Origin of the sequence: Streptomyces sp. NPDC002328, from assembly GCF_042890065.1 — a bacterium.
GTDB lineage: Bacteria > Actinomycetota > Actinomycetes > Streptomycetales > Streptomycetaceae > Streptomyces.
Genome location: NZ_JBIARQ010000034.1, coordinates 1 through 55,961 on the forward strand (window position 1 = coordinate 1; position 55,961 = coordinate 55,961).

General features: G+C 70.5%; 51 protein-coding genes and 6 pseudogenes (1 of these 57 running past the window's edge). 36 read left to right on the forward strand and 21 right to left on the reverse strand.

All coding sequences use genetic code 11. The annotated features are described in order from the left end of the window. From ACFYX4_RS39450 to ACFYX4_RS39470, 5 genes and pseudogenes are all read left to right on the forward strand, one after another. Window positions 1-381, forward strand: a pseudogene (locus tag ACFYX4_RS39450) (ABC transporter); the annotation flags it as partial. Beyond that, window positions 378-1,196, forward strand: coding sequence for an ABC transporter permease (locus ACFYX4_RS39455; RefSeq protein ID WP_389344526.1), 819 nt, complete (start codon window positions 378-380; stop codon window positions 1,194-1,196). The pseudogene ACFYX4_RS39450 and the gene ACFYX4_RS39455, both read left to right, overlap by 4 nt. Before the next feature lie 212 nt (window positions 1,197-1,408). After that, window positions 1,409-1,936: a DUF1062 domain-containing protein gene (locus ACFYX4_RS39460; RefSeq protein WP_389344616.1), complete on the forward strand. Its 528-nt coding sequence runs from the start codon at window positions 1,409-1,411 to the stop codon at window positions 1,934-1,936. A 219-nt stretch (window positions 1,937-2,155) separates the two neighbouring features. After that, window positions 2,156-2,788 (forward strand): TOPRIM nucleotidyl transferase/hydrolase domain-containing protein, encoded by a 633-nt coding sequence (locus ACFYX4_RS39465; RefSeq protein WP_389344528.1) that lies wholly within the window; start codon window positions 2,156-2,158, stop codon window positions 2,786-2,788. A gap of 48 nt (window positions 2,789-2,836) precedes the next feature. Continuing rightward, entirely contained in the window at window positions 2,837-3,760 is a 924-nt protein-coding gene (locus tag ACFYX4_RS39470) for a hypothetical protein (RefSeq protein ID WP_389344530.1), read from the forward strand. Between the two features lie 55 nt (window positions 3,761-3,815). Here ACFYX4_RS39470 and ACFYX4_RS39475 read toward each other — a convergent pair whose 3' ends face one another. After that, complete coding sequence (locus tag ACFYX4_RS39475) at window positions 3,816-4,154, reverse strand: hypothetical protein (RefSeq protein ID WP_389344532.1); 339 nt, start codon at window positions 4,152-4,154, stop codon at window positions 3,816-3,818. Here ACFYX4_RS39475 and ACFYX4_RS39480 point away from each other — a divergent pair. After that, a complete protein-coding gene (locus ACFYX4_RS39480) occupies window positions 4,138-4,509 on the forward strand; it encodes a hypothetical protein (protein ID WP_389344534.1) in 372 nt (123 codons plus the stop codon). The two genes, ACFYX4_RS39475 and ACFYX4_RS39480, sit on opposite strands and share 17 nt — an antisense overlap. A gap of 50 nt (window positions 4,510-4,559) precedes the next feature. Here the strand turns inward: ACFYX4_RS39480 and ACFYX4_RS39485 are convergent, their stop codons facing one another. After that, window positions 4,560-5,381, reverse strand: coding sequence for a MerR family transcriptional regulator (locus ACFYX4_RS39485; protein WP_389344536.1), 822 nt, complete (start codon window positions 5,379-5,381; stop codon window positions 4,560-4,562). Window positions 5,382-5,632: 251 nt separating this feature from the next. On the opposite strand from ACFYX4_RS39485, the gene ACFYX4_RS39490 reads away from it, so the two are divergent. Beyond that, window positions 5,633-6,007, forward strand: a complete 375-nt coding sequence (locus ACFYX4_RS39490; protein WP_389344538.1) for a hypothetical protein — start codon at window positions 5,633-5,635, stop codon at window positions 6,005-6,007. Window positions 6,008-6,156: 149 nt separating this feature from the next. Here the strand turns inward: ACFYX4_RS39490 and ACFYX4_RS39495 are convergent, their stop codons facing one another. Then, window positions 6,157-6,660, reverse strand: coding sequence for a lamin tail domain-containing protein (locus ACFYX4_RS39495; RefSeq protein ID WP_389344540.1), 504 nt, complete (start codon window positions 6,658-6,660; stop codon window positions 6,157-6,159). 227 nt (window positions 6,661-6,887) lie between these two features. Here ACFYX4_RS39495 and ACFYX4_RS39500 point away from each other — a divergent pair, with 227 nt between their 5' ends. Next, the gene (locus ACFYX4_RS39500) at window positions 6,888-7,784 is read left to right on the forward strand and encodes a glycerophosphodiester phosphodiesterase (RefSeq protein ID WP_389344542.1); all 897 of its coding nucleotides are present in this window, start codon (window positions 6,888-6,890) and stop codon (window positions 7,782-7,784) included. A gap of 46 nt (window positions 7,785-7,830) precedes the next feature. Here the strand turns inward: ACFYX4_RS39500 and ACFYX4_RS39505 are convergent, their stop codons facing one another. From ACFYX4_RS39505 to ACFYX4_RS39520, 4 genes are all read right to left on the reverse strand, one after another. Continuing rightward, a complete protein-coding gene (locus ACFYX4_RS39505) occupies window positions 7,831-8,754 on the reverse strand; it encodes an RNA polymerase sigma-70 factor (protein ID WP_389344544.1) in 924 nt (307 codons plus the stop codon). Between the two features lie 14 nt (window positions 8,755-8,768). Beyond that, entirely contained in the window at window positions 8,769-9,242 is a 474-nt protein-coding gene (locus ACFYX4_RS39510) for a carboxymuconolactone decarboxylase family protein (RefSeq protein WP_389344546.1), read from the reverse strand. Window positions 9,243-9,359: 117 nt separating this feature from the next. Next, a complete protein-coding gene (locus tag ACFYX4_RS39515) occupies window positions 9,360-10,547 on the reverse strand; it encodes a DSD1 family PLP-dependent enzyme (RefSeq protein ID WP_389344548.1) in 1,188 nt (395 codons plus the stop codon). An 88-nt stretch (window positions 10,548-10,635) separates the two neighbouring features. Beyond that, window positions 10,636-13,017 carry an MMPL family transporter gene (locus ACFYX4_RS39520; protein ID WP_389344550.1) on the reverse strand — a complete coding sequence of 794 codons (2,382 nt, stop codon included), beginning with the start codon at window positions 13,015-13,017 and terminating at the stop codon, window positions 10,636-10,638. A 178-nt stretch (window positions 13,018-13,195) separates the two neighbouring features. Here ACFYX4_RS39520 and ACFYX4_RS39525 point away from each other — a divergent pair, with 178 nt between their 5' ends. After that, complete coding sequence (locus tag ACFYX4_RS39525; RefSeq protein WP_389344552.1) at window positions 13,196-13,843, forward strand: TetR/AcrR family transcriptional regulator; 648 nt, start codon at window positions 13,196-13,198, stop codon at window positions 13,841-13,843. Between the two features lie 37 nt (window positions 13,844-13,880). Here ACFYX4_RS39525 and ACFYX4_RS39530 read toward each other — a convergent pair whose 3' ends face one another. Together ACFYX4_RS39530 and ACFYX4_RS39535 are read right to left on the reverse strand one after the other, a co-directional pair. Next, window positions 13,881-14,885: an NADP-dependent oxidoreductase gene (locus ACFYX4_RS39530; RefSeq protein ID WP_389344554.1), complete on the reverse strand. Its 1,005-nt coding sequence runs from the start codon at window positions 14,883-14,885 to the stop codon at window positions 13,881-13,883. Between the two features lie 60 nt (window positions 14,886-14,945). Next, window positions 14,946-15,161, reverse strand: a complete 216-nt coding sequence (locus ACFYX4_RS39535) for a hypothetical protein (protein ID WP_389344556.1) — start codon at window positions 15,159-15,161, stop codon at window positions 14,946-14,948. Between ACFYX4_RS39535 and ACFYX4_RS39540 the strand changes: the two genes are divergently transcribed. After that, the gene (locus tag ACFYX4_RS39540; protein ID WP_389344558.1) at window positions 15,142-15,588 is read left to right on the forward strand and encodes an alpha/beta fold hydrolase; all 447 of its coding nucleotides are present in this window, start codon (window positions 15,142-15,144) and stop codon (window positions 15,586-15,588) included. The two genes, ACFYX4_RS39535 and ACFYX4_RS39540, sit on opposite strands and share 20 nt — an antisense overlap. 213 nt (window positions 15,589-15,801) lie before the next feature. Further along, the gene (locus ACFYX4_RS39545) at window positions 15,802-16,668 is read left to right on the forward strand and encodes an alpha/beta fold hydrolase (protein WP_389344560.1); all 867 of its coding nucleotides are present in this window, start codon (window positions 15,802-15,804) and stop codon (window positions 16,666-16,668) included. A 35-nt stretch (window positions 16,669-16,703) separates the two neighbouring features. Here the strand turns inward: ACFYX4_RS39545 and ACFYX4_RS39550 are convergent, their stop codons facing one another. The 6 genes and pseudogenes from ACFYX4_RS39550 to ACFYX4_RS39575 all read right to left on the reverse strand — a co-directional run bounded on the left by ACFYX4_RS39550 (window position 16,704) and on the right by ACFYX4_RS39575 (window position 22,067). After that, entirely contained in the window at window positions 16,704-17,282 is a 579-nt protein-coding gene (locus ACFYX4_RS39550) for a TetR/AcrR family transcriptional regulator (RefSeq protein WP_389344562.1), read from the reverse strand. 238 nt (window positions 17,283-17,520) lie between these two features. Then, window positions 17,521-18,588, reverse strand: a complete 1,068-nt coding sequence (locus ACFYX4_RS39555) for an alkene reductase (RefSeq protein ID WP_389344564.1) — start codon at window positions 18,586-18,588, stop codon at window positions 17,521-17,523. A gap of 258 nt (window positions 18,589-18,846) precedes the next feature. Continuing rightward, window positions 18,847-19,545: an SDR family oxidoreductase gene (locus tag ACFYX4_RS39560; protein WP_389344566.1), complete on the reverse strand. Its 699-nt coding sequence runs from the start codon at window positions 19,543-19,545 to the stop codon at window positions 18,847-18,849. A gap of 218 nt (window positions 19,546-19,763) precedes the next feature. After that, window positions 19,764-20,779: pseudogene (locus ACFYX4_RS39565) on the reverse strand (NADP-dependent oxidoreductase). 122 nt (window positions 20,780-20,901) lie between these two features. After that, entirely contained in the window at window positions 20,902-21,672 is a 771-nt protein-coding gene (locus ACFYX4_RS39570) for a transposase family protein (protein ID WP_389344618.1), read from the reverse strand. Between the two features lie 59 nt (window positions 21,673-21,731). Next, a complete protein-coding gene (locus tag ACFYX4_RS39575) occupies window positions 21,732-22,067 on the reverse strand; it encodes a winged helix-turn-helix transcriptional regulator (RefSeq protein WP_389344620.1) in 336 nt (111 codons plus the stop codon). A gap of 226 nt (window positions 22,068-22,293) precedes the next feature. On the opposite strand from ACFYX4_RS39575, the gene ACFYX4_RS39580 reads away from it, so the two are divergent. Further along, window positions 22,294-23,184 (forward strand): NAD(P)-dependent oxidoreductase, encoded by an 891-nt coding sequence (locus ACFYX4_RS39580; RefSeq protein ID WP_389344568.1) that lies wholly within the window; start codon window positions 22,294-22,296, stop codon window positions 23,182-23,184. Window positions 23,185-23,491: 307 nt separating this feature from the next. On the opposite strand, the gene ACFYX4_RS39585 is transcribed toward ACFYX4_RS39580, so the two are convergent. From ACFYX4_RS39585 to ACFYX4_RS39600, 4 genes and pseudogenes are all read right to left on the reverse strand, one after another. Then, complete coding sequence (locus tag ACFYX4_RS39585) at window positions 23,492-24,058, reverse strand: TetR/AcrR family transcriptional regulator (RefSeq protein ID WP_389344622.1); 567 nt, start codon at window positions 24,056-24,058, stop codon at window positions 23,492-23,494. Next, on the reverse strand, window positions 24,055-24,441 hold the full coding sequence (locus ACFYX4_RS39590) for a transposase (protein WP_389344624.1): 387 nt from the start codon (window positions 24,439-24,441) through the stop codon (window positions 24,055-24,057). Before ACFYX4_RS39590 ends, ACFYX4_RS39585 begins: the two co-directional genes overlap by 4 nt. 100 nt (window positions 24,442-24,541) lie before the next feature. Beyond that, window positions 24,542-25,243, reverse strand: a pseudogene (locus ACFYX4_RS39595) (helix-turn-helix domain-containing protein); the annotation flags it as partial. Window positions 25,244-25,358: 115 nt separating this feature from the next. Then, on the reverse strand, window positions 25,359-25,775 hold the full coding sequence (locus ACFYX4_RS39600) for a VOC family protein (protein WP_345626840.1): 417 nt from the start codon (window positions 25,773-25,775) through the stop codon (window positions 25,359-25,361). A gap of 77 nt (window positions 25,776-25,852) precedes the next feature. Between ACFYX4_RS39600 and ACFYX4_RS39605 the strand changes: the two genes are divergently transcribed. The 3 genes and pseudogenes from ACFYX4_RS39605 (at window position 25,853) to ACFYX4_RS39615 (ending at window position 28,003) form a co-directional block, all read left to right on the forward strand. Continuing rightward, window positions 25,853-26,446, forward strand: coding sequence for a TetR/AcrR family transcriptional regulator (locus ACFYX4_RS39605; RefSeq protein ID WP_389344571.1), 594 nt, complete (start codon window positions 25,853-25,855; stop codon window positions 26,444-26,446). 197 nt (window positions 26,447-26,643) lie between these two features. Next, window positions 26,644-27,529, forward strand: a pseudogene (locus ACFYX4_RS39610) (FAD-dependent oxidoreductase); the annotation flags it as partial. A gap of 90 nt (window positions 27,530-27,619) precedes the next feature. Beyond that, a complete protein-coding gene (locus ACFYX4_RS39615) occupies window positions 27,620-28,003 on the forward strand; it encodes a winged helix-turn-helix transcriptional regulator (RefSeq protein WP_389344573.1) in 384 nt (127 codons plus the stop codon). A 254-nt stretch (window positions 28,004-28,257) separates the two neighbouring features. Here ACFYX4_RS39615 and ACFYX4_RS39620 read toward each other — a convergent pair. Then, window positions 28,258-28,602, reverse strand: a pseudogene (locus ACFYX4_RS39620) (cation:proton antiporter); the annotation flags it as partial. Window positions 28,603-28,816: 214 nt separating this feature from the next. Between ACFYX4_RS39620 and ACFYX4_RS39625 the strand changes: the two are divergent. The 8 genes and pseudogenes from ACFYX4_RS39625 to ACFYX4_RS39660 form a co-directional block, all read left to right on the forward strand. Continuing rightward, window positions 28,817-31,339: an ATP-binding protein gene (locus ACFYX4_RS39625; protein ID WP_389344575.1), complete on the forward strand. Its 2,523-nt coding sequence runs from the start codon at window positions 28,817-28,819 to the stop codon at window positions 31,337-31,339. A 358-nt stretch (window positions 31,340-31,697) separates the two neighbouring features. Next, window positions 31,698-31,787: a K(+)-transporting ATPase subunit F gene (kdpF, locus tag ACFYX4_RS39630; protein ID WP_037659531.1), complete on the forward strand. Its 90-nt coding sequence runs from the start codon at window positions 31,698-31,700 to the stop codon at window positions 31,785-31,787. A gap of 32 nt (window positions 31,788-31,819) precedes the next feature. After that, window positions 31,820-33,484 (forward strand): potassium-transporting ATPase subunit KdpA, encoded by a 1,665-nt coding sequence (gene kdpA / locus ACFYX4_RS39635; protein ID WP_389344627.1) that lies wholly within the window; start codon window positions 31,820-31,822, stop codon window positions 33,482-33,484. 29 nt (window positions 33,485-33,513) lie between these two features. Beyond that, window positions 33,514-35,613: a potassium-transporting ATPase subunit KdpB gene (kdpB, locus tag ACFYX4_RS39640; RefSeq protein ID WP_389344578.1), complete on the forward strand. Its 2,100-nt coding sequence runs from the start codon at window positions 33,514-33,516 to the stop codon at window positions 35,611-35,613. 5 nt (window positions 35,614-35,618) lie between these two features. After that, a complete protein-coding gene (locus ACFYX4_RS39645; RefSeq protein ID WP_389344580.1) occupies window positions 35,619-36,287 on the forward strand; it encodes a potassium-transporting ATPase subunit C in 669 nt (222 codons plus the stop codon). Beyond that, window positions 36,287-36,715, forward strand: a complete 429-nt coding sequence (locus tag ACFYX4_RS39650) for a winged helix-turn-helix domain-containing protein (protein WP_389344582.1) — start codon at window positions 36,287-36,289, stop codon at window positions 36,713-36,715. The genes ACFYX4_RS39645 and ACFYX4_RS39650 overlap by 1 nt, the downstream gene beginning before the upstream one ends. Window positions 36,716-36,737: 22 nt before the next feature. After that, on the forward strand, window positions 36,738-39,272 hold the full coding sequence (locus ACFYX4_RS39655; protein WP_389344584.1) for a DUF4118 domain-containing protein: 2,535 nt from the start codon (window positions 36,738-36,740) through the stop codon (window positions 39,270-39,272). A 43-nt stretch (window positions 39,273-39,315) separates the two neighbouring features. Continuing rightward, window positions 39,316-39,444 (forward strand): annotated as a pseudogene (locus ACFYX4_RS39660) (alpha/beta hydrolase); the annotation flags it as partial. A gap of 27 nt (window positions 39,445-39,471) precedes the next feature. On the opposite strand, the gene ACFYX4_RS39665 reads toward ACFYX4_RS39660, so the two are convergent. Beyond that, the gene (locus ACFYX4_RS39665) at window positions 39,472-40,401 is read right to left on the reverse strand and encodes a UTP--glucose-1-phosphate uridylyltransferase (RefSeq protein WP_389344586.1); all 930 of its coding nucleotides are present in this window, start codon (window positions 40,399-40,401) and stop codon (window positions 39,472-39,474) included. Between the two features lie 260 nt (window positions 40,402-40,661). Between ACFYX4_RS39665 and ACFYX4_RS39670 the strand changes: the two genes are divergently transcribed. The 13 genes from ACFYX4_RS39670 to ACFYX4_RS39730 all read left to right on the forward strand — a co-directional run. Continuing rightward, entirely contained in the window at window positions 40,662-41,312 is a 651-nt protein-coding gene (locus tag ACFYX4_RS39670; protein WP_389344588.1) for a hypothetical protein, read from the forward strand. A 203-nt stretch (window positions 41,313-41,515) separates the two neighbouring features. Then, entirely contained in the window at window positions 41,516-42,127 is a 612-nt protein-coding gene (locus tag ACFYX4_RS39675; RefSeq protein ID WP_389344590.1) for a sigma-70 family RNA polymerase sigma factor, read from the forward strand. Window positions 42,128-42,304: 177 nt separating this feature from the next. Further along, a complete protein-coding gene (locus ACFYX4_RS39680) occupies window positions 42,305-43,057 on the forward strand; it encodes an aspartyl/asparaginyl beta-hydroxylase domain-containing protein (protein WP_389344592.1) in 753 nt (250 codons plus the stop codon). A 207-nt stretch (window positions 43,058-43,264) separates the two neighbouring features. Next, the gene (locus tag ACFYX4_RS39685) at window positions 43,265-44,635 is read left to right on the forward strand and encodes an MFS transporter (protein ID WP_389344594.1); all 1,371 of its coding nucleotides are present in this window, start codon (window positions 43,265-43,267) and stop codon (window positions 44,633-44,635) included. 205 nt (window positions 44,636-44,840) lie between these two features. Beyond that, window positions 44,841-45,944, forward strand: coding sequence for a beta-ketoacyl-ACP synthase III (locus ACFYX4_RS39690; RefSeq protein WP_389344629.1), 1,104 nt, complete (start codon window positions 44,841-44,843; stop codon window positions 45,942-45,944). Then, window positions 45,941-46,180, forward strand: coding sequence for an acyl carrier protein (locus ACFYX4_RS39695; RefSeq protein WP_389344596.1), 240 nt, complete (start codon window positions 45,941-45,943; stop codon window positions 46,178-46,180). Before ACFYX4_RS39690 ends, ACFYX4_RS39695 begins: the two co-directional genes overlap by 4 nt. A gap of 65 nt (window positions 46,181-46,245) precedes the next feature. Next, entirely contained in the window at window positions 46,246-47,136 is an 891-nt protein-coding gene (locus ACFYX4_RS39700; protein WP_389344598.1) for a TauD/TfdA dioxygenase family protein, read from the forward strand. Window positions 47,137-47,216: 80 nt separating this feature from the next. Further along, complete coding sequence (locus ACFYX4_RS39705; protein WP_389344631.1) at window positions 47,217-47,681, forward strand: FcoT family thioesterase; 465 nt, start codon at window positions 47,217-47,219, stop codon at window positions 47,679-47,681. Between the two features lie 17 nt (window positions 47,682-47,698). Continuing rightward, window positions 47,699-49,285, forward strand: coding sequence for a long-chain-fatty-acid--CoA ligase (locus ACFYX4_RS39710; protein WP_389344600.1), 1,587 nt, complete (start codon window positions 47,699-47,701; stop codon window positions 49,283-49,285). A gap of 23 nt (window positions 49,286-49,308) precedes the next feature. Continuing rightward, window positions 49,309-49,554 (forward strand): phosphopantetheine-binding protein, encoded by a 246-nt coding sequence (locus tag ACFYX4_RS39715; RefSeq protein WP_389344602.1) that lies wholly within the window; start codon window positions 49,309-49,311, stop codon window positions 49,552-49,554. Further along, entirely contained in the window at window positions 49,551-53,885 is a 4,335-nt protein-coding gene (locus tag ACFYX4_RS39720; protein WP_389344604.1) for an amino acid adenylation domain-containing protein, read from the forward strand. Before ACFYX4_RS39715 ends, ACFYX4_RS39720 begins: the two co-directional genes overlap by 4 nt. 92 nt (window positions 53,886-53,977) lie before the next feature. Next, window positions 53,978-55,018: an ABC transporter substrate-binding protein gene (locus ACFYX4_RS39725; RefSeq protein WP_389344606.1), complete on the forward strand. Its 1,041-nt coding sequence runs from the start codon at window positions 53,978-53,980 to the stop codon at window positions 55,016-55,018. A 56-nt stretch (window positions 55,019-55,074) separates the two neighbouring features. Further along, on the forward strand, window positions 55,075-55,961 hold the 5' portion of the coding sequence (locus ACFYX4_RS39730) for a FecCD family ABC transporter permease (RefSeq protein ID WP_389344608.1). The gene runs 79 nt beyond the window's last position; only the first 887 of its 966 coding nucleotides appear in the window; the start codon lies at window positions 55,075-55,077; its stop codon lies beyond the right edge, outside the window.

Here is a 55,961-nt window from a genome sequence, read left to right on the forward strand (position 1 = left end):
ACCCAGTACCTGGAAGAAGCCGACCAGCTCGCCGACCGCATCGCCGTCCTCCACGACGGCAGGATCGCCGCCGAAGGCACCGCCGAGGAACTCAAACGGATCGTCCCCGGCGGCCACGTCCGCCTCCGCTTCACCGACCCCACCGCCTACCGCTCCGCCGCCACCACGCTGCGCGAGGCCACCCGGGACGACGAGGCCCTCACCCTCCAGATCCCCAGCGGCGGCACCCAGCGCGAACTGCGCTCCATCCTCGACTGGTTGGACTCCGCCGGCATCGACGCCGACGAGCTGACCGTGCACACCCCCGACCTCGACGACGTCTTCTTCGCCCTCACCGCCCCGACCGCCGTCCCCCACCAGACCGAGGAGAACGCCCGATGAGCACCCCCGCGGCACCCGCCCGCCCCACCCGCCTCTCCCTCGCCGTCCGCGACTCCGCCACCATGCTGCGCCGCAACCTCCTGCACGCGCGCCGCTACCCCTCCCTCACCCTGAACCTCCTTCTCACCCCGATCATGCTGCTGCTCCTCTTCGTCTACATCTTCGGCGACACCATGAGCGCGGGCATCGGCGGCGGGGACCCCGACCGCGCCGCGTACATCGCCTACCTCGTCCCGGGCATCCTGTTCCTGACCATCGGCGGCACCACGATCGGCAGCGCGGTGTCCGTCGCCATGGACATGAACGAGGGCATCATCGCCCGCTTCCGCACCATGGCGATCCACCGCGGCTCGGTGCTCGTCGGTCATGTCGTCGGCAGTGTGTTGCAGTGCGTGATGAGCGTGGTTCTCGTCGGGGCCGTCGGCGTGGCCATCGGGTTCCGCTCCACGGACGCCACCGCCCTCGAATGGCTCCTGGCGCTGGGGCTGTTGACGCTCGTCTCCCTGGCGCTCACCTGGATCGCGGTCGGCATGGGCCTGTCCAGCCCGAACGCCGAGGCCGCCAGCAACAACGCGCTGCCGCTGATGATCCTGCCGCTCCTGTCCAGCGCGTTCGTGCCGGTCGACGCGATGCCGGGCTGGTTCCGACCGTTCGCCGAGTACCAGCCCTTCACCCCGGCCATCGAGACCCTGCGCGGACTGCTCCTCGGCACCGAGATCGGCCACAACGGGTGGCTGGCCGTCGTCTGGTGCGTGGCGCTGGCCGCGCTCGGCTACTACTGGTCCAGGTCGCTCTTCGAGCGCGACCCGAAGTAGCGGCGCGCCAAAAGCAGTTGAGCAGCACGGTGGTGCCTCACTACCGTGCTGCCGAACTCAGTCGTCTGATCAAGGGACATGCCGTTGTACACCGTGTGAGACCTCCCGAGAGCTGATCTGTCGCGCGTCGCGCATCTGCGCCGTCGCGCCGCCTTTTGCTGCGGATTTCTCACTGGAACCGGTGTACTTCTGTGCTCACTGACTGGGTGGTCATGCCCACCTGCCTGCCGCTCGTCCGCCGCCGCTGCCACACCTGCGCGTCCGGACGTTTCCGGGCGAGCGGCAAATTCCGCGTCAACGCCAACCACAAGCTCATCGACGTCTGGCTCCTCGTGCTCTGCGCCGTCTGCGGGGAGACCGCGAAGCTCACGGTCCTGGAGCGGGTGAACGTGCGCTCCGTACGACCCGAACTGCTGGACCGGCTGCATGACAACGACCTAGGCCTGACAGCCGAGTTGCTCCAGGATCCGGTCGTGCAGCGCCGCAATCGCGTCGCCCTCGACTGGGACGACGCCTGGCGTCTCGACACCGGCGGGCCGGCTCGACCGGACCGCGAGGTGATGGAGGTCTCGGTCCGTTTCGCGGCGCGGATCCCCGTCCGGCCGGTGCGACTGATCGCCGAAGGCTGCGGCCTCGCGCGGGCCGAGGTCGAGCGACTGATCACGGAGGGGAAGCTCGTCTCGGCGGTCCGGCTGAGCGGCAGGCTCTCGGGCGACTTCACGTTCACGCTCAAGCGCTGAGCCCTCCTGGGGCCGGGGGCTGTCCGGCAAGATCCCGCCGGACAGCCCCCGGTCCACCGCCGGACAGCCCCCGGTCCACCGCCGGACAGCCCCCGGTCCACCGCCGGACGGCTCCCCGTCTCACCGCCGGCCGGCCGGGGGCCCGGCCTCGCAGCCGAATTCGAGTGCGCAGCCGAATTCGAGTGCGCTGCCGTCGGCGGACGTAGCAGACTTCCCGGTATGGCCGACATGCGCATGCTCCAGCACGAGATCACACGCTGGGCAGCCGGTGGCCCCGGCGAACCGGCGAGGGAGCTGGCGGAGCTCCTGGGGGTGCGCACGGCGATCCTGCTGGAAGGACTGAGCGACCTCGCCGCCGTCGAGGCGCTGACCGCGATGCGGGGCCACGACCTGGCGGCCGAGGGCGTGTGCGCGGTGTCGATGGGCGGAGCGATGAACGTCGGCCGCTATGCCGGGCTCCTCGGGCCGACCGGCCTGGGCCTGCGCCTGATCGGCCTGTGCGACGAACGCGAGAAGCCCTACTACGAGCGGGCCCTCGCCCCGAGCCGGACACCGCGCTCGGACGTGTTCGTCTGCACCGCGGACCTGGAGGACGAACTCCTCCGCGTGCTCGGCCCGGAGCGGACCGAGCGGATCATCGAAGCCGAGGACGAACTCCGCGCCTGGCACACCTTCACACGGCAACCGGCCCAGCTCGGCCGCTCCCGACATCAGCAACTGCGGCGCTTCCTGGGCACGAAGAAGGGCCGGAAGATCCGCTACGGCCGCCTCCTGACCGAAGCCCTCGCTCCCGACGAGGTGCCCACCCCGCTGAACGACCTCCTGACCGGCCTGTTCCGGGCCTTCGACTGAGTACGAGAACTCATGTGCTCCGGGGGACCGGCTGACAGCATCCGCGGTATGACGAGTGAAAGACGGGCGCTGACGGCCCTTCATCTCCTGCTGGTCTGGCTGGCGATGGCGGCCGCGGTGCCGGTGCTCGGGTTCGGGCTGGTGATGTCGGCCTGGGGCGACGGGGCCGGTGCGACGACGCCGGTCTTCCTGCTGGGGGTGCCGCTGCTGGTGGGGCTGCTGGCCGTGGTCGGCTCGGCGGCGGGGTCCGTGACGCCGATGTGCGGCCCTCTGCCGCAGCGGATCGGCTGGGCGTCGTCGGTGTTCGTCCTCGGCACGCTCGGCGTCCTGGCAGGCCTGCACGCCTACGGTGAAGACGTCGACCTCGGCGGCGCGGGCCTACGGATCGCGCTGACGGGAGTGCCCTACGCCGTCGCCGCGGCGTTCTTCGTGCCGAGCCGGTGGGTGCGGCTGGGCGCGGTGGCCGTGCTGGCGGTCGCGGTGGCGTACGGGGGGTTCGTCGGCCCGGCGCAGACGGAGCAGCGTCGGCACGAGGCGGAGGTCGCGCGGTACCGGGAGCATCCGGAGCTGCTGTACCTGGGCGCCGCGCCGACCGGCATGCGGGTGTCCCATGTCGAGGTCGCCGCCGCCTACGTCAACGCCGAGTACCGCCCCCTCCGACAGGACGAGTCCGGGTATGTGTCCCTGACGGTCCGCTTCCCGGCCACGCCTGCGCCACGGTGCCCCGTGCTCGTGGAGGAGAACACGACCTGCGCGGTGGACGCGCGCGGTGAGCTGCGCATGGTCCGCGACAACCCCGGAGGCGACCCTGCCGTCACCCTCGTCCGTCGCCACGGGAAGGCGGAGGCGGAGGTCGCCGGCCAGACCCTCGGCGAACCCGGGCTGCGTCAACTCCTGTACAGCCTGCGCCCGTTGTCGGACGCCGAACTGGAGACGCTGATGCGCGAGGAGAAGATCGCCTACGCGTCCTGACGTCAACGGCCGTCACTGGAGCGGGCGGTGACTCACCGCCCGTGGACGCGATGCCTCACAGCCGCCGCACGCGCAGCACACCGGTCAGCATCGGGAGTGTGAACTCACCGCGGGCGGTTTCCACTTGGCCCGAGAGGAACGCGCGGATCCGGCCCAGCGCGGCTTCCCGCTCCTGGTCCTGCATCACCAGCATCCCCGCGCGGGTCGCGAGAGTCGCGGCGAGCGAGTCGGCGGTGCGGCGCTGCCCGTGCGGGAACTCGGCCTGCTCCGGCGAGCCGAACCGGGCGGCCGCGCCGGTCTTCTGAAGGTGCGCGTCCGCGGTCTCGGCGCGCCATCCGGATGATGTGTCACGCGGGCCGACGGCCGACGCCGACCAGGTGAGGCAGTTCGTCACCGGGTTGTACCGGACCTCGATCATCAGGCCGCAGCTCGGACGGATCTTCGTCGAGGAGTTCTCCAAGGACAGCGAGCGGCTGGACTATGTCTTCGACCACTACATCGCTCCGGCCCTCCAGACCGTGGTGCCCAGCATCGAGCGGCTCGTCGCCGCCGGGCGCATGGCGGCCGTCCCGATGGACATCCTCTTCTTCGCCATCATCGGCCCGATCGGCGGCATGGTGGAGGTGCCGCTCGCCCGACGCCTGGGCAGGCCCGAGGGCTCCTCACCGGAACAACTCACGGCCACGGCAGAGTCGTTGGCCGGGTTGGTGGTCGACGGGCTGCTGGCGACGGGCCCGTTGCGCGACTGATCTCGCCGCGCACGGACCCCGGAGCCCGTCCCGGACCCGTCAGCCGGGAATCAGGGCTTGACCAGCGGCGCCTGTAGTTCGGTCACCCACTCGTCACGGTTGTCCGGGCACTCCAGGTTGATCTCCCGCGGGTAGCCGGCGGCCCGGTGGCCGTTGCCGTCGATCCAGCGGGCCAGGGCCTGGGCGGTGGGGAGCACGGAGTCCATGGAGCCGCGGTGCACGATCGTCGCCGCCCGGTCGACGGGCGGCAGGTCCAGCACCTGGAAGGCGCCGCTCTGAAGCGGGGCCCTGACCTGCACGGCGGCGTGGACGATGATCCTGCCGTCGCCCTCGGGGGCGTCTTCGTAGTAGGCGACCCCGGGGCCCGCGGGCGTGACGCCCGCCGCGGCCAGGCGCTGGAACAGCTCGGCGTAGAGCGGTCCGATCACCGGGCCGATGTCCTCGGGGTCGAAGCCGGCGGCGGTCGCGGCCAGCTCCGCCACTCGGATCGCCGGGACGCTCTTGATGACGACGTCGTTCGCGGGCATGTGCCCCTCGCTCTCGATCGACCGGAGCCTCGCCTCGACCTGGACGAGCCGTGCGGCCCCCGCCGCCATGTCCGCCTCCAACTCGGCCCGCCGCAACCGCAGCATGGCGCGCAGCTCCTCGGTGCTGATCTTCTCGTCCAGGATCCGCCCCACCTGCTGGAGGGTGAGACCGAGATCCTTGAGCGCGATGATGCGATTGAGGCGGGTGAGCTGGGCGGCCGTGTAGTGGCGGTAGCCGCTGGCGGGGTCGACATGGGCCGGTCGCAGCAGGCCGGTGGCGTCGTAGTGACGCAACATCCGAACCGAGACACGGCCGTGCCGGGCGAAGTCTCCGATAGTGAACATGATGCCTCCGAGTCCAACGCCTGACACGGTGTGAGGGTCAAGAGTCCCCCCGGCGAGACCGGGCTGGGCTACATGTTCCTGCCGGAGGCGTGGGGACGCGGCTACGCCGCCGAGTGGCGCGCGGGAGGCGCGGTAGTCGGCCGGCAGGTCGGTGGGGGTGTGCATCTGGCCATGTCTGGGCGTTTCGTGAACTCGCGTGTCGTGGGTGCCTCATCGTGTACATGCCCACCTCGACACTCAAGGAGATCACCATGAGAACGAAGCTGAGGGCACTGCTGGGCGGTTCCGCGGCCATGGCCACCGTCGTCGGCACCATGCTGGCCGGGGCCGGTACCGCCCACGCCGCCACTCTGTACGGCTGTCCGTCCGGCGCTGTCTGCGTGTACGCGCAGGACCAGCCGGCCAGCAGCAGCACCCTGACCCACGCCTACTACGCCTACGGGGCGCACAATCTGGCCAATCAGTACGGTTGGCACTGGGTGATCAACAACCAGACCGGCGGGGCCACCGCGACCATGTGCTACGGCTACAACGGCGCCAACTGCACCGGCACCACCATCGCGGCGGGGGGATGGTCGGCACAGAACCTCACCCCCATCAACTCGATCAGGCTCAACCGGCCGTAGTCCGGCCGTAGTCCGGCCATGAGGCCGGCCGGACCGCGCACCGCGAGCCCGTCTGTTCCACGGGGTACCCACGTGGTTCCGTACGGTCCCATGTGGTCCCGCGTGGAACAGACAGGCCGGTGTCGAACGGAGCCTCGCCGTCAGCGACTTCAGCCGTGGTAGGTGATGTACCCGTTGCCGTCGGAGTCGTTCGCGCGCTTGGTGTACGAGTGGACGTCCGCGTTGGCGCCGCCCGGCTTGAGCAGGTAGATCGTGTCCTTGTCGTTGTTCCAGATGAAGTTGCAGTTCTGGCGGTAGGCCACGTTGCCGGCGTCGGAGTCGGTGCCGCGCCCGCCGCGCAGGGTCACGTAGTCGCCGGGCTCAAGGGTGTGGTTGGCGGTGAACGTGTACCTGTTGCCGGTGGCGTCCTTGACGACGTAACCCCTGAGGTTGACGCTCGCGGTCCGCGAGTAGTTCTTGATCGTCAGGTACTCGTTCTTGGTGTTCCCGCCGGAGCACCGGTTGGAGTCGGCGCCGGGGGCGTCGTACTGAACGCCCTTCACCTTCACGGCGGACGAGTACTCGGCGGCCTGCGCCGGAACGGCGGTGACGACGGTGGCGGCGGCGACCGTGCCCGCCGTGGCGACAGCTGCCAGCGCATGACGTATGCGCATGAGGAATTCCCCCCTCAGTGGTGCGGATTGCAGAGCCTGGAGCATACCGAAAGTGATCAGTAGGTGGAGGGGATGTGTGTGAATCGTGAAGGGCGGCGCTGCCGACCCGCGGGTGCGCCGCCCCGACCCCGCTGCGTCATAGTGGACCCGCACCTGATCACCTGGTCACCTGGTCACGTCGTCACCTGGTCACGCAACCACGCAACCACCTGATGCGAGGAACACGCATGCAAGCACGGGCCGTCGCCGCCACCGCGCTCCTGGGCACCGCCCTCACCCTGCCCCTCCTCCTTCCCGCTCAGGAAGCCCAGGCGGCCACGCGCGGTGTGCCCTCGGCCGCCCGCACCATGCCCGCGGTCATCGCCCACCGCGGAGCCTCCGTCAAGGCACCCGAGAACACGCTGGCCGCCATCGACAAGGCCGCCGCCCTCGGCGCCAACTGGGTGGAGAACGACGTCCAGCGCACCAAGGACGGCCAACTCGTGGTGATCCACGACGGCACTCTCAGCCGTACGACCGACGTCGAGCAGGTCTTCCCCCGCCGCGCTCCCTGGAACGTGAAGGACTTCACCGCCGCGGAGATAGCCCGCCTCGACGCGGGCAGTTGGTTCGGCAGCGCCTACAAGGGCGCGCGCGTGCCGACGCTCAAGCAGTACCTGAACCGGGTCGACCACAACCGTCAGAAGCTGCTCCTGGAGATCAAGAACCCGCAGCTGTATCCGGGGATCGAGCAGCAGACCCTCACCGTCCTGGGCAACGAGGGCTGGCTCGACGCACAGCATCTGGCCGGCCGGCTGATCATGCAGAACTTCAACGCCGACAGCCTGCGGATCGTCCACGACCTGAAGCCGGCCGTCCGGACGGGCCTGCTCGGCACCCCGCCGGTCGAAGACCTGCCGACGTACGCGCAGTTCACCGATCTGATCAACCCCTCGTACGGCTCGGTCTCCCACGCCTACGTCGCGGCCGTGCGCAGCCTCACCGGTCCGCACGGCAAGCCTCTCGAGGTCTACGTCTGGACCGTCGACGACGCGGCCACCATCCGGACCATGCGCGGGTACGGCGTCAACGGCATCATCACCAACAAGCCCGACGTGGCACGGCGGGCGCTGAACTGGTACTGAGCCCAGGCCGTCGTCAGCGGTCAGCGGCGGGACGGACGCCCCGAGGTCACGGCGTCCGGCGGCGGACCCGCCTCAGTTCCCGGTCGACGGCCCAGACGTCGGCGACCGGGCCGAGGTGGCCGAGCTTGTCGGGGTTGATGACCGAGCGGACGGTCCGGATCCGCCCGTCGAGCACGTCGAGGGCGAGGACGTGGAGGACCTTGCCGTCGCGGTCGCGGAAGACCGCCCCCGGCTGGCCGTTGACCTCGTGCGGTGCGAACGTGACGTCGATCCGCGCCAGCAGCGGGCAGAGCGCGGCGAGCAGCCTGGCCACGTTCTCGGCGCCGGCGACGACCTTCGCCAACTGCGGGGCCTTGCCGCCGCCGTCCCCGACGAGCCGGACGTCGTCGGACAGCAGACTCCGCAGCCCGTCCATGTCTCCGCGCTCCAGCGCCTCGAAGAATCGGCTCGCCAGCTCCTGCCGCTCCTGGCGGTCCGCCGCGAACCGGGGCCGGCCCGCGTGCATGTGACGGCGTGCCCGTACGAGCAACTGCCGGCACGCCGTCTCCGAGCGTCCCACCGCGGCGGCGACCTCGTCGAAGCCGAAGGCGAAGACCTCCCGCAGCACGAACACCGACCGCTCCAGCGGACTGAGCCGCTCCAGGAGCAGCAGCGCCGCCATCGACACCGAGTCGGCCAGCTCCGCCGCACGGGCCGGGTCCTCGTACGGATCGTCCAGCAGCGGTTCGGGCAGCCACGCGCCGACGTACTCCTCCCGCCGCACCCGCGCGGAACGCAGCACGTCGATGGCGATCCGGGTCACCGTGGCCGACAGGAACGCCTTGGCCGACACGGGCCGGGTGGGCGAGGCGTCGTAGCGGATCCAGGTCTCCTGCACCGCGTCCTCCGCCTCCCCCACGCTGCCCAGGATCCGGTAGGCGATCGAGAACAGCAGCGGCCGCAGGTCCTCGAACTCCTCGACCTTGCCCATGTCGGCTCCCCCGTTCAGTGGGCCTGGCCGGCCTGGTAGTCGCCGGCCGGCCGCTGGGCGATGATGTTCAGCCGGTTCGCCGTGTTCATGAACGAGACCAGTATGACGAGTGCCGTGAGCTGTTCCTCGTCGTAGTGCTCGGCGGCCCGCGCCCACACCTCGTCGCTGACTCCGGTGGCCGCGTCCGCGACCCGGGTCCCCTGTTCGGCCAGCGCGAGGGCGGCGCGTTCGGCCTCGGTGAAGACCGTCGCCTCCCGCCAGGTCGCGACCAGGTGCAGCCGCACCGGGGTCTCGCCGGCCGCGGCGGCCTCCTTGGTGTGCATGTCGACGCAGACCGCGCAGCCGTTGATCTGACTCACCCGCAGCGCCACCAGTTCCTGCGTCGCGGCTGCCAGCGGCGATGCCTTCAACTCCCGGCCCGCCGACCAGAAGTGCTTGAGGATCTTGCCGGCGGTGGGGCTGGCGAAGTAGTCCAGTCGCGCGTCCATCGTGTGCTCCTTCACGCTCGTCGATGCCTCCACCCCCGAGACGAGACGGCGCCCCCGCCTGTGACACGACACGATGTGACCTGCGTCTCCCCGCTGTCCCCGGTGCGGGCCCACCGGTCACCAGCCGGTGACGCGCTTCCAGACGTCCTCGATCTCCGGTGCGGTGTCCGTGGTTCGAGCGCTGTCGACGACGTGGTAGCCGTGGTGCTGGGCGGCGGTGGCGCAGGCGTGGTTGGGCAGGACGCGCAGGCGGGTGCCGACGGGCAGGTCGGGAAGGCGCGCGCCGTCGCGGGCGGTGAGGGTGCCGTGCTCCTGGCTGGCCGCCGTCATGACCAGACCGGGGAGGAGGCGGCCGTCCAGGTCGGCGACCAGGCCGTAGCCCTGGTCCTGCGCCTGGACGGCGGTGCCGCGGTCGCGGGACATGGCCATCCAGCCGCCGTCGGTGACGATCCATCCGTACTCCGGGCGGTGTCCGATCACGGTGACGACGACCGACAGGGCGATGTCCTCGACACGGCAGACGCCGATGCCGGCCATCACCAGATCGAAGAAGACGTAGTTGCCGGCGCGCAGTTCGGTGACGCCGGTGAGGTCCTCGGCCGCGTGGGCCGTGGGGGTGGAGCCGACGCTGACGGTGGCCACGGGCAGGCCGGCCGCGCGCAGCCGCTCCGCCGCGGCGACGGCGGTGTCGCGCTCGTTCTCCGCCGCCAGGCGCCGTTCCTCGGCGGTGTAGGCGAAGTACGACTCGCCCGCGTGGGTCAGCACTCCGTCCAGACAGTCCGCGGCGTGCAGGATGCGGCCGATCCGGACGAGCGCGGGTGCGTCGGGTTTGAGGCCGCCGCGGTGGCCGTCGCAGTCGATCTCGATCTGGGCGGGCACGGGAAGGCCCGCCTCGCGGGCGGCCTGGGCGACGGCCTCCGCCTGCTCGACGCTGTCCAGCAGCACGCGCAGGGTGACGCCGCGCCGCAGGAGGGCGATCACGCGCGGGAGCTTGTGCGGGTCGACGCCGACGGCGTACGTGATGTCGGTGTAGCCGCCGTCGGCGAACGCCTCGGCCTCGGCGAGGGTGGAGACGGTGACGGGGCAGGGGACGCCGTGGTGCAGGAGGGCGGCGACGTCGAGGCTTTTGGCCGTCTTCACATGCGGGCGCAGGGCGACGTCGAGCCGCTCGGCCCTGGCCGCCAGCCGTTCGATGTTGCGCCGCGTCCGGTGGGCGTCGACGACGGCGAACGGGGTGTCCGGATCGGCCAGGGTCCGGCCGGTGCCGACACCGGTGCCGGTGCCGAGGCGGGGGGCGGTGTTCACGGGGGCATCTCCGTCTTCGTCAGGAGGGTCGGACCCGGATACAGGTCCTGCACGCGCCGCTCGATTGGACCCTGTGTCCATATCTGGACTATGAGTCTATGAATCCCTCCTGGCGATTGTCCAGCCGGCCTCCCGCGCCCGACGGCTGCGGAGCAGCGGGGCGGGGCGGCGACAACAGGGGGATCTTCTGGGCGAGCTTGTCGCCCTCGACGTCCAGGTCGGGCAGCAGGCGGTCCAGCCGGGCGGGGATCCACCAGGCCTTCTCCCGGGCGAGCGCCATGGTCGCCGGGATGAGGGTCATGCGGATGACGAACGCGTCGATGAGAATGCCGACCGCCAGGGCGAACCCGGCCTGCTTGATCATGGGCTCCTCGTTGAAGACGAACCCGGCGAAGACGGACACCATGATGGTGGCCGCCGCGAGGACGACGGAGCCGGCGCGGGCGAAGCCGGTGACGGCGGCGTCGAGGGCGCGGGCCCCGTGGATGTGCGCTTCGCGCATGGAGGTCACCAGGAACATCTGGTAGTCCATGGCGAGTCCGTACAGGACGCCGGTGATGATGATGGGCAGCAGGCTCACCACCGGTGCGGTGGCGTCGAGTCCGATGAGGCTCTGGAACCAGCCCCACTGGAAGACGGCCGTCGTGACGCCGAAGGTGGCGGCGATGGTCAGGAGGAAGCCGAGGGTGGCCGTCACGGGGACCATGATCGAACGGAAGACCAGCAGCAGGACGATCAGCGACAGCCCGAGGACGGTGGCCACGTAGAGGGGCAGGACGTCGGTGAGCCGGTCGGAGACGTCGATCGCGAGGGCCGTGAAGCCGGAGACGCCGATGACCGCGCCGTCGGCCTCCCGGATCTGCGCGCTCCTGTCCCGCACGGCGGTGACGAGTTCCTTGGTCGCGTCGTCGTTCGGGCCGCTCTCGGGGACGAGGCTCAGGACGGCGGTGGTGCCGGTCCTGCTCATCCCGGCGAGCGAGACCGAGGCCGCCCCCTCGATGCCCCGCAGGTCGGAGGTGACCGCGGCGAGGGTCGCGGGGGTGACGGGCCGTCCGTTCGCGGTGGAGCTGACGGCGACCAGGAGGGGCCCGTTGTGGCCGGGGCCGTACGCGTCGCTGACCAGGTCGTAGCTCCGGCGTTGCGCGGTGTCGGTGTTGTAGCCGGCGCCGGAGGGCAGGCCCAGTTTCATGTCGGCGGCGGGCACGGCCAGCACGGCGGGGATCAGGACCGCGCCGACGAGGGCGGCGTACCGGTGCCGGACCAGGCGCTCTCCCCAGCGGACGGCCCGGCCGCGGTCGGTGGCGGCTTCGCGCTGCCGCGCCCTGTGCCAGGTCCGGCCGGGGCAGATGCGTTCCTTGACCAGGCCCAGCAGCGCGGGCAGCAGGGTCAGGGCGAGCAGGACGGCGACCGCGATGGTGGCGGCGGCCACGATCGCCATGGTGCTGAGCAGGGTGATCCGGATGACCAGGAGCCCCGCCAGGGCGATGACGACCGTGCTGCCGGCGAAGAACACGGCGCTGCCGGCTGTGCCGACCGAACGGGCGGCGGCCTCGTGCGCGGTCAGCCCGTCGTCCAGGATCAGCCGGCGTTGCCGGTTGACGATGAACAGCGCGTAGTCGATGCCGACGGCCAGCCCCAGCATCAGCGCCAGCACGGCGGCGAGCGAGTGGATCTCGAACACGGTGGAGAGGGTGAACGCGCCGCCCACTCCCACGGCGACGCCCACCAGGGCGATGACGAGGGGCAGACCGGCCGCGACGACCGAGCCCAGGGTCACCAGCAGGACGACAGCCGCGACGGCGACGCCGACGACCTCGCCGACGCCGACGATCTCGGGGATCTCCATCATCGCCGCCGACGGCAGGACCTCCAGGCCGCCGGACGCGGCCGGCTTCTCGGCGGCCTCGACGGTGCTGTCGACCGTCCCTGACGGGAGTTCGAAGGTCTGCTCGTCGAACTGGAACTGCATCAGCGCCGTCGAACCGTCCGCGGAGACGATCACTCCCGGCACCGGTCGGCCGCCCGCCCGCAACGGGACGGGCGCTTCGCCGGACGTCGGCTGTCCGGCGGCCCGCGCCACCGCCGCCTGGGCCCGCAGCAGTGGGCTGTCCCCGCCCTTGGCGGCTTCCGCGGCCAGGACCTTGCGGGCGTCGACGACGTGGTCGTGGCGGTAGACGGCGTCCACGGCGGCCAGCAGGGCGGACCGGACCCTCTCGTCGTCGATCCGGGCGCCCTCCGGGGCCTTGAAGAGCAGCATGCCCTGGCCGCCGGACGCCTCCGGCAGGGAGGTGGCCAGATCGTCGATGACCTTCTGGGCGGGGGTGCCGTCGATGCGCACCTCGTTGCCGAGTCGGACCGGCTGGGTCACGAGCAGGGCCCCGACCGCCGCCACGACGGCCAGCCAGCCTCCGATGACGTACCACGGTTTGCCGTAGGCGAACCTACCCAGCCGGTACAGCAGAACGGACACAGCACTCTCCCCTGGCAGGTGCGGAAGGTGCGGCCCGACGGTTCAGGCCGCCGCACGAAGTGAGAGAGTACTATCAAAGTGATAGTGAACTATCAATGCGATAGAATGCTATCGCCAGACGGGGAGGCCGGAGCGGCCTTCACCAGGGACCAGGGAAGAGCGCGGGAGAGAGTCACGGATGGCGACCACGAACCACCGCACCGCCCGGCGCAGGGTCGACGCCCGCTCCAGCGTGGAGCGCATCACCGCCGCCGGCCGGACGGTGCTGGGCAGGGGCGAAGCCTCGCTGGAGCAGATCGCGGCGGAGGCCGGCGTGGGCATCGCCACGCTCTACCGCCACTTCCCCAACCGGGAGGCCGTCGTCCGGGCCGTCCTGGAGGACATCCTCGACACCGATCTGCTCCCGCTCGTCGAGCGCGCCGCCGACGCCCCCGACACCCGCGGGGCGCTCCAGGACATCGCCACCCGCCTGCTCGACCTGATCACCGAGGAACGGGGCCTGGTCACCTTCGCCGGCAACTTCGCGGACGTCGCGCTGGACGTCCTCCTGCGCTTCAGCGCCTCGCTCCAGCCGCTCCTGGAGCGCGCCCAACAGGCCGGCGAGATCCGGTCCGACCTCACCGCCGAGGACATCCCGCACTTTCTCGTCATGGCCGTCGCCGGCCTCGCCCTCCCCGGCGCGGCGCCGTCGCTGCGCGCCCGTTTCGTCGCCCTGCTCTTCGACTCGCTGAACCCGGCCGCCGCGACGCCGCTGCCCCCGCTGCGCGTCGACGAGATCGGCGAGGACGGCCTGCGCACCACCCTCGGCAACGTCACACGCGGCTGACGGTCCCGCGGGCCCGTGCGTCATGCAGGCCCGTGCGTCATACGAGCCTGATGACGACCTTGCCCGCTTTCGCCCGCCCCGCCTCGACGTACTCCAGCGCTTCGCGGGTCGACTCGAACGGGAATACGGTGTCCACGACGGGCCGGATCCGGCCCGCCTCGATGAGCGGCGTGAGCTCGCGCAACTGCTCCCCACTGGCCCTCATGAACAGGAACGAGTACGTCGCCCCCCGACGCCGGGCCAGCCGACGGGTGCGGAAGCTCAGGGCGGACATCGCCAGCCGGACGGCCGGGTTCGCGCCGAGTTCCCTGGCGAGGGCGGCGTCGGGAGGGCCCGCGACACTGATGACCGTTCCGCCGGGCTTGAGCACGTCGAAGGACTTCTTCAGCGTCTCGCCGCCGAGCGCGTCGAGGACGACGTCGTAGTCGCGCAGCACCGTCTCGAACGCCTGCTTCTTGTAGTCGACGACGACGTCCGCGCCCAGTGACTTCACGAGGTCGACGTTGCCCGTGCTCGTGGTGGTCGCCACGTGCGCGCCCAAGTGCTTCGCCAACTGGACGGCGATCGTGCCCAGTCCGCCGGATCCCGCGTGGACGAGCACCTTCTGACCCGGCTGCACGCGCGCCCGCTCGACGAGCACCTGCCACGACGTCAGGGCGACCAGAGGGAGCGACGCGGCCTCCTCCATCGTCAGGGCTGAAGGCTTGATCGCCACATCGTCCTGGTGTACCGCGATGAGTTCGGCGAACGTGCCGATACGGTCCTTGCCGGGCCGCGCGAAGACCTCGTCCCCCACGGCGAACCGTGTGACGGCCGGCCCCGTCCCGACCACCACTCCGGCGAGGTCGTTGCCCAGGACGAACGGGACCTTGTACGGCAGGATCGCCTTCATCTCCCCGTCCCGGATCATGCGGTCGAGCGGATTGACGCTCGCCGCGTGGATCCGGACCAGCACATCGTCCGCGCCCACCTCCGGATCCGGCGCCTCGCCGACGCGCGGGCCGGCCTTGTCGCCGTAGCGCTCCACCCTGAAGGCCCTCATGGTCGTCTCCCGTGTCTGGTCCGCGAGCGGACGTAGGCTGTTTATATTACGACCATAATTCTAAACATCCGCTTCGAGGGTCGCAAGTACGCCCAGCAGCGCCAGGGCGTTGCGGACGCCCTGTTCGAGGAGGTCGTCGGCAAGCCGCCGGTCGGACAGGGCCCGGGCGAGCTGGAGCGTGCCGGCCATCATGGCGTAGGCGCCGAGCGTCCTGGTGCGGACCGAGCGCGGGTCGTCGGGCGCCAGCCGGGCGGCGATGCCGTCGACGACGGTCAACACCCAGAAGGTCCTCGGCATCATGGCCAAGCCCGACGCCGACCTGGAGGACATGCTGTTCCTGTTCTGCCCGGAGACGGAGACGGCCCGCGCCTCCGGGCGTGAGCACTTCGACCATGTCTCGACCCGCCTCTCCGCGGGCGGCCCCGCGGTCTCCGAGGTCGCGGCGCAGGGCGTGCTCACCGCGGCGGCGAAACTCCTGGCGGCTCCCTTCGACGCGGTGCGCGCGGAGCTGGAGGCCATCGAGCACCCCGTCCTCTACGCGAACGGCCTGGAGGACGTGATGATCCCCGCCCACAACTCCTATGTGGCGGTCCAACACCTCTCCGACGCCACCCTCGTGCTCTACGCCGGTGCCGGCCACGCCTTCCTCTTCCAGTACGCCAAGGCCTTCACCAGGCAGGTGGCCGACTTCCTGGCCGCCTGACCGAGCCGCCTGACCGTGCCGCCTCACGTCCATGTGAGGCGGCACTCGCGTGTTCGCCGCGGGAGTGGAGGGTCTTGCGCGGAGGCTCTTGCGACCTTATTAGATTACGGTCATAATTTAATCGTCGAGCGCTGCTCGGCACCCTTCCCTCGGCTCCCTCGGTGGAGGAGGAGCGGCGCGCTCGCGGAAGACCTCGCACCCAAGGACACGGACATGACGGACTCACAGGAAGTACGAGGCGGCGCGGTGACGTCGTACCGGACGGCCCCGACCCGCACCATCGATGCCGGGGGAGTGGCCTTCGCCTACCGCGAACTCGGCCCCCGGTCCGACGTCCCGGTGGTCTTCCTCACCCACCTCGCCGCGGTTCTCGACAACTGGGACCCTCGGGTCGTCGACGGCATCGCCGCCGAGCGGCGGGTCATCACCTTCGACAACAGAGGCGTCGGCGCCTCCAGCGGTTCGACGCCTCGGACCATCGAGGCGATGGCGAAGGACGCCGTCACGTTCATACGGGCGCTCGGGTTCGAGCGCGTCGACATCCACGGCTTCTCGATGGGCGGCATGATCGCCCAGGTGATCGCGCGGACCGACCCGGACCTCGTGCGCAAGCTGATCCTCACGGGCACCGGCCCCGCGGGCGGCGAGGGCATCAAGAACGTGACCCGGCTGTCCCATCTCGACACCGTGCGGGGGCTGTTGACGCTTCAGGACCCCAAGCAGTTCCTGTTCTTCACCCGCACTGCGGGCGGACGCCGGGCGGGCAAGGAGTTCCTGGCCCGGCTGAAGGAGCGCACCCACGGCCGCGACAAGGCGATCTCCCTCACCTCGTACGGCGCCCAGCTCGCGGCCATTCACCGCTGGGGGCTCGCACGGCCCCAGGATCTGCCCGTCATCCACCAGCCGGTGCTCGTGGTCAACGGCGAGAGCGACCGGATGGTGCCGACGAAGAACTCCGTGGACCTGGCGCGGCGGTTGCCGAACGGCGAGTTGGTGATCTACCCCGACGCCGGCCACGGTGGCATCTTCCAGTTCCACCAGGAGTTCGTGGAGACGGCGCTGGAGTTCCTCGAGCGGTAGGTCCCGGCTGTGATCGGCCGCTACGGCCGGCGCGTTTACGGCCGGCGCATGAAGGCGAGGGCGTTCTCGATTCCCCGTTCGAGGATCTCGTCGGAGAGCTTCGGTTCGGAGAGCGCACGGGCCAGTTGCAAGGTCCCCACGAGCATGGTGAAGAGTCCGACGGCCGTGCCGCGGGCGGACTGCGGATCCTCCGGCGCGAGCCGCGCGGCGATCTCGTCCAGGATGTCCCGCGCGCCGTCGGTGTAGGCCTGCTTGGCCCCGCCCTCGCAGCGGCCGATCTCGTCCAGGAGGGCGGCGGACGGGCAGCCGAGACCCGGGTGGTCCCGGTGCTCGGGCGACAGATACTCGCGCACGAGGTCCTCCAGCCCCGCGCGGCCGGGCCGCAGGGTGCCGTACCTCTCGACCTGCGTGCGCAGTTCGTCGCTCACCACGTGGGCCACGAGGTCGTCCTTGGACGCGAAGTGGGCGTAGAAGGCCCCGTTGGTGAGCCCCGCGTCCGCCATCAGCGTGGAGATGCCCGAGCCGTCTATGCCGTCCTGCTTGAACCGGTGACCGGCCTTCTCGATGATCCGCTGCCGCGTCACCTGCTTGTGCTCCTTGGCATAGCGCACCACGGTGTCCTCCGTTCGTCCCGTTCGTTCCGTGAGGCCGTCGCCCCGCACTCAAGCGTAAGTCATGGTCTGACGCACGTAATATCACGACCGTGGGGCCGGAACGGGACGGGTCGGGTGGCCACCGATCATGTATGGGTCAAGGCGTCGGCGCCCGGCCCCGGGTCTCCTCCCGGGCGTCGGGCGCCGAGTGCGCGTCAGGTGCTCGTCGGGCGTTCGTCAGGTGGTCGTCGGGTGCTGGTCAGGCGGCGTAGGTGGGGTAGTCGGTGTAGCCGGCCGCGCCGCCGCCGTAGAAGGTGTCGGGGTCGGGGGTGTTCAGGGGCGCGTTGGAGCGCACGCGCGCGACGAGGTCGGGGTTGGCGAGGGCCATGGTGCCGACGGTGACGACGTCGGCCAGGCCGTCTTCGATGTCCTTGGCGCGGGTGGCGATGTCGGCGCCGGCCCGGTTCAGGAGCAGGGTGGTCGGCCACAACTTGCGGAGGGTGAAGAGGAGTTCCTCGTCGCCGCCGTGGCCGATGTGCAGGTAGGCGAGGTCGAGGGGTGCGAGGGCGCGCAGGAGGTGCGGGTAGAGCTCGTGGTGGTCGCTCTCCACGAGGTCGTTGAGCTGGAAGGGGTTGCCGGGGGAGATCCGGATGCCGGTGCGGCCTGCGCCGATCTCGTCGGCGACGGCGGTGGCGACCTCCACCGCGAAGCGGATGCGGTTGTCGAGGGAGCCGCCGTAGCGGTCGGTGCGCTGGTTGGCGCTGGGGAAGAGGAACTGGTTGACCAGGTAGCCGTTGGCCCCGTGGATCTCGACGCCGTCGGCGCCCGCCGCGATGGCCGCCGCGGCGGCGCGCCGGAAGTCCTCGACCGTCGCGGCGACCTCCTCGGTGGACAGCTCGCGCGGCACCGGCATCTCCTGGAGGCCCGACGGGGTGAAGGTCAGGCCCGCCGGCTTGATCGCGGAGGGAGCCACCGGCTGCCGGTGATGGGGGGTGTTGTCCGGGTGGGCGATGCGCCCGGCGTGCATCAGCTGGATGACGATCCGCCCCCCGGCCCCGTGCACGGCGTCGGTGACCTTGCGCCAGCCGGCGATGTGCTCGTCGGTGTGGATGCCCGGGGTCACCGGGTATCCCTGGCCGTCGGCGGAGGGCTGGGTGCCCTCGGTGATGATGAGCGCGTGCGAGGCGCGCTGGGCGTAGTACTCGGCGTTCAGCTCGGTCGGCACGCCGTCCGCGGTGGCGCGACTGCGGGTCAGAGGGGCCATGGCCAGCCGGTGCGGCAGGGAGATGTCTCCGGCGGTGACCGGGTTCCACAGGGCGTTGAGCATCGGTGATTCCTCGGGTGGTGGGCGCGGGGCAATAGAATTACGAACATAATGTAATAGCCTCGCGGGCGACGGCAAGGAAGGGAGAGGCGGTGGCCGCAGGTCCGGCCCAGCAACTCGCCCAACTGGAGGCGGAGTTCGGCGGGTGCATCGCCTCGCTCCAGTCCCCGACCATGCCTGGGCGATGGAACCCGAGGGAACGCTCGCCCGGCACTGGGTCATGACCCTGTGCCGCACCGCCGGCTTCGGGGCGGCCGGCTCTCAGGGGAGGTGCGGGTACAGCGCGGAGACGCCTCCGGACAGTGCGGCCTGGGCCTGGCGTGCCGCGTCGTCCGCGAGGATCTCGTAGACGCCCGAGGCGATGCCGTCCACGGCGATCCGGGCGATGTCGGCCGGGTCCGACTTGGCGGCGTCGACGGCGCGGGCCATGTCGGTGTCCATGTAGCCGACGTGGAGTCCCGAGACTCGGATGCCCTGGCCGGCGAGCTGCTGGCGCAGGGCGTTGGTGAGGGACCACTCCGCCGACTTGGCGGCGCAGTACGCGCCGAGCTGCGGAAAGCTGACCCAGGACAGGCCGGACAGCACGTTCAGGATCGTCCCGCCGCCGTGGGCAGCGATCTGGGGCGCGAAGCTCCGGACCACCGACAGGGTGCCGAAGTAGTGGGTGTCCATCTCCAGCCGGACGTCGTCCAGGTCGGCGGCGAGCAGGTCCGCGCCGGTGGAGGACCCCGCGTTGTTGACGAGGACGGTGACGTCGCCCGTGACCTCGGCCGCCGCCGCGACGGATGCGGGGTCGGTGATGTCGAGCGCGATCGGCTTCACGCCGGGCAGGTCCACCTGGTCGGGGTTGCGGGCGCCCGCGTAGACGGTGGCACCACGGCCGAGCAGTTCGGCGGCGAGGGTCCGACCGAAGCCCCGGTTGGCTCCGGTCACGAGGGCGGTGCTGGTGGAGAGGTCCATGGAAGGTTCCTGGTGAAGTGGGGAGAGGGCGGGCTCGGGCAGGCGATCGGGTGCGATCGGGTGCCCGGAGTGAGGCCGCCTCATGCAATTACGATCGTAATGCTAAAGCCTGTGCGTCGAGGGCCGCAACCCTGAGCGAGGAGGGGCCTGCCGTGCTCGCGGCAGGCCCCTCGCTCGGGGGTGCCGGGCCCCCGCGTGCCCGCTCACCGGTGGCGGAGTCAGAGCTTCAGGATCATCTTTCCGACGTTCTCGCCCCGCATCATCGCGAGGAAGGCGTTCGGGGTCTCGTCGAGGCCGTCCCGCACGGTCTCGCGGTAGCGGAGCTTGCCCTCGGCGAGCCAGCCGCCGACCTCCCGCACGAACTCCGGCTGGAGGTCCAGCTCTTCGCTGAACATGAACGACAGGATGTCCGAACGCGTGACGGACAGGTTCCACAGTTGCGCGGCCCGACGACCTTCTCGTCGTTGTACTGGGAGACCATCCCGCACAGGACGATCCGCGCGTGCAGCCTGAGCGCGCCGATCGCCGCCTCCAGGTGCTCGTCTCCGACGTTGTCGAAGAAGACGTCGATGCCGTCCGGCGCCGCCTGGGCCAACTGCTCGGCCACCGGCCCGTCCTTGTAGTGGAACGCCGCGTCGTAGCCGTACTCCTCGACCAGCACCTTGACCTTCTCGGCCGAGCCCGTGCTGCCGATCACGCGTCCGGCGCCCTTCAGCTTGGCGATCTGGCCGACCTGGCTGCCGACCGCGCCCGCCGCACCGGAGACGGAGACGGTGTCGCCCTCCTTGATCTTCGCGAAGCGCTCGAGCCCGATGTAGGCGGTGAGCCCGGTGACGCCGAGCACGCCCAAGTAGGCGGTGAGCGGGGCGAGATGCGGGTCCACCTTCTGGGCACCGGCCGCGTCGAGGACCGCGTGGTCGCGCCAGCCGAGGACGTGCACCACGTGGTCGCCGGGCGCGAACCCCTCGGCGTTGGACGCCAGTACGCGGCCGACGGCGGGGCCGTCCAGCGGCGCGCCCACCTCGTACGGCTCGATGTAGGACTTCTTGTCGCTCATCCGGCCGCGCATGTACGGGTCGACCGAGAGGTACTCGTTGGCGACCAGGAGCTGCCCCGGGCCGAGCGCGGGGAGGTCCACCTCGCGCAGCGATAAGTCGGAGGCTGCCGGCCGGCCTTCGGGGCGGGAGTCCAGGTGCCAGGCGCGGGCGGTGGTGGGGAGGGGCTGCTCGGACATGTGGATCAAGTCCCTTCGTGTGATGGTGGTGGCGCATCGGCTGAAGACAGAAAGGTCTGTCTGAAGGGTGTTGCACAAGGTTGTGTTCGGGCAGGTCAGGGCCTGTGACCGCGGTCTTCTGGTCATGATGCGAGGGCGAGGTTGTGCATGTGAGCGACGGCCTGGACCGCGTGGTGGAGTCCGTCGCCGCGCTGTCGGCAGTCGCGGAGGATCTTGTAGTTCTTCATCCGTCCGATCACATGTTCCACGCGGGCTCGGACCTTGCGGTGGGCGGCGTTGTCCTCCTCCTCGCCGGGCAGCAGGGGCCGGTGGGGGCGTTTACGGTGCGGCACCGCCATCCCGCAGTTGAGGTAGGCGCCGTCGCCCAGGACGGTCACGCCCTGGCAGTGTTCAGCCAGGCCGGAGGCCCGCCAGGCATGGGCGTCCGCGGTGGTGCCCGGCACGGGATGGGCGGCGGCGATCACCAGGCGGGTGTCGGCATCGATGACGGCCTGGTGGTTCGTGGAGTACCGGTAGTTCTTCGACTGCTCGGCCACCGAGTGATCACGCGTGGGCACCAGGGTGCCGTCCACGATGAGGACGGTGTCCTTGCGGAACCGCTTGCGTGGCTGGAGCGCGAGCATCGGCCCGAGGTGGTCGACGACACGGTCTGCCGCGGACTTCGAAATGCCGAACAGTGGGGCCAGTTGGCGCCGTGTCAGGTTGGTGCGCCAATAGGCGGTCACGAGTAGCACTCGGTCTTCCAGAGGAAGCTTCCACGGCCGCCCCCGCGCGGGTGCGGCCGCGTTCTCGCGGCGCACTGCGGCCACCAGACGAGTGAAGAGCCGTGGGCTGAGTCCTGTGAACGGGGCTACCCAGAAAGTCTCTGATGCTGTGATCACACCTGCCGCGATCGGGATCGTCGCACATCAAGATCAGTTATGGGCTGCCTTCTTGAGGGCCGGGCAGTAGGTCAAGGGGGCGAGGCGTCGCGACGGTGTTCTCGACCGCCTTCCCGTGTGCCCGGCTCAAGGAGGGCTTCGAGACGCTCGATGTGGTCTTCGCCCCACCGGCCGAGTGGGGTGAGAGCGGTAAGGAGCGAGTGGCCGAACTCGGTCAGTGAGTACTCCACCTTCGGTGGCACCTGGTGATGGACCTCGCGGTGCACCAGACCGCTGGCCTCCAGCTCCCGCAGATGCAGGATCAACATCCGTTCACTGATGCCGACCACCGTTCGGCGTAACTCGCCGAAGCGCAGTGGCCCCTCACCGAGCCAGAACAGGATCAGTCCCTTCCATTTTCCTCCCATGACGTCGATGGCAGCGTCCAGGCCGCAGGTATAACTCCGCTTCCGCACCAGCACTCCCCCTAACAAAAATGTGGGTACCGAACAGAATTGTAGGTACTTGCAGAAGTGTTGGTGCCGCCGCAGCATGGATCAGGCATCGCATCGAGAGGGCAGCAACTCCGTGTGATGCCGGCTATTTGACCCGATTCACGCTTCAGATGCATCGGCATCAGGCAGGAGTAAACGTATGACCGGGCACCACCGCACTTCCGTGACCGTCGTCGGGCTGGGCTCGATGGGCAGCGCATTGGCTGAGGCATTCATCGACGCCGGACACCGGACCACCGTTTGGAACAGGACGGCATCGAAGGCCGTGCCGCTCGTGTCCAAGGGCGCTATTCACGCGCAGACGATGGACGAGGCAGTCGCGGCAAGTCCGTTGATCATCGCTTGTCTGACCACATACGAGAGCACCATCGAGGCCCTGGAACCGGCCACTGCCACGCTCAAGGGGCGGGCCCTAGTGAGCCTGAACAGCGGTTCGCCGGCCGGTGCACGTCAGATGGCCGAATGGGCGCTCGGGCACGGCGCGCGTTACCTCGGCGGGGCGATCAAGAACGTTCCGTCTGCCGTCGGAGCTGAGGACACCCTCCTGTATTACGGCGGCGACAACACCGTCTTCGACGAGTTCGCGTCGACGCTGCGGGCGTTGGGCGGTGACACCGTCTACCTCGGTACCGACGCCGATCTCGCCGCCCTGTACGAGATGGCGGTGGGCGGCACCCTGCTGCCTGCGCTCGTCGGCTTCTTCCAGGGTGCGGCAGCGGTGCAGGCGCGTGGCCTTGAGGTGGCCTCAATGGTGCGGTTCAGCATCAAGTGGTTCGAGATGATCAACTCAGTGCTGCCGGTCTTCGCAGAGGAGATTGACCGCGGCGACTACAGCAATCCCGCGTCCTCGGTAAGTCTGTTCCTGGCTGGAGCCGCGCATGACGAGGAACTCGGCAAGGAAGCGAACCTCGACATGGAGTGGCATAAGCCCTTCCACGACTTGCTGAAGCGAGCCGTCGAGGCCGGCTACGGCGACCACAGCATCTCCGCCCTTACAGAGATACTCAAGAATCCGGCGCCGACCGCATAACCCGAGACCGCACACAACTGGGAGCGAAGGGGATCAATCACCCAAGCACCCGGACTGCTGGCCGGGCACGCTCAACTACAGCCATACCAAACAGCTGCGACACCCCTGGCGCCAGGAGCAACACGAGTCCGGGCGCCCCGTTGAGGGGCGTATCCCGGCAACCGTCATCTCAGTTACGGGACAAGCTTTAGGGCTCGCAGAGAAGCAACACGTTGATTCTCTGCGAGCCCTTAGTTAAGAGAAGCGTCGGTATTCGACAGGGGCGGGTTCCGTGACGGGCCGCGAACGGGCCGGTCGGGGGAGGGAGTCATCGGGTGCAGGCCGCGTCGAGCAGCTCGCGCGCCGCCCGCTTGGCGGCTTCGGCGGTCAGGTCCGCGTGGTCGACGCGGGTCGCCGCCAGTGTGCCGTCGATGAGGAGTGTCAGCTGGAACGCGAGTGTGTCGGGATCGCCGGCTCCGGCCGCGGCGGCCAGATCGCGCACCCAGCGTCGGACGGCGTCCTTGTGCTCGGCGGCAGCGGCGTGCACCGTGCTGCCGGGCCCGTACTCCGCCACCGCGTTGATGAACGCACAGCCCAGCCGGCCCTCGCGTGCCGTCCTCTCCAGTGCGACGAAGACGCCGAAGAGCTGTTCCCGCGGGTCCTCTCCGGCCGCGAGAGCCGCGGTGCGCAGATGCCGCCGCCAGTTGTCGTCCATCCGTCGCAGATACGCGACGACCACGTCGTCCTTGCTGGGGAAGTGCTTGTACAGCGTGGCCTTGGCGACCCCCGACTCGGCGATCAGCCGGTCCACTCCCACGGCGTGGATGCCATGGGCGTAGAACAGCTCGCTGGCGGTGTCGAGAATGCGGTCCCGGGCCGGGCGTCGCTCGATCATGCTGCGAGTGCCGTGGAGGATTCTTCCGGTAGGTCGGTGACTGCGTGCCGGTCGAGTCTGGCCAGCAGATCGTCCAGGTCGGAGGTGGTGAACTTCCACTGGAACGGCTGTGCCGTGGCGTTGTAGCGGTCTTCGAATCTTCGGAGCCGGTCCCTGACCTGGTCGAGGTCGGTGAAGTCGTTGGGTGCGACGACCTTGCGCTGCACGATGGAGAAGAAGATCTCTATCTGGTTCAGCCAGGAGGCATGGACGGGTGTATGGACCGTGACGGCGTTCGGAAACCTGTTGGCCAGGCGGTCTGTGGCCGACTGGCCGCGATGTGAGGAGCCGTTGTCGACGATCCAGTACACGCGTTTCGCGCTGGCGTAGGGCTCGCTGGTCATCACCTGCTCGACCAGTTTTCATGAACGGCACGATGCCGGTGGTCTGTTCACAACGGCCGAAGACTTCGGCCCGGTGGATGTCGTAGGCGGCCAGGTAGGCCAGGGCTCCGCCGCGCCCGTAGGTGTGGTTGACGCGCATCGTGCGGGCCTGGCCGGGGGCCAGGGTGGGGTGGCAGCGGCAGCGGGCCTGGATGGAGGTCTTCTCATCCGCGGAGATGACGTACTCGTCTTCGCCGAGCGGGACACTGTCGAAGGTGCGGGCGTAGAGGTCCAGGACCCGTTGAGCGGCGGCGCGGAAGTTCGGGTCACGGATGAAGATCCAGGAGCGGTGCTGCCAGGGCTTGAGTGCGTCGTCCTTGAGCCAGCGGCGCACCGTGGAGGCGGAGATCGTCTCGGTGATGGCCCGGGTGACGGCCTCGCGCGCGAGCTCGGGGCATGACCAGCGGGAGAGCGGGGTTTCGGTTTCGGTGGGCAACTGGCAGGCCGGCGCCTTGATTTCGGCGATCTGCAGCGCGGTGAATGCCGACGGTCGTCCCGATCGCTTGCGGTCGGCCAGGGCAGGCACCCTGCCGGCCGCGAATCGGCCGCGCCAGCGGCGCACGGTGTCCACGTGCAGGTGGGTTTCGGCGGCGATCCGGGCGTTGCCGCGACCTCGTGCCGCCAGGAGCACGATCGTCGCCCGCTGGCGTGCCTGGTGCGGGGTTTTGTGGCTGTAGGCCATCTTCTTGAGTCGGTGGCGCTCGGAAGCGGTCAGCTCCACGGGCACGGCAGAGCACACGGGCATGGAAGGAGAGCGGCCCATCTCTCGGGGCGGTGAACGGGAGGGACAGCGCCGGCTTCCCTCACCGGCGCAGCCCTCAAGTCCCCGGTGGCCAGGGCGTGCCCGATAGGTCGTTGACGAACACGCCCCTCGGAGGTCAGCTGGTGACGTACTGCTCGCGGTACTCCGCGGTGGGGGCGATGGGCGTGATCACGTCGATCAGGACACCGTTGGGATCGGCCACGATGAAGTGCCTTTGCCCGAAGTCCTCGCTGCGCAGTTCAAGGATGGGGTGCAGCCCTTCGCTGGTGACGAGCCGTTCCCATTCCGCGTCCACGTCCTCCACCTCGAAGTTGAGCAGCAGGCCCTGTGCGGGGACCCGGTGGCCCGTGGGAACCGTCGGGTGGCTGTGGTCGAGGAGGGCGAGCTCGTACCCGGGATCTCCCGGCTGGCGCAGGCTGACGTACCAGTCGGCCTCGAACGTCGTCTCGAACCCCAGCAGCCGGGTGTAGAAGTCGTGGGACTCTCGCAGCTTCGCTGTGCCGATCACGGGATAGAAGCCGGTCAGCTTCATACCTGAACCCCTTTCACATACCATCAGTATGCGAATGACGTTATTCGCATACTGATGGTATGTCAATGAGGAGTGCGATGCGACAGCACGGCATCCGGGCACAGCAGCGGGAGCAGACCAGGCAGGCGCTGCTGCTGGAGAGCAGGCGCCTGTTCTCAGGCAGCGGCTACGGCGCGGTGGGCCTGGCGGAAATCGTCCAGGCAGCCGGAGTGACCAAGGGTGCGCTCTATCACCACTTCACCGGCAAGGCGGACCTCTTCCGCGCCGTCCTGGAAGAGATGCAGCAGGAAGTGGGCCGACGCGTGGCCGCGGCCGCCGACGCCCACGACGATCCCTGGACCCAGCTGACCGCTGGCTGCCAGGAGTTCCTCGCCGCGACCACCGATCCGGACATCCAACGCGTCATGCTGGTCGACGGGCCTGCCGTACTGGGATGGAGCCAATGGCGGGCGATGGACGAAGCCGCCTCGGCCCGCCACCTCGCCGACGCGCTGTCCTCCCTCATCGACGCAAGGATCATCGCCCCGCAGCCAGTCGCTCCACTGGTCCACCTGCTGTCAGGGGCAATGAACGAGGCCGCCCTGTGGCTCGCATCCTCCTCCGACCCCGAAGACCTGGACCACACCAAAGCCGCGCTGACGCAACTGTTGCAGGCCCTGCGAGCCGGTTGACGTGATGACCACGCAACAGGGCGCAATCGCTCCGCTGTCGACCCACGCACACCACACGCCCAGTGCTCAAGTCAACCCCCGAAGGACTTCCGGAGCCGACCACTTAGCTGGTCGCCGTGAGGCGGACGTCGTTTGCAGCAGTGGCCCTGCTCGATCGCACGGACCATGGACCTGCTCTGGGCATCGCCCGCAACACCCTTCTCGAGCCGGACGGCACCCTGCTGTCACAGGAGTACACGCCCGACGACGCACCGCTGGATCGGCCCGAGGTCGACCGTGCCGATCTGCGCGACCTGCTGCTGGACTCCCTCCCTGAACACGCGGTGCGGTGGGGGCGCGCGTTCGAGCCCGCCGACGACGGACTGCTGCACTTCGCCGACGGCGGCAGCGCGACGTACGACCTCCTGGTCGGCGCGGACGGCGCGGGCTCCCGGGTCCGCGCGCTGCTCACCGACGCCCGGCCGGCGCACACCGGCCAGAACGTCGTCGAGATCGGTATTCCCGACATCGACCGCACCCACCCCGACCTCGCCGATGGTCGGACGCGGCAACTACTGGGCGCTCGGCGGCGGACAGTCCCTGGCGGCGCAGCGCAACGGCGACGGCCGGGTGCGCATCGGACTCAACTTCTACGACACCGGCGAGGACTGGTTCGCGACCAGCGGGATCCCGTTCGGCGACCCGGCCGCCGCCCGGGCGCGGCTGATCGACCTGTTCACCGGCTGGCATCCACGCTTCACCGCGCTGATCGCGGCCTGCGACGACACGGTCCTGCCTCGGCAGATCTCCACGCTCCCGGTCGGTCTGACGTGGCCGTCGACACCCGGCGTCACCCTGCTCGGCGACGCCGCGCACCTCATGCCGCCGGTGGGGCAGGGTGCCAACATGGCGCTGCTGGACGGCACTTCGCTCGGGCTCGCGCTGGCCGCGCACCCGGACGACTTCCCCACCGCCGTCAAGGAGTACGAACGTGAGATGTCCGAACGCACCAGCGCGGCCGGTCGCCAGTCCGCCCGGATCCAGGAAATGCCGGCGTCACCGGACGCCGCCCGCAAGATCCTCGCGTTCTTCCAACCCGGCTGACCGGATCCGGCTCTCTTGTGGTTACTCGGGAACTGTAGGAGAGTGAGGGCTGACCTGGAACAACGCACTTTTCGGCGACTGGGGGACCTGATGGCGTCCAAGCAACTGCTCAAAGGCCTGCCCGAGGACGCCGACCTGCGGCGCGTGGACTCCCTGGCGCGGGAGATCTTCTCGGACGTCGCCAACAAGTGGGCGCTCCTGATCGTCGAGGCGCTCGGCGAGCGCACCCTGCGCTTCAGCGAGCTGCGCGACGAGGTCGAGGGCGTCAGCCACAAGATGCTCACCCAGAACCTGCGCATGCTGGAGCGCAACGGCCTGGTCGACCGGAAGGTGTACCCCACCGTGCCGCCGCGAGTGGAGTACACCCTCACCGAGCCGGGCCGGGCCCTGCGCACAGCGGTCGACGCCATCTGCGGCTGGACTCACCAGCACCTCGGCCACATCGAGAACGCACGCGACCGCTTCGACACCTGACGGGCACACCGCGGCGGCCGAGCGCGTCGTCACGCCGATGAAGCCTTCCGGGAGGCGGGCGCACGGCTCGATGCGTTCACGTGTCCGCCAGTCTGGCCTCCTCCAGGTCCAGTGAGCGTTGCAGGCGGCGCCGTGTGGTGTCGCTGATGCGGTGTTCGTCGTAGAGGCGCTGGAGTTCGGCCTCCTCGACCGTGATCAGGTCGCGGCGCAGCTGGCGGTAGGTGCGGTCGGCGGACTCGGTCGACGGGCCGGCGCACGAACGCCATCTGCCACGACAACGGCGTCACCAGCGACGCCACCGCGCCGACCGCCGCGGCCGAGGCGAGCACCAGCCCTATGGACAGCACCCCGACCGGCTTCCACAACACGCGCAGCTCGCGCCAGGACATCTCCTCGGCGCTCGCGTACAGCAGGGGCGGCAGGACGACGAGGCCGATGCCCTCGGGGCTGATCTCGATCCGCGGGGTGCCCGGCAGCAGGGCCACGACGAGTCCGGCGACGACGAGCAGGGAGGGCGCGGGGATACGCCACCGGCGCGCGAACGTCGCCACCAGCGTGGCGAGCACCACGAGAGCCAGGACCGTTCCCACGCCGCGCATGCCGTCCCCTCGGCCAGAAGAAGGAGACCTTGTGGCTCCCCGCCGACCAGACTTCCCGGCACACCGCCTTCACCCTATCGGGCTCAGCCTTGTCAAGGCAGTGTCAACGTCCCCGTGAGCGCCGACAAGGATGTGTCAAGAAGTGTGCGGAGGCGGTGGTGGAGGGGCTTCGGTAGGGGGAAGCAAGCCTTTTCCCACGGGAGTGATCATCGGTATGAGTGCGGTGCCGCCCGGGACGGGTCATGTCGTGCCCGGTCGACTGAAGGTCTACCTCGGGGCGGCTCCCGGAGTGGGCAAGACCTACCGCATGCTCGACGAGGCCCGGCGCAGGGTCTCGCGCGGCGCCGACGTCGTCGTCGGGTTCGTGGAGTGCCACGGCCGTGCGCGCACCGAGGAGATGCTCGACGGGCTGGAGGTCGTCTCCCGCGCCTCCTGCGACTACCGCGGCGGACGGTTCGAGGAGATGGACCTCGCCGCGGTCCTCGCACGCCGGCCGCAGGTCGCGATCGTCGACGAGTTCGCCCACACCAACGTCCCGGGCGGCGGCCGCAACGCCAAACGCTGGCAGGACGTCGAGGAACTCCTCGCCGCCGGGATCGACGTCATCAGCGCGCTGAACATCCAGCACCTGGAGTCCCTGAACGACGTCGTCGAGAACATCACACGGGTGCCGCAGCACGAGACGGTGCCCGACGAGGTCGTCCGACGGGCTCACCAGATCGAGCTGGTGGACATGCCGCCCGAGGGGCTGCGGCGGCGGATGGCGCACGGCAACATCTACGCCCCCGAGAAGGTCGACGCGGCGCTCGCCGACTACTTCCGGCCCGGCAACCTGACCGCGCTGCGGCAACTGGCCCTGCTCTGGGTCGCGGACCGCGTGGACGAGGCCCTCCACTCCTACCGCTCCGAACACGGCATCGGCGGGGTGTGGGAGACACGGGAGCGGGTGGTCGTGGCCCTGACCGGCGGACCGGAGGGGGACACGCTCATCCGGCGGGCCGCCCGGATCGCCGACCGGTCGGCCGGTGGCGACCTCCTCGCCGTCCACGTCACACGCAGCGACGGCCTGGCCAGCGGCGCGTCGCACGCCTCCCTGGCCCGGCAGCGGCGGCTGGTCGAGGACCTCGGCGGCAGCTACCACTCGGTGGTCGGCGACGACGTCGCCACCGCCCTCGTCGACTTCGCCCGCGCGGAGAACGCCACCCAGCTCGTCCTGGGCACCAGTCGCCGCGGTCGGCTGGAGCGCTTCGTCACCGGACGCGGCACCGGCGAGACCGTCGTCGAACTCTCCGGTGACATCGACGTCCACAAGGTCACCCACGAACGCGCCGGCCGCGGCACGCTGCTGCCCTCGCGCCGGCGCACGCTGTCGACCGTGCGCAGGATCGCCGGCCCGGTCGCCGGACTGCTGCTGCCGGTGGCGCTCACCTTCCTGCTGGACCTGGACGTCGCCCGAAACAGGCTCAACCTCACCAGCGAGGCGCTGCTCTATCTGCTCACCGTGGTGGGAGTCGCCTGCATAGGCGGGGTGGCGTCGGCGGTGATCGCGTCGGTGACCGCCTCCCTCCTCCTCAACTACTGGTTCATCCCGCCCATCGGCCAGTTCACGCTGGACGACCCCAACGCCCTGATCGCGCTGGCCGTCTTCGCCGTGGTGGCCGCGATAGTGGCCGCCGCCGTCGACCGGTCCCTGCGCCTGTCCCGGCGCTCGGCCCGCGCCACCGCCGAGGCCGAGACGATGTCCTCGCTGGCCGGCACCATCGTGCGCGGCGGCGCGACGATCCCGGCACTGGTGGAACGCGCCCGCGAGACCTTCGGCATGGACTCGGTGGAGCTGGTGGACGAGCCGCGCGACACCGACGGGGCCACGGTGGTGCCGACGGGGCCCGGCGCGTTCCTGGTGCTGCGCGGCCGTACCCTCCCCTCCTCCGAGCGGCGCGTCCTCGCCGCGTTCGCCGCGCACGTCGGCGCCGCCGTGGAACGGGCCCGGCTTGCCGAGGCCGCCGCCGAGATCGAGCCGGTGCGGGCCGCCGACCGGATGCGCACGGCGCTGCTGCGGGCCGTCGGACACGATCTGCGCACCCCGCTCGCCGCGGGCTGGGCGGCCGTCGCCTCCCTGCGCAGCCACGACGTCGAGTTCTCCGCCGAGGACAGGGACGAACTCCTCGCCACCGCCGACGAGTCCATGGCCCGGCTGAACCTCCTGGTGGAGAACCTCCTCGACCTCAGCCGCCTCCAGGCGGGCGCCCTCACCCTGAACCTGCGGCCCACGACCCTGGAGGAGGTTCTCCCGGCGGCACTGACCGACACCCCCGAGGTGGAGGTCGGCGACCTGGAGGAGATCCCGGCGGTGCTGGCCGACCCGCCGCTGCTGGAGCGCGTGATAGCCAACCTCGTCGGCAACGCGGCCCGCCACAGCCCGGCCGGGCGCAAGGTGCTGCTGACCGCCAGCGCCCACGCGGGCCGCGTCGAGGTACGGGTCGTCGACCGCGGCCCCGGGCTGCCGCCCACGGAGCGCGACCGGATCTTCGAGCCCTTCCAGCGTCTCGGCGACACCGACAACACCACCGGACTCGGCCTCGGGCTGGCCCTCGCCCGGGGTCTGACCGAGGCCATGGACGGCACCCTGACCCCCGAGGACACTCCCGGCGGGGGACTGACCATGGTGGTGTCCCTGCCCTTCGCCGAACGGCTCGGCCGAACCAGCGGTGCGCGGAGCGTGAGCGGCGGCGCGTGAGTCGCACCGGCGACCACAGGAAGCGCCGACCACAGGATTCGCCGACCACAGGAGGCGAAGGCAGGCGAAGGCACCGGTCCTACGGCTGTCGGGGCGGGCCGTCGGCGTGTTCGAGCGCGACGAGGGATCCGGTCCCGCAGATGGGGACGGCAGTCGTATGAGTTCCGTCAAAGCCCGACCCGTCGCCGTAAGGGAGGTGTCAACGGCGACCGAATCCGGCCACGGAGGCGGTTTCCTCTGATCGTCCGTTCCATTCGAACCTCTTCTAGGAGCTCGCGATGGCCGATCTGGCCTTCGTCGTCACCACGATCGCGGTTTTCGCGCTGGTGGCTCTCGTCGCCAAGGGAGTGACGAAGCTGTGACTGCCGAGAACATCGTCGGCCTGATCGTGGCCGTCGCCCTGCTGGGCTATCTCGTCCTCGCCCTGATCTTCCCCGAGAGGTTCTGACCATGACATCAGCTGCTGCCGCAGCGGGCGGGATGAGTCCCGTCCTCGCCGGCGTCCTCCAGCTGCTGGCTCTGACGGTGGCCCTGGGGCTCGTCTACATCCCGCTCGGCGACTACATGGCCAAGGTCTACTCCTCGGACAAGCACTGGCGGGTCGAGAGGTGGATCTACAAGGGCATCGGCGCCAACCCGGACACCGAGATGCGCTGGACCGCGTACCTGCGCGGCGTCCTCGCCTTCTCGGCGGCCGGCGTCCTCTTCCTGTACCTGCTCCAGCGGCTCCAGGGTGTGCTGCCCGGCTCGCTCGGCTTCGCCGCCATCGACCCGGACCAGGCGTTCAACACGGCCGTGTCGTTCGTGACGAACACCAACTGGCAGTCGTACTACGGCGAGCAGGCCATGGGCCACGTGGTGCAGACCGGCGGTCTGGCCGTGCAGAACTTCGTCTCCGCGGCCGTCGGCATCGCCGTCGCGGTGGCCCTGGTGCGGGGTTTCGCCCGCTCGCGCACCGGTGAACTGGGCAACTTCTGGGCCGACCTGGTGCGGGGCGTCGTCCGTATCCTCGTCCCGCTGGCCGTCGTCGCCGCGCTCGTCCTGGTCGCGTGCGGCGCGATCCAGAACTTCGCCGGCATCCACGAGGTCGGCCAGTTCATGGGCGGGTCGCAGCAGTGGAACGGCGGCGCGGTCGCCTCGCAGGAGGCCATCAAGGAACTCGGCACCAACGGCGGCGGCTACTTCAACGCCAACTCCGCCCACCCCTTCGAGAACCCGACGCCGTTCACGAACCTCTTCGAGATCTTCCTGATCTTGGTCATCCCGTTCGCCCTGACCCGCACCTTCGGCCTCATGGTCGGCTCGGTGAAGCAGGGGTACGCGATTCTCGCGACCATGGGCACCATCTGGCTCGGCTTCACCGCCCTGATGATGTGGACCGAGTTCGCGCACCACGGCCCGGCGTTCGAGATCGCGGGCGGCGCGCTGGAGGGCAAGGAGGTCCGGTTCGGCGTCGGCGGCTCGTCGATCTTCGCGGTGGCGACCACGCTCACCTCGACCGGCGCGGTGGACTCCTTCCACTCCTCCTTCACCGGCCTCGGCGGCGGGATCACCATGCTGGGCATGATGCTCGGCGAGATCGCGCCCGGCGGCACCGGCTCCGGTCTCTACGGCATGCTGATCATGGCGATCATCGCGGTGTTCATCGCCGGTCTGATGGTCGGCCGCACGCCGGAGTACCTGGGGAAGAAGATCGGCACGCGTGAGATCAAGCTCGCGGCCTGCTACATCCTGATCACGCCGGCGCTGGTGCTGGTCTTCGCGGCGGCGGCGATGGCCCTGCCCACGCCGGGCAACTCGATGACCAACTCCGGTGCGCACGGCTTCTCCGAGATCCTCTACGCCTACACGTCCGCCGCCAACAACAACGGCTCGGCGTTCGCGGGTCTGAACGCGGACACGCAGTGGTTCAACACCACGCTGGGCATCGCGATGGCCCTCGGCCGGTTCCTGCCGATGGTGTTCGTGCTGGCGCTGGCCGGCTCGCTCGGTGAGCAGAAGCCGGTCCCGGTCACCGCAGGCACCCTGCGCACCGAGAAGCCCCTGTTCACCGGTCTGCTGGTGGGCGCGATCCTGATCATCACCGGTCTGACCTACTTCCCGGCGCTGGCGCTGGGTCCGCTGGCGGAGGGGCTGGCGTCATGACCACTCGTACAGAAAGCCAAGAGGACTCGATGTCCGCTGTCACTCCGACCCGGGCGCCGCACGGTGATGTGCCCACCGGTCACAAGCCCGCCGAGGGCCGTGTCGGCGCGGGCCTGTTCGACCCCAAGCAGCTGCTGAAGTCGCTGCCGGACGCGTTCCGCAAGCTCGACCCGCGGGTGATGGTCAAGTCCCCCGTCATGTTCGTGGTGTGGATCGGCTCGCTGCTGACCACGGTGTTCTCCTTCAAGGACCCGGGCGACTGGTTCGGCTGGACCATCAGCGCCTGGCTGTGGCTCACCGTCGTCTTCGCCAACCTGGCGGAGGCGGTCGCGGAGGGGCGGGGCAAGGCGCAGGCCGACACCCTGCGCAAGGCCAAGACCGACACCGTCGCCCGGCGGCTCACCGGGGACCGTGAGGAGCAGGTGCCCGGCACCGCGCTGAAGATCGGCGACCTGGTCGTCTGCGAGGCCGGTGACGTCATCCCCGGTGACGGTGACGTCGTCGAGGGCGTGGCCTCCGTCGACGAGTCGGCGATCACCGGCGAATCGGCCCCGGTCATCCGGGAGTCCGGCGGCGACCGCTCGGCTGTCACGGGTGGCACGAAGGTGCTCTCCGACCGGATCGTCGTGAAGATCACGACGAAGCCGGGGGAGACGTTCATCGACCGGATGATCGCCCTGGTCGAGGGCGCGGCGCGGCAGAAGACGCCCAACGAGATCGCGCTGAACATCCTCCTCGCCTCCCTCACCATCGTGTTCCTGCTGGCGGTGGCGACGCTGCCGCCGTTCGCGGACTACGCCGGCACGCACCTGACGATGGTCGTCCTGGTGGCGCTGCTCGTCTGCCTCATCCCGACCACGATCGGCGCGCTGCTGTCCGCCATCGGAATCGCCGGCATGGACCGGCTCGTGCAGCGCAACGTGCTGGCCATGTCGGGTCGTGCGGTCGAGGCCGCGGGTGACGTCTCGACGCTGCTGCTGGACAAGACCGGCACCATCACCCTCGGCAACCGCCAGGCGTCCGAGTTCGTGCCCGTGACCGGCACGAGCGAGGCCGAACTCGCGGACGCCGCCCAGCTGTCGTCGCTGGCGGACGAGACGCCCGAGGGCCGCTCCATCGTCGTCCTGGCGAAGGAGAAGTACGCCCTGCGCGAGCGGCAGCAGGGCGAGCTCACGGGCGCGGAGTGGATCGCCTTCACCGCCCAGACCCGGATGTCGGGCGTGGACGTCGACGGCCGGAAGATCCGCAAGGGCGCGGCCGGTTCGGTCGCCGCCTGGGTCCGGGAACAGGGCGGCGAGGTGTCCGAGGACGCCGGCGCGCTCACCGACCGGATCGCCGCCGCGGGCGGCACGCCGTTGCTGGTGGCGGTCGAGGACGCGGGCGGCGCCCGCGTGCTGGGCGTCATCCACCTCAAGGACGTCGTCAAGGACGGCATGCGGGAGCGGTTCGAGGAGCTGCGCCGTATGGGCATCAAGACCGTCATGATCACCGGTGACAATCCGCTGACCGCGAAGGCGATCGCCGACGAGGCGGGCGTCGACGACTTCCTCGCGGAGGCCACTCCCGAGGACAAGATGGCGCTGATCAAGCGGGAGCAGGCCGGCGGCAAGCTGGTCGCGATGACCGGCGACGGCACCAACGACGCCCCCGCGCTGGCGCAGGCGGACGTCGGGGTGGCGATGAACACCGGCACGTCGGCCGCGAAGGAGGCCGGCAACATGGTCGACCTCGACTCCAACCCGACCAAGCTCATCGAGATCGTCGAGATCGGCAAGCAACTCCTCATCACCCGGGGCGCGTTGACGACGTTCTCCATCGCCAACGACGTCGCCAAGTACTTCGCGATCATCCCCGCGCTGTTCGCGGCGGTCTACCCGGGCCTGGACAAGCTCAACATCATGGGCCTGTCCTCGCCGGACTCCGCGATCCTGTCCGCGGTGATCTTCAACGCGGTGATCATCATCGCGCTGGTCCCGCTGTCGCTGAAGGGCGTGCAGTACCGGCCGGTCAGCGCCGACCGGATGCTGCGGCGCAACCTGACGATCTACGGCATCGGCGGACTGATCGCCCCGTTCGTCGGCATCAAGCTCATCGACCTGCTCATCTCCCTCATCCCCGGGATCGGCTGACCGCCATGAACAACTCGGTAACCAACACCGCCCGGCTGCTCGGGGCGGGCCTGCGCGCCCTCCTCGTGCTGACCCTGGTGACGGGCGTGATCTACCCGCTGGCCGTCACCGGAGTGGCGCAGGCGCTCTTCGACGACCAGGCGAACGGCTCGGAGATCAAGGCGGACGGCAAGGTCGTCGGCTCCTCGCTCATCGGGCAGTCGTACAACCTGCCCCTGAAGGAGGGCCAGGAGACCCCGGAGCCGGACCTGAAGTGGTTCCAGGGCCGCCCGCAGAACGGTCTCGGCGCCAACAGCGTCAACACCCAGTACAAGCTGATCCTGTCCGGCGCGACCAACCGCTCCGGCGACAACAAGGACCTCATCGACTGGGTGACCGCCGCCAAGGCCGCCGTCGTCAAGGACAACTCGGTCGGCGACTACAAGGTCGAGCCCTCCGACGTGCCCGCCGACGCCGTGACGTCGTCCGGTTCCGGCCTGGACCCGGACATCTCCCCGCAGTACGCGGACCTCCAGGTCCACCGGGTCGCCGAGAAGAACGGGCTGTCCGCCGACCAGGTGCAGAAGCTGGTCGACGAGCACACCGACAGCCGCACGCTCGGCTTCATCGGCGAACCCCGGGTGAACGTCCTCGAACTCAACACCGCGCTCAAGGAACTGATCAAGGACAGCTGATGACCCGGGTGCTGGTCGTGGAGGACGACCCCCAGCTCGTCCGCGCCCTCGTGATCAACATGCAGGCCCGCCAGTACGCGGTGGACGCGGCGCCCGACGGCGCCACGGCCCTGCGGCTGGCGGCCGCACGTCAGCCGGACGTCGTCATGCTCGACCTCGACCTGCTCGCCAAGAAGGCCGTCCGCGGCGGACACGACATCCGCCTCACCCCGACCGAATGGCACCTGCTCGACATACTCGTCACCAACCCCGGCCGGCTGATCACCCAGAAGCACCTGCTCCAGGAGGTCTGGGGGGCCACACAGAGCAACAAGACCAACTACCTGCGCGTCTACATGGCCCAACTGCGCCGCAAACTGGAGGCCGACCCCTCCCACCCCCGCTGCTTCATCACCGAGCCCGGCATGGGCTACCGCTTCGAGAGCTGAACACCCACAAAGAGACGAGACCATGGCACGCGGCAAGCTTCGGATATACCTCGGTGCGGCACCGGGCGTCGGCAAGACGTACGCGATGCTCTCCGAGGCGCACCGCCGTGTCGAACGCGGCACCGACTGCGTGGTCGCCTTCGTCGAGCACCACCACCGGCCCCGCACCGAGGTGATGCTGCACGGTCTGGAGCAGATCCCGCGCCGGGAACTGGAGTACCGCGGCGGCACGTTCACCGAGATGGACGTGGAGGCCGTCCTCGCGCGGCAGCCGCGGGTGGCCCTGGTCGACGAGCTCGCCCACACCAACGTCCCCGGCTCCCGCAACACCAAGCGCTGGCAGGACGTCGAGGAACTCCTCGCCGCCGGGATCGACGTCATCTCGACGGTCAACATCCAGCACCTGGAGTCGCTGGGCGACATAGTCGAGTCCATCACGGGCGTCCGGCAGCAGGAGACGGTGCCGGACGAGGTGGTGCGGCGGGCGGACCAGATCGAGCTGGTCGACATGTCGCCGCAGGCCCTGCGCCGCCGCATGGCGCACGGCAACGTCTACAAGCCCGACAAGGTCGACGCGGCCCTGTCCAACTACTTCCGCCCCGGCAACCTCACCGCCCTGCGGGAGCTGGCCCTGCTGTGGGTGGCGGACCGGGTCGACGCGTATCTGACCGAGTACCGCAACGAGCACCAGGTGTCGGCGATCTGGGGTTCGCGGGAGCGGATCGTGGTCGGTCTCACCGGCGGCCCGGAGGGGCGCACGCTGATCCGGCGGGCGGCGCGGCTCGCGGAGAAGGGCGCGGGCGGGGAGGTCCTGGCCGTCTACATAGCGCGCAGCGACGGGCTGACGGGCGCCTCGCCCAAGGAACTCGCCGTCCAGCGCACCCTTGTCGAGGATCTGGGCGGCACGTTCCACCATGTCGTCGGCGAGGACGTCTCGGTCGCGATCCTGGACTTCGCCCGCGGGGTGAACGCCACCCAGATCGTGCTGGGCGTCTCCCGCCGCAAGGGATGGCAGTACGTCCTCGGCCCCGGCGTCGGCGCGACCGTCGCCCGTGAGTCGGGGCCCGACCTCGACGTCCACCTGATCACCCACGACGAGGCCGGCAAGGGACGCGGACTGCCGGCCGCCCGGGGCGCGCGGCTCGGGCGGTCGCGGATCATCTGGGGCTGGCTGGTCGCCGTGGCCGGACCGGCCGTCCTGACGCTGCTGCTCACCAGCGTCACGCCCGAAGTCGGCCTGGCCAACGACATGTTGCTGTTCCTCACCCTGACGGTGGCGGCGGCCCTGCTGGGCGGCCTGTACCCGGCGCTGGCCTCGGCGGTGGTGGGTTCCCTGCTGCTGAACTGGTACTTCACCCCGCCCGTGCACACCCTGACGATCGCCGACCCCAAGAACATCGTGGCGATCGCGATCTTCGTCGGCGTCGCCGTGTCGGTGGCGTCCGTGGTGGACCTCGCCGCCCGGCGCACGCACCAGGCGGCCCGGCTGCGGGCGGAGTCGGAGATCCTCTCCTACCTGGCGGGCAACGTGTTGCGCGGCGAGACCAGCCTGGAGGCGCTCCTCGAACGGGTCCGGGAGACCTTCGGCATGGAGTCGGTGGCCCTGCTGGAACGGGAGAGCGACGTGGCGCCCTGGACCTGCGCGGGACGAGCGGGCGCGGGAGGGCCCGTGGAACGCCCGGAGGACGCGGACGTCGACATGCCCGTGGGCGACCACACGGCGCTCGCGCTGACGGGCCGGGTGCTGCCGGCCGCCGACCGGCGGGTGCTGGCGGCGTTCGCCGCCCAGGCCGTCGTCGTGCTGGACCGGCAGCGGCTGAAGTCCCAGGCCGACCAGTCCCGTGCGCTCGCCGAGGGCAACCGCATCCGCACCGCCCTGCTGGCCGCCGTCAGCCACGACCTGCGCACCCCGCTGGCCGGCATCAAGGCGGCGGTCACCTCGCTGCGCTCCGACGACGTGGCCTGGTCGGAGGAGGACCAGGCGGAGCTGCTCGAAGGCATCGAGGAGGGCGCCGACCGCCTCGACCACCTGGTGGGCAACCTGCTCGACATGTCACGTCTCCAGACCGGCACCGTCACGCCGATCCTGCGGGAGATGGACCTGGACGAAGTGGTGCCGATGGCGCTCGGCGGGGTCCCCGAGGACAGCGTGGAGCTGGACATCCCCGAGACGCTGCCGATGGTCGCCGTCGACGCGGGGCTCCTCGAACGGTCCGTGGCCAACCTGGTGGAGAACGCCGTGAAGTACGGACCGCCGGGCGAGCGCGTCCTGGTGTCCGCCAGTTCCCTCGCCGACCGGGTCGAGGTCCGCGTGGTCGACCGGGGTCCGGGCGTCCCGGACGAGGTCAAGGGGCTCATCTTCGAACCCTTCCAGCGCTACGGGGACGCGCCGCGCGGAGCCGGCGTCGGACTGGGCCTGGCGGTGGCGCGGGGCTTCGCCGAGGCCATGGGCGGCACCCTCGACGCCGAGGACACCCCGGGCGGCGGACTCACCATGGTCCTCAGCCTCCCGGCCGCACCCGGGCCCAGCCGACGCGGCCACGATCACCGAAACTGAGGGACCGTCAGGAGTACGCACCTGGTCGAACACCCCCGCGGTCGCCTCGAACCTGTTCGACGCCTTCGGCAGCGAGGAGAAGACACTGCACGCCGACTTGGGCGGGCACACCGGCACCCCGTGGTTCGAGGCGGACGACGGGAACCGGTTCTTCGGCCGACACCTGAAGTGAGGCCGGGCCGCCGGTCCACGGCGGGCGTCAGGTGCCGGAGTCGGCCGGCACGCCAGAGGCGCGGTCGGCGTCGAGTCCGTCGACGAGGCCGCGCAGGACGGGGCCGTACTCGGGGTGGGCGAGCGCGAACGCCATCTGGGCGACCAGGTAGTCGGCCGGGTTGCCGGTGTCGTACCAGCGGCCCTTGATGACCTGCCCGTACACCGCGCGGGTGGAGGCGTAGGCGTTGATGGCGTCGGTCAGGTAGACCTCGCCGCTCTTGTGCTCGTACCAGCGGCGCGTCTGCTCACGCAGCTCGTCGATGATGCCCGGGGTGACGACGTAGCCGCCGATGGCCGCGAACGACGACGGCGCGTCCGTCGGCTGCGGCTTCTCGACCAGGCCGGTGATGCGCAGGGTGCCGTTGCCGAGGTCCTCCTTGACGATGGGCACGCCGTAGCGCTGGGAGTCGCCCGGGTCCATGGGCATGAGGGCCAGCACCGGGCAGCCGGTCTGCTCGTAGGCGCGGATCAGCTGCTGGGCGCGGGGGACCTCGGCCACGAACACGTCGTCGGGCCACAGCACCAGCACCGGTTCGTCGCCGAAGGCGCGGGCGGCGTTGAGGACGGGGGTGCCGTTGCCGTACGGGCCGTGCTGGTCGAGGTAGGTGATGTGGCCCTGGCGGGCCAGCTCGGCGACCTCCTCCACCGCGTCCGCGTAGGCCGCCTTGCCGTCCTCGCGCAGTTGCGCGACCAGGGCGGGGTTGGGGCGGAAGTGCTCCTGGATGAGGCTCTTGCCGCCGGAGACGACGATGGTGATGTCGGTGATGCCGGAGTCCACCAGCTCGCGCACGGTGTGCTCGATGACCGGCTTGTCGCCGACGGGGAGCATCTCCTTGGGGGTCGCCTTGGTCAGCGGCAGCAGGCGGGAGCCGAGGCCGGCGGCGGGGATCACGGCCCTGCGGATCGTCGGGGACATCAGGTCTCTCTCGGTCGTGCGGCACACCGCGCCGGCCGGCACGGCACCCCCTGAAGCTACCAACGCCCGCCGCCGCGTCCCGACAGCCGTCAGCAGTGAGTAGTACAGCCGTCAGCCGTCCGGTGGGGCGGGGCCGGGTCGGCATGCCGTCCGGACCCGTGTTGTGACGTGAGTCACCGTCAATTCGGTGAGTCCGGGACCCGGTGCGGGCACGTACCCCCTGACGACGATCGGATGCCGGGTGCGAAGATGGGCGCGCTATGACTGTCGGAGGGTGGTGCCGCACGCTGCGGGCCGGTGTGTTGGCCGCCGCCTGCGTGCTGCTGGCCGCCCTCGGCCACGTGACGATGTCCGGCGCTTCCGTCCCCTGGTGGACCATGGCCCTCGGTGCCGCGGCGACCGGCGCGGCGGGCTGGTTCCTGGCCGCTCGTGAGCGCGGGCCCGCGCTGATCGTCACGGTCGTGGTCGCCGCTCAGACGGTGCTCCACGAGACGTTCTCCCTGGGACAGACCCTGACCGCCGGGCCGGCGTCCGACCCGACCGCCGCCCACGCGGGCATGGACATGAGCGGCATGACGCACATGGCGCACGGCTCGGGTGGCATGGAGCACGCGCACAGCGTGGCCGGCACGGGCGACGCCGCCTCGTTCGGCATGCTCGCCGCCCACCTCCTGGCCGCGGTCCTGTGCGGGCTGTGGCTCGCTCACGGTGAGCGGGCCGTCTTCCGTGTCCTGCGGGCCGCGGCGGCCCGGCTGTCCGCGCCGCTGCGGATGCTGCTGGCGCTGCACGTGCCGGTCCGCCGCCCGTCGGTGCGCAGGCGGCGTGCCGCGTACCGGTCGCCGCTGGCCCGTTTCCTTCTCTGCTACGCGGTCACCTCCCGAGGGCCGCCCGTGGGTGCCGCTGTCGTCTGAGACAGCCGGACCGACCGGGGCACACCCGCCTCTCACCATGCCGCCTTTGACGCGGAGTGCCGCACTCTGCCGTGCGGCCGATGAGCGCGCGACGAACGAGCCCCGGGCATCGCCGTACCCACCGAGTACGGCCGCACCCACGTGCCGGAGCACCTCGTCCCGTGACGGGATGTCTGCTCCGGATGACCCGAGAAGGACACCACGTGATCACTTCCGTCCTGCCCGCTCCCCGCCGGGCGGAGCGCGCCACAGCGGACGCCTCCGCCACCGCCTGGGCCCTGGCCGCCCGCAACGGCGACCCGTACGCGGCCGAGCACTTCGTCCGCGCCCTGCACGGCGACGTCCTGCGCTATGTCGCCTATCTGAGCGGCGATCCTCAGACCGCCGACGACCTGGCCCAGGACACGTTCGTGCGCGCCTTCGACAGCCTGCCGCGGTTCGAGGGACGCTCCTCGGCCCGCACCTGGCTGCTGTCCATCGCCCGCCGCGCGGTGGCCGACAGCTTCCGCCGGACCGCGGCCCGCCCCCGGCCGGCCGACACCCACGACTGGCAGACAGCCGTCGAACACGCCCAGCCCAGCGGACTGCCCGGCTTCGACGACGGCATCGCACTCCTCGAACTGCTGGAGACGCTCCCGGACGAACGCCGTGAGGCGTTCATGCTGACCCAGGTGGTGGGCCTGCCCTACGACGAGGCGGCCGGCTTCATCGGCTGCCCTGTCGGCACGGTCCGCTCCAGGGTGTCCCGCGCCCGCGCCACGCTGGAGCGCCTGGTGCTCGACGCCGAGATCGAGGCTTCCGTCCCAGTGGCGTGACGTCCGGCATGCCGGAAGACGAAGGTGCGCCGGGGCCCTTCACCTGGGGCCTCGGCAACTCACCTTGGGTGAAGGCAGGTTGACGGAAACTCTCGGGAACTGGAGCCGCCCGGTGTCCGACTACTGGTGCGACGGCGCGTCCAGCGCCCCCGGTCGCAGACCAGTCAGGAGGCCCGTATGACGCCGGAGATAGAGGACGCCTTCGCGGCGATCAGAAGCGATCACGGCGCGGACTCGATCAGCCGTGTGGAACGGATGCTGGAGCCCGGCGGCGGCGGATCGCGGCACCCGCTCCAGAAGGACGCCAGATGGATCCTGCCGGGGCTGTCGCAGACCCCCTGGCACGATCCCCTCGCCTATCCCGAACTGGCCCCCGTCGTCGAGGCGTTGGAGTCGGCCCAGCCGGCCGTCAAGGAGGAGCTGAACGCGGCCTGGTCGCTGCGGCGGGAGGCGTTCTCGGACTACGAGCACTACCTGACCCGGCAGGAGGACTGGCAGGCTCTCTACCTCTATCGGGGCGGAGGGCTGGTCGAGGAATCAGCCGGCGCCGTGCCCACGGCCTACAAGGTACTCAAAGAGTTCGTCGTCGACACCGAGAAGATCTGCCCACTGCTGGAATCGCATTTCTCCACGCTGCTGCCCGGGGCCTCGATCGCCCCGCATTGCGATCTGTGGAATTTCAGCATCAACCTGCACCTCGCCGTCGACATTCCGGACGGATGCAGTATCACCGTGGCAGGCCAGACCCGTTCCTGGGAGGAAGGCCGCTGCCTTTTGTTCGACTACTCCTTCGAGCACGAGGCCCGTAATGACGGAATCCGGCCGCGGACCTGCCTGCTCGTCGACCTCTGGCACCCGGAGACGACCGTTCCCGAACGGCAGGCCCTGGTCGCCCTCATCACGGAGGTCAGGCGCTTGATGGGGGAATAGCGCCCGACCGGAAAACGTCCGCAAAACGAAACCGGCAGTTATTGCTGTCGGATTCTCGTGCTGCCCAAAAAGAGAATTTCCGGGGTCGGGAAAATTTCCCGTCCTGGCTGTTCTCGAGCTTCATTCAAATGTTATCGTGACCGAAATCGATCGACGTGTTCGAGTTATTGATCGGTATTTCCGTTCAGATGGGGGAGGGATCGACTGATGCGCGCCCGGCTGTCCTTGCTCGTCCTGGCCCTGGCTCAGCTGGTCATCGCGCTCGACTACAACATCGTCTACGTGGCCCTGCCCGAGATAGGCGCCGGCCTCGGCTTCTCCGCCCATGACCTGCAATGGGTGGTGAGCGCCTATGTCGTCACGACGGGCGGGTTCCTGCTGCTGGGGGGACGGGCGGCGGATCTGCTCGGCCGCCGCCGGACGTTCGCCGTCGCCGCGCTGATCTACGCGGGGTCCTCCCTGGTGGGAGGGTTCGCGGAGTCCCCCGGAGCGCTGGTCGCCGTCCGGGCGGTCCAGGGCATCGGCGGCTCCCTGCTGTTCCCGGCCACCCTTTCCCTGATCAACACGATCTACGAGGAGGGGCCCGCCCGGAACCGCGCACTGGCGGTGTGGGGCGCGGCCGGCGCGGGCGGTCTGTGCTTCGGATCCCTGCTCGGCGGTGTGCTGGTGGAGGGGTTCGGCTGGCCGTCGCTGTTCTTCGTCAACGTGCCCGTCGCCGTGGGCATCGCCTGGGCGGGGTGGACGCTGTTCCCCGCGGACGGCCCGCCGACCGCCACCCGGCGGTTCGACGTGACGGGCGCCCTGGCTGCGACCGGCGGCATCACCCTCCTGGTGTTCCTGCTGGTGCACGCCCCCGCGGCGGGCTGGACCAGCACGCCCGCCCTGGTGAGCGCCGGCCTCGCGCTCACCCTGCTGACCCTGTTCGCCGTCGTCGAGACCCGCTCGCGCGACCCGCTGGTGCCGGCGAGGCTGTTCGCCCACCGCGGCCTGGTCGCCGCGATGGCCGTCACCGCGCTCTACAGCGCCACCTTCAGTGCGCTGCCGTACTTCCTGACGCTCTACTTCCAGACCGTGCGCGGCTACAGCGCGTTCGCGACCGGACTCGCCTTCCTCGTCCCGGCCGTGGTGACAGCCGTCGGGACCCAAGTCGGCGAACGGGCGGTGGCGTCGGTCGGTGTGCGGCGCATGCTGGGCGGCGGCATGGCACTGGGCGCGGCGGGAGCCGTGGCCCTCGGGCTCGCCCTCACCGAAAGGGGCTCGTACGCGCTGCTGCTGCCCGGGATCGTGCTGCTGGGCCTCGGACAGGGGGCCGTGTGGACCGGCATGTGGATCGTCGCCGCGACCGGTGTGGCGCCGGAGGACCAGGGCGTGGCGTCCGGCCTGGCCTCCACCAGCCTCCAGGTGGGCGGAGCGGTGGGCCTCGCCCTGCTGGTGGCGTTCGCCGGCGGGGTCGGGCAGGGGCCGCCGGGCGACGCCCTGCTGAGCGGGATACGGGCCGCCGTGTTCGCGGTGGCGGCCGGCATCGGCGGCGGCGTCCTGCTGACCGCGTCCCTGCGCCGAGCGACCGCGACCGGATAGCCCGCACCCTTCCGGACAGCACGCCTCGTTCCGGATAGCCCGCCCCCGTCCCCTCGCCACCCCCGCGCCGCACGGCCCGCCCACCGCCCCGCCCCGCACCCCCAGGAGAACCCCTGTGCCCACACACCCCTCCGACGCGCCCGACTCCCTCCACCCCGCCGCCTCCCTCCCGCCCCCCTCCACCCCCGCCGCGGTCCTCTGCGGAGTGGCCGGTTGGCTGCCGCCTCGTGTGGTCGCCAATGACGAACTCGCCGAGCGGCTCGACACCGATGACGTCTGGATCCGTACGCGTACCGGAATCCGGCGTCGTCATGTCGCCGGGCCGGGTCAGGCCACCTCCGACCTGGCCGTCGAAGCCGGGCGGCTGGCTCTGCGCAACGCCGGGCTCGTGACGGGCGGTACGGACTCCGCCGGGACGGATCCGGTCGACGCGGTGATCGTCACCACGACGACCCCGGACCGCCCCTGCCCGGCCACCGCACCCCTGGTCGCCGCACGGCTCGGCCTGAAGCGGGCGGCGGCCTTCGACGTCGGCGCGGTGTGCACCGGCTTCGTCTACGGACTCGCCACGGCCGCCGGCCTGATCGCCTCCGGCGTCGCGACGCGAGTGCTGCTGATCGGCGCCGACACCTGGTCCAGCATCGTGGACCCCCTGGACCGGGCCAACGCGATCATCTTCGGGGACGGCGCCGGGGCCGTCGTCCTGCGGGCCGGGCACGCGGACGAACCCGGTGCCGTCCGCCACTTCGACCTCGGCAGCGACGGAACCCACGAAGACCTGATCATGGTCGCCGCCGGAGGCTCCCGCCGGCGCTCCACCGAGGGCGAACCCACCCCGGCGGAGCGGCACTTCTCGATGCGGGGCAACGAGGTCTACCGGCACGCGGTGACCCGTATGGCCGCCTCGGCCCGCGCCACGCTCACCGCCGCCGGCTGGAAGACCGACGACGTCGACCACTTCGTGCCCCACCAAGCCAACCTGCGCATCCTGCACTCCGTCGCCGACGACCTCGGTCTGCCCCGGGAGCGCTGCGTCGCCAACGTCGACGCCGTGGGCAACACCGGTGCCGCCTCCATCCCGCTCGCCCTCGCCGACGCCGCCGCCCGGCAGACGATCCGCACCGGCGACCGGCTCCTGCTCACCGCCTTCGGCGGCGGACTCACCTGGGGCTCCTGCTCGCTGACCTGGCCGGACCTGCCGCCGCCCGCCCGCCCTCACGACCTCCAAGACCCCCACGACTCCCAAGGCCCCCACGACTCGCGCGACTCCCTCGTCCCGCACGAGACAGAAGAGGACACCCCGTCATGAGCACCACCGCCTACGACCGACTGGTCGGGATCGTCGCCAAGCTCCACGACACCCCGGCCGAGCGGTTCACGCCCGAGGCGACCTTCGCCGAACTCGACGTGGACTCGCTGACGATGGTCGAGATCAGCATCCGCATCGAGCGGGATCTCGGCGTCACCGTCCACGACAGCGAACTGCGGCCCACCCTCACCCTCGCGGACGCCGCGGAGCTGATCGACGCCAGACAAGCCGCCTGAACCACCCCCGACTCCCCGTACCACCCCGACTCCCCACACCCCCGCCGACAAGGAGAGCACCCCACATGAAGATCACCGACCAGCCCGGCTCGGCCCTCGGCGCGAGCGTCGAGGACTTCGACCACACCACCGCCTCGGACGCCGACATCGCCACGCTCAAGCAGACCGTCTACACGAAGAAGATCGCGGTCCTGAAGGACCAGCACCTCACCCCCGAGGAGTTCCTGGCGCTCGGCAAGCGCCTCGGCCGTCCCGAGACCTACTACGAGCCCATGTACCAGCACCCGGACGTCCCCGAGGTGTTCGTCTCCTCCAACGTCCCGGAGAACGGCAAGCAGATAGGCGTGCCGAAGACCGGCAAGTTCTGGCACGCCGACTACCAGTTCATGCCCGACCCCTTCGGCATCACCCTCATCCACCCGCAGGTCGTCCCGGAGAAGAACCGCGGCACGTACTTCATCGACATGGGGAGCGCCTACGCGCAGTTGCCCGCCGAGCTGAAGAAGGAGATCGAGGGCACCTTCTGCCGGCACTCCGTCCGCAAGTACTTCAAGATCCGCCCGCACGACGTCTACCGCCCGATCTCCGAGATCATCGAGGAGGTCGAGACCAAGACCCCGGCGGTCGTCCAGCCGACCACCTTCACCCACCCCATGACCGGCGAGACCGTCCTCTACATCAGCGAGGGCTTCACCGTCGGCATCGAGGACGCGGACGGCAACCCGCTCGACGACGAACTCCTCAAGCGCCTGTTCGACGCCACCGGCCAGCTCGACGACGCCTTCGAGCACGGCAACATCCACTTGCAGAGCTTCGAGAAGGGCGACCTGCTGGTCTGGGACAACCGCAGCCTGATCCACCGCGCCCGGCACACCACCACCCCGGAGCCGACCGTCTCGTACCGCGTCACCGTGCACGACGAGCGCAAGCTGCACGACGGGATCCGGGCCGCGTGACCGCGCCCGCCGCCGACCGCGCCGAGACCCCGCCGCAGCCCTCGTACCCCACGGACGAGGAACTGCTGGCCCGCGTTCTCATGCCCTACAAGGCGCACTGCAAGTACCTGAAGAGCGCCCAGGTCACCGCCGAGGCCGGACTCGCCTCGGCACGCGCCGAGTTCGCGATCCCGGAGTCCTGCTACATAGACGACACCGGCCATCTGAACTCGGTCGAAGTCAACATCGCCTACAACCAGTTGATGTACTACCTGGTCGCCAAGTCGGTGAAGGAAGGGCTCATGACCGGGTTCGCGAGCTGGACCCTGGACGACTTCTGGCGCCACCAGCTCCCGGACATCCTCATCGCCCGCTTCGCCGGCAACTTCCGCCGCCCGGTCAACCCCCGTTCCTTCCAAGGGGAGATGGAGTTCCGCTCCGTCACCCGGCGCGCCCCGAGCGGCGGTGCTCCGTTCCTGCACGCCGAGACCTCGTACCGGTACCGGGACGCCGACGGCGGTCGGTGCGACGGCGAGGCGACCCTCGCGTTCGTCAACGTCCCCTGACCTCAGAAGGACCGCTCATGGAGACCTCCACGGCGACACAGCCGGCGACGGCCGACCGCATCCACCACCCCGAACTGCGCACCCTCGTCGAGACCGCACGCTTCCACGCCGAGCACCGGCCCGACGCCCCCGCCGTGCTCTGCGAGGACCGCGTCCTCACCTACGGCGATCTGCACCGCGGCGGCGACCGGGTCGCGCACGCCCTCCGCGCCGCCGGGCTCGGCCCGGGCGACCGGGTCGCCTACCTCGGCAAGGAGTCCGAGCACTACTACGAGATCCTCTTCGGCTGCGCCAAGAGCGGAACCGTGCTGGTCCCGGTCAACTGGCGGCTGACCGCACCGGAGGTGAGCCACATCCTCCAGGACTCCGTGACCCGGCTCCTCTTCCTGGAGGACCAGTTCGCGTCGATCGTCGAGGGCATGCCCACCGAGCCCCCCGAAACGGTCGTGCGTCTCAGCTCGTTCCAGGAATGGCGGGACCAACACCCGGACTGCGCAACGGAGTTCGAAGCAACGCCCGACACTCCGGTGGCGCAGCTCTACACCAGCGGAACCACCGGCCTGCCCAAAGGCGTCGTCCTCGCCCATCGCAGCTTCTTCGCGATCCGTGACGCGCTCGCGAGCGAGGGACTGGACTGGATCGACTGGCGCCCCGGCGACATCGCGCTCGTCGGCATCCCCGGCTTCCACATCGGCGGACTGTGGTGGGCCACCCAGAACTTCAACGCCGGCACGACCATCGTCGCCATGCGCGCCTTCGCCCCACGCCTGGCCGTCGACCTCATCCGAGACCTCGGCGTCACCACCGCCTGCGTCGTGCCCGCCATGCTCCGCATGATGCTGACCGAACCCGGCGTCGACGCCGAGGACTTCACCACCCTGCGCAAGACGGTCTACGGCGGCTCCCCTATCTCGGAAGCCCTGCTGGAGGAGAGCCTCGCCGTCCTCGACTGCGAGTTCGCCCAGATCTACGGCCTGACCGAGACCGGCAACACCGCCGTCTGCCTGCCCCCCGCCGCCCATGTCCCCGGCGGCCCCCTCATGCAGGCCGCAGGACACCCCTACCCGGGCGTCCGCGCCAAGGTGATCGACGGCGACGGCCGCGAACTGCCGCCCGGCGCGGTCGGAGAGGTCTGTCTGCACACCCCCGCGCGGATGGTGGAGTACTGGGGTCTGCCCGACAAGACGGCGGAGACCCTCGTGGACGGCTGGATCCACACCGGTGACGCCGGATACCTCGACGAGGACGGATACGTCTTCATCCGCGACCGGATCAAGGACGCCGTCCTGGTCGCGGGCGAGAACGTCTACCCGGCCGAGATCGAGAACGCCCTGGAAGGCCACCCCGGCGTCGCCGAGGCCGTCGTCGTCGGAGCCCCCGACGAACGCTGGGGCGAGTACGTCCACGCCTTCGTCGTCCCCGCCGAGGGCCACCGGCCGAGCCCCCGCGACCTGCACACCTTCCTCGTCCCGCAGTTGGCCGCGTTCAAGCTGCCCGCCCGCTACGAGTTCATCGACCATGTGCCGCGCAACCCCAGCGGCAAGATCCTGCGCCGCGAACTGCGCGACCGCTTCTGGAACGGCTCCGCCCGCAAGGTCAACTGACCGGCACCCTTGGAGAGAACGACATGCCTGCACCTCTCACGCTGGAGGACTTCCGCGCGGATCTGGCGGAGTACCTGTACCAGCTGCCCGACGAAGTCGACCTCGACGACAACCCGCTCAACGCCGGCCTGGACTCCCTGCGCATCGCCACGCTGATGGAACGGTGGCGCGGCACCGGCGTGGAGGTGACCTTCGTCGAGCTCGCCGAATGCACCTCGTTCGCCCAGTGGTGGCAGCTGCTCTCCGCCCGTCAGGGGGAAGGAAGGTGACGGAAAATCAGGTGACGGGAGAGCAGGTGGTGGGGGAGCGCCATCCGCTGCTGGCCGCCCAGGAGGGCGTCTGGACCGGCCAGCAACTGGACGCGGACAGCCCCGCCTACAACACCGCCGAGTACATCCGCGTCGACGGCCCCGTGGACGCGGCCGTCTTCGACACCGCCCTGCACCACGTCGTCGCCGAGACCGAGGCGCTCAACGTCACCTTCGTCACCGACGACACCGGCCGCCCCCTACAGGTCGACACCCCGGCCGGCGACTGGCGCACCCACATCGCCGACCTCACCGCCGAGCCCGATCCGCAGGCCGCCGCCCTGGCCTGGATGGACGAGGACATGGTCCGGCCCGTCGACCTCACCCGGGGCCCGGTCTTCGGCCACGCCCTGCTCAGGACGGGGCGGGAGCAGTACCTGTGGTACCACCGGGTGCACCACATCGCCCTCGACGGCTTCGGCCTCTCCCTCGTCGCCCGCCGCGTCGCCGAGGTCTACACGGCCCTCATGTCCGGCGCACCCGTCCCGGACAGCGGCTTCGGCACCCTGGAGTCCGTCCGCGCGGAAGAGCGGGCCTACCGGGAGTCCGCCCGCGCCGCCAAGGACCGGGACTACTGGAGCGCCCGCTACGCCGACCGCCCGCAGGTGGCCAGTCCCGCCGGTCGTTCCGCCCTGCCCGCCCGCACCTCCCGCCGCCACGTCACCGACCTCGACACGGCCCGCACCACCGCCCTGCGCGCCCTCGCCCGCGACCTGTCGATGACATGGTCCGAGGTGCTGCTCGCGGTGACCGCCGCCCACCTGCACCGCGTCACAGGCGCCCCGGAGATCGTCCTCAGCCTGCCGGCGATGGGCCGCCTCGGCTCGGTCTCCCTGCGCGTCCCCTGCATGGTGCGCAACATCCTTCCCTTGCGCGTACCGGTCGCCCCCGACGACACCCTGCGCGACCTCACGGCCCGCGTCTCCGCCGAACTGCGCGCCGGACTGCCGCACCAGCGCCACCGCTACGAGCAGTTGCGGCGCGACCTGAGACTCGTGGGCGGTCAGCGGCGGCTGTCCGGGCCCGGCGTGAACATCATGCCGTTCGAGTACGACCTGCGGTTCGCCGGCCACCGCAGCACGGTCCACAACGTGTCCGCGGGACCTGTCGACGACCTGGCCGTCAACGTCTACGACCGCTCCGACGGCACCGGAGTGCGCGTCGCCCTGGACGCCAACCCCGACCTGTACTCGTCGAGCGAGGCGGCCGGCTTCCTGGAGGGCCTGCTCGCCCTCCTCGACGGGGCGGTCGCCGCCCCGGACCGGCCGCTGCGGGAACCGGCGGTCACCCTCGCCCCCGCGTCCGTCGCCCCCGCCCCCGTGTCCGTCCCCGTCCTGGACGGGGGGCCGCTGCCCGCGCCCGCCCGCCCGGTGCTGAGCCTGATCGCCGACCACGCGGCCCACCGGGGCGCGGCCGTCGCCGTCGAACACGCCGGTGACACCCTCACGTACGCCGAACTCCTCGCCGCCGCCCGGGACATCGCCCGCCGCCTGGCCGCCCGGGGCGTCACGAGGGGCGATGTGGTGGCGCTGGCCCTGCCCCGGGGCGCCGACGCGGTCACCGCCGTCCTGGGCGTCCTGCTGTCGGGCGCCGCGTACTGCCCCCTCGATCCGAAGGCCCCCGCCGACCGCAAGGCGCACCTTCTCGCCGACGCCGATCCCGCGCTCGTGGTGACGACCGGCGACCTCGCGCCGGCCTTCGCGGATCACGCCGTACTCCTGTGGGACCGGCCGGATCCCGAGTCCGCCGCGGCCGTCACCGCGTTGCCGGCCCCCGGTCCGGGCGACCTGGCGTACATGCTGCACACCTCGGGCTCCACCGGTCGCCCCAAGGGCGTCGAGATCGGCCACGGCGCGCTGGCGCACTTCGTCGCCGCGGCCACGCACCGCTACGGGATCCGGCCAGCGGACCGCGTCCTGCACTTCGCCCCGCCGCACTTCGACGCGAGCGTGGAGGAAATCTTCCTCACCCTGTGCGCCGGCGGCACGCTGGTGATCCGCGCCGACGACATGACCGAGTCGGTGCCGCGCTTCCTGGACGAGTGCGCCCGCCTGCGCGTGAGCGTGCTCGACCTGCCCACCGCCTACTGGCACGAGCTGGCCTACGCCGTCTCGACCGGCGCCGCCGCGCTGCCCGAAGGGGTGCGGACCGTCGTCATCGGCGGCGAGGCGGCCCTGCCGGAACGGGTCGACCGCTGGCGCAAGGCGGTGGGCGCCTCGGTGCGGCTGCTCAACACCTACGGGCCGACGGAGGCCACCGTGGTCGCCACCGTCGCCGACCTGCACGACCCCGAACTGGCCCCCGGCGACGTCCCCATCGGCCTGCCGCTGCCCGGCACCCGCGCCGCGGTCGTCGACGGCGAGCTGTACCTGCTGGGCGACACCCTGGCCGACGGCTACCGGGGCGACGTGCCGGACAGCTCCCGCTTCGCCCCGCTCACCGCGCTTCCCGGCGCGCCCCGCGCCTACCGCACCGGCGACCTGGTCGACGTCGGCGAGGACGGACGACTGCGCTTCCTCGGCCGGGCCGACGACGAGTTCAAGATCAGCGGCCATCGCGTCCAGCCCGCCGAGGTCGAGAACGCCCTGCTCACCAACCCCCGCGTCCGGGAGGCCGCCGTCGTGGGACAGACCCTCGCCGACGGCACCCGACGGCTGGTCGCCCACCTGGTCGCGGAGTCACCGAAACCGTCCGCGTCCGAGGTCAGGGACCATCTGCGGGCCAGACTGCCCGCCGCGATGATCCCCTCCGGAGTCGAATTCCCCGACCGGTTGCCCCGCACGGGCTCCGGCAAGATCGACCGGACCGCCCTGAGCGAGTCCTCGGCCCGCGAGACCCCGAGCACCGGGAGCCCCCTCGAACGGACGATCACCGGCATCTGGGGAGAGATCCTCGGCACCGCCGCCGTCCGCGTGCACGACGACGTGTTCGACCTGGGCGCGCAGTCCCTCCAGGCAATCCAGGCCGCCAACCGGCTCGGCGTCGAGATCGGCCGCGACATCCGGGTCGCCTGGCTCTTCCAGCACCCCACGGCCGCGGCGCTGGCGCACTTCCTCGACGACGACGTCCAGGAGCCGTCCACACCGTCGGGAGTCCCCTCGGCGCTCCTCGCGGACGCCGTCCTCGACCCGGCCGTCCGGCCCGGCATCAGCCGCGCCCCGGACGACGCTCCCCGCCGGATCCTGCTCACCGGCGCGACCGGCTTCGTGGGCGCCCACCTGCTCGCGGAACTCCTCACGGGCACCGCGGCCGAGATCGTCTGCACCGTGCGGGCCGGCGACCGGGGCGAGGCCGCCGGCCGCGTCCACCAGGCCCTCGACCGGTACGGCATCGCCCTCGACGAGCGGGCGCGCCACCGCGTCACCGCCCTCCCCGCCGATCTCGCCCGCCCCGACCTCGGACTGACCCGCGAGGTGCTCTCCGAACTCGCGGCGACCTGCGACGTGATCTTCCACAACGCCGCGACCGTCAGCATCATGCGCGACTACGCCACCCTGCGCGCCGCCAACACCGAGTCCACCCGCCGGTTGCTGCGCCTGGCCGCCGTGCGCACCACACCCCTGCACTACGTCTCCACCCTGTCCGTGGCCCCGCCCGCGAGCCGCAGCCCCGAGGTGCCGGAGGCGTTCCTCCCGCCGCACGAGGGCCTGCGCCACGGCTACCAGCAGTCCAAGTGGGCCTCCGAACGGCTGCTGGAACAGGCGGCCGAGCGGGGGCTGCCGGTGACCGTGCACCGGCTGGGCCGGGTGGTCGGCCCGTCCGGCACGGGGCACGTCAACGAGCGGGACTTCCTGTGGAGCGTGCTGCGGGCCGGCATCCCCGCCGGGATCGTCCCGGACCTGTTCGAGGACGAGGTCTGGACGCCGGCGGACTTCGTGGCCCGCTCCCTGGTCCACCTCTGCCTCGCCCCGGGCCGCACGGCCGGTCCGGTCTTCCACCACGCGACCCTGCCCCGGGTGCGGCTCGGCGACGTCTACGACTGGGTCGAGGAGTACGGCTATCCGGTGCGGCGACTGCCGTTGGCTCGGTGGCGGGAGGAACTGCCCCGCTCGGCCGACGTCGCCGCCACGACGCTGGCCTTCTTCGACTCCGCAGGGCAGGCCGGTGAGCCCGACCTGCGCCTCGGCCACGTCCGCGCCGACAACGTCCGCGCCGGCCTGAAAGGCAGCGGCGTCGACTGCCCGCCCGTCGACCGGGGCCTGGTCTTCGGCCATCTGGACCACTGCGTCACCGCGGGTGCGCTGCCCGCCCCGGCCGGACGGCGGACCCGTTCGGCAACGCCCGCAAAATAACGGCGACTTGACGGGAACTCACGCGGGCTTCGGCCCGACTACTGCAACAGAACCCGGCAGTCCATGAGCACCACCTCGCGCAAGGAGCCCGCATGTCGATGAACCGGCCGACCGCCACCGCCCTGGCGGCAGCCCTCTGTCTGCTCACAGCGGCGTGCGGCGGCTCCTCCGGCGACGACAAGGCGAGCGCGAAGTCGACCGAGGCCGCGGCCGCGAAGTCGGGTTACCCGGTGACCGTGGACAACTGCGGCCAGAAGCAGACCTTCCAGAAGGCTCCCAGCCGAGTGGTCGTCATGAACGGCGCCTCCGTCGCCGAGGTGTCCACGCTTCTCGCCCTGGGCCTCCAGGACAAGATCGTCGCCAACCAGCAGACCTACGGCGCTTCGGAGGTGGCGGGCCGGGCGGCGGCCATCAAGGCGCTGCCCACCGGCGACGTGAAACTCAACGACGCCTACGACATCCCCCGCGAGGCCATGCTCGGCCTGCGCCCGGACCTGGTGCTGTCGACCACGTCGTACGGCTTCGATGAAAAGAACGGCTTCGCCACCCGCGAGCAGCTCAAGAGCGTCGGCGCCGGCACGTATGTGTCGCCGCAGGGCTGCGACCAGGACACCTCCAAGATGACCATCGCCGACAGCTACCAACTGCTGCGCGACATGGGCAAGATCTTCAATGTGAGCGACCGGGCCGAGAAGCTGATCGCCGCCTCCGAGAAGAGCATCGCGGCCGTCGCCGACAAGGTGAAGGGCGAGAAGAAGCCGAAGGTGATGGTGCTCTTCTCCAACATGTCCATGGGCGGCAACGACTTCAGCTCCGTCGTCGCCAAGGGCATCTACAACGACATCCTCGCCAAGGCCGGCGGCTCCAACGCCTTCGAGAACGCCTCCAAGACCTCCTTCGCCGACCTCAGCAAGGAGAAGGTGGCCGTCACCGACGTCGACGCCCTCGTCGTCATCGCCTACAACGACCCCAACCCGGGGGCCTACGCCCAGAAACTGCTCAAGGAGTTCCCCCAGTGGCCGGCCGCCAAGAACAAGACGTACGTGACGCTGTCCGACTCGATGTACCTCGGCCCCAGCAACGACCTCGCGGTGGAGAAGATCGCCAAGGCGCTGCACCCGAAGGCCTCCTGAGCCGGTTCAAGGTCGCGCTGGCCTTCACGGTCCTGCCGGTCGCACTGGTCGCCACCATGATCGTGGCGATCAGCATCGGCGCGGTGAACATCCCGCTCGGTGACGTGTGGGGGATCGTCCTGCACCACGTCACCGGCGCGGGGCCCGCGCCCACCGACCTCGCGCTCGACCAGATCGTCTGGACCTTCCGCACCCCGAGGGTCCTCCTGGCGGCCCTGGTCGGCGCCGGACTCGCGGTGTCCGGCGCGGTGTTGCAGACGGTGGTGTCCAACCCGCTCGCCGATCCCATCGTGCTCGGCTTCTCCTACGGCGCGACGCTCGGCGCGGTGCTCGTCATCACCCTGGGCGGGGGAGCGGCCCTCGCCGGACTCGGCGTGTCGGCCGCGGCCTTCCTCGGGGCGATCGCGGCGGGCGCGCTGGTCTTCGCCCTCGGACAGCGGCGGGGCCGGCTCGCCCCGACCCGGCTGGTACTGGCGGGCGTTGCCATCGGCTACGTCTTCCTCTCGGCGACCAGCTTCGTGCAACTCCAGGCGACGCCCACCGAGCTGCGGACCGTCATGTTCTGGATGCTCGGCAGCGTCGCCGGCGCGCAGTGGGACCAACTGCCCACGGTCACCGTGGTGGTGCTCGCCACCACCGTGCTCCTGGCTCTCTTCGGCCGGCGTCTCAACGTCCTGCTGGCCGGCGACGAGTCCGCCACCGCGCTCGGTGTGGACGTCAACCGGCTACGGGCCGTCCTGCTGGTCCTCAGCGCACTGCTGACCGGCACGGTCGTCGCCGTCGCCGGCGGCATCGGCTTCGTCGGCCTGATGATCCCGCACCTGGTGCGCCTGACCCTCGGCGCCGACCACCGTCGGCTGCTGCCCCTGACCGCCCTGCTCGGGGCCGTCTACCTGGTCCTCGTCGACCTGCTCTCCCGCACCCTCAACCGCCCCAACGAACT

Coding starts and splice junctions, on each gene's coding strand:
- ACFYX4_RS39470 (WP_389344530.1), top strand. CDS start 2,837: ATGACGAGTGAAAGACGGGCGCTGACGGCCCTTCATCTCCTGCTGGTC.
- ACFYX4_RS39530 (WP_389344554.1), bottom strand. CDS start 14,885: ATGAGGGCCTTCAGGGTGGAGCGCTACGGCGACAAGGCCGGCCCGCGC.
- ACFYX4_RS39465 (WP_389344528.1), top strand. CDS start 2,156: ATGGCCGACATGCGCATGCTCCAGCACGAGATCACACGCTGGGCAGCC.
- ACFYX4_RS39560 (WP_389344566.1), bottom strand. CDS start 19,545: ATGGACCTCTCCACCAGCACCGCCCTCGTGACCGGAGCCAACCGGGGC.
- ACFYX4_RS39525 (WP_389344552.1), top strand. CDS start 13,196: ATGGCGACCACGAACCACCGCACCGCCCGGCGCAGGGTCGACGCCCGC.
- ACFYX4_RS39600 (WP_345626840.1), bottom strand. CDS start 25,775: ATGAAGCTGACCGGCTTCTATCCCGTGATCGGCACAGCGAAGCTGCGA.
- ACFYX4_RS39655 (WP_389344584.1), top strand. CDS start 36,738: ATGGCACGCGGCAAGCTTCGGATATACCTCGGTGCGGCACCGGGCGTC.
- ACFYX4_RS39585 (WP_389344622.1), bottom strand. CDS start 24,058: ATGATCGAGCGACGCCCGGCCCGGGACCGCATTCTCGACACCGCCAGC.
- ACFYX4_RS39555 (WP_389344564.1), bottom strand. CDS start 18,588: ATGCTCAACGCCCTGTGGAACCCGGTCACCGCCGGAGACATCTCCCTG.
- ACFYX4_RS39460 (WP_389344616.1), top strand. CDS start 1,409: ATGCCCACCTGCCTGCCGCTCGTCCGCCGCCGCTGCCACACCTGCGCG.
- kdpA (WP_389344627.1), top strand. CDS start 31,820: ATGAGTCCCGTCCTCGCCGGCGTCCTCCAGCTGCTGGCTCTGACGGTG.
- ACFYX4_RS39455 (WP_389344526.1), top strand. CDS start 378: ATGAGCACCCCCGCGGCACCCGCCCGCCCCACCCGCCTCTCCCTCGCC.
- ACFYX4_RS39625 (WP_389344575.1), top strand. CDS start 28,817: ATGAGTGCGGTGCCGCCCGGGACGGGTCATGTCGTGCCCGGTCGACTG.
- ACFYX4_RS39700 (WP_389344598.1), top strand. CDS start 46,246: ATGAAGATCACCGACCAGCCCGGCTCGGCCCTCGGCGCGAGCGTCGAG.
- ACFYX4_RS39650 (WP_389344582.1), top strand. CDS start 36,287: ATGACCCGGGTGCTGGTCGTGGAGGACGACCCCCAGCTCGTCCGCGCC.
- ACFYX4_RS39485 (WP_389344536.1), bottom strand. CDS start 5,381: ATGTTCACTATCGGAGACTTCGCCCGGCACGGCCGTGTCTCGGTTCGG.
- ACFYX4_RS39685 (WP_389344594.1), top strand. CDS start 43,265: ATGCGCGCCCGGCTGTCCTTGCTCGTCCTGGCCCTGGCTCAGCTGGTC.
- kdpB (WP_389344578.1), top strand. CDS start 33,514: ATGTCCGCTGTCACTCCGACCCGGGCGCCGCACGGTGATGTGCCCACC.
- ACFYX4_RS39665 (WP_389344586.1), bottom strand. CDS start 40,401: ATGTCCCCGACGATCCGCAGGGCCGTGATCCCCGCCGCCGGCCTCGGC.
- ACFYX4_RS39680 (WP_389344592.1), top strand. CDS start 42,305: ATGACGCCGGAGATAGAGGACGCCTTCGCGGCGATCAGAAGCGATCAC.
- ACFYX4_RS39725 (WP_389344606.1), top strand. CDS start 53,978: ATGTCGATGAACCGGCCGACCGCCACCGCCCTGGCGGCAGCCCTCTGT.
- ACFYX4_RS39715 (WP_389344602.1), top strand. CDS start 49,309: ATGCCTGCACCTCTCACGCTGGAGGACTTCCGCGCGGATCTGGCGGAG.
- ACFYX4_RS39575 (WP_389344620.1), bottom strand. CDS start 22,067: ATGGGAGGAAAATGGAAGGGACTGATCCTGTTCTGGCTCGGTGAGGGG.
- ACFYX4_RS39545 (WP_389344560.1), top strand. CDS start 15,802: ATGACGGACTCACAGGAAGTACGAGGCGGCGCGGTGACGTCGTACCGG.
- ACFYX4_RS39590 (WP_389344624.1), bottom strand. CDS start 24,441: ATGACCAGCGAGCCCTACGCCAGCGCGAAACGCGTGTACTGGATCGTC.
- ACFYX4_RS39500 (WP_389344542.1), top strand. CDS start 6,888: ATGCAAGCACGGGCCGTCGCCGCCACCGCGCTCCTGGGCACCGCCCTC.
- ACFYX4_RS39580 (WP_389344568.1), top strand. CDS start 22,294: ATGACCGGGCACCACCGCACTTCCGTGACCGTCGTCGGGCTGGGCTCG.
- ACFYX4_RS39710 (WP_389344600.1), top strand. CDS start 47,699: ATGGAGACCTCCACGGCGACACAGCCGGCGACGGCCGACCGCATCCAC.
- ACFYX4_RS39540 (WP_389344558.1), top strand. CDS start 15,142: ATGCCGTCGACGACGGTCAACACCCAGAAGGTCCTCGGCATCATGGCC.
- ACFYX4_RS39490 (WP_389344538.1), top strand. CDS start 5,633: ATGAGAACGAAGCTGAGGGCACTGCTGGGCGGTTCCGCGGCCATGGCC.
- ACFYX4_RS39670 (WP_389344588.1), top strand. CDS start 40,662: ATGACTGTCGGAGGGTGGTGCCGCACGCTGCGGGCCGGTGTGTTGGCC.
- ACFYX4_RS39695 (WP_389344596.1), top strand. CDS start 45,941: ATGAGCACCACCGCCTACGACCGACTGGTCGGGATCGTCGCCAAGCTC.
- ACFYX4_RS39615 (WP_389344573.1), top strand. CDS start 27,620: ATGGCGTCCAAGCAACTGCTCAAAGGCCTGCCCGAGGACGCCGACCTG.
- ACFYX4_RS39495 (WP_389344540.1), bottom strand. CDS start 6,660: ATGCGCATACGTCATGCGCTGGCAGCTGTCGCCACGGCGGGCACGGTC.
- ACFYX4_RS39510 (WP_389344546.1), bottom strand. CDS start 9,242: ATGGACGCGCGACTGGACTACTTCGCCAGCCCCACCGCCGGCAAGATC.
- ACFYX4_RS39505 (WP_389344544.1), bottom strand. CDS start 8,754: ATGGGCAAGGTCGAGGAGTTCGAGGACCTGCGGCCGCTGCTGTTCTCG.
- ACFYX4_RS39645 (WP_389344580.1), top strand. CDS start 35,619: ATGAACAACTCGGTAACCAACACCGCCCGGCTGCTCGGGGCGGGCCTG.
- ACFYX4_RS39605 (WP_389344571.1), top strand. CDS start 25,853: ATGCGACAGCACGGCATCCGGGCACAGCAGCGGGAGCAGACCAGGCAG.
- ACFYX4_RS39705 (WP_389344631.1), top strand. CDS start 47,217: ATGCCCTACAAGGCGCACTGCAAGTACCTGAAGAGCGCCCAGGTCACC.